We start from the raw sequence: 50,201 nt of genomic DNA on the forward strand, positions 1-50,201 counted from the left end.
TGCGCCAGAGATGTAAAAGATGTGTATAGGGTTTTATGCGCGCTGGCGCCCTCACCCACAGGGAGAGGGCGAAAAACGATTAGCGGCCGCCGCGGATCAGACCGCCCATACCGCGTCGTTCCATAAACGCCGCGACCTGGTGGCGGACTTCCGTTGCCAGCTGCGCCTCAAGGCTGCGTTCAGCCAGCTCGCGGGCATCATTGATGTCGATATGGCGCAGCAGGTATTTCACGCGGGCGACGGCGCGACCGTTCATCGACAGATGGCGGAATCCCAGACCAATCAGGATCGCAACACACATTGAATCCCCGGCCATTTCACCGCACAGGCGTAAATCAATACCGTACTGCTCCGCTTCACGGGCGATCATCGCTAACGCGCGAATAATCGCCGGATGCAGGCTGTCGTAGATACTGGCGACGCGAGTATTGTTACGGTCGACGGCCAGGATATATTGCGTCAGGTCGTTCGTGCCGACAGAGATAAAATCAACACGGTTTGCCAGCTGCGGCAGCATAAAGACCATAGACGGCACTTCAAGCATCACACCAATCCGCGGTTTCGGGATCGCATAGCCGATCATCTCTTCCACTTCGCGGCCAGCACGTTCGATCAGCCGCCGGGACTCGTCGATCTCATCGATGCTGGTGACCATCGGCAGCAGGATGCTGAGATTGCCCGTCGCCGCGTTGGCGCGCAGCATCGCACGTACCTGGATCAGGAAGATCTCCGGCTGATCGAGCGTAATGCGGATCCCACGCCAGCCCAGGCACGGGTTTTCTTCGCTGATCGGCATATAGGGCAGCTGTTTATCCGCCCCGACATCCAGGGTACGCAGGGTGACAGGTTTGTCGTTAAACATCTGCAGCATCCCCTGATACTGTGCCACCTGCTCCTCTTCGGAGGGGAAACCACTCTGCAGCATGAACGGGATTTCAGTACGGTATAGGCCAATACCGTCGATGCGGCTGCCAAGCTTTTCTTCATGTTCAGGGCTTAAACCGGCGTTGAGCATGACTTTGATCCGCTCACCGCTCTTCAGCTGTGCGGGCAGGTTAACGTCATCTTCAGCCAGCTTGCTTAATTCATTCTCTTCGCTGATAAGACGCTGGTACTCCTGGAGCAGAACCGGCTCAGGATCGACCAGCAGCTCACCGCGATAGCCGTCGACCACCAGCGTACGTCGGTGCAGTACCGACGGCTGAATGTCCGCCCCCATAACGGTAGGGATACCCAGCGCGCGCACCATAATGGCGGCGTGTGAGTTGGCGGCACCATCACGCACCACCACACCGGCCAGCCTGTCCTGGGGCAGTTCAGCCAGCGTCGTTGCCGAAAGTTCGTCGGCAACCAGAACAAACCGTTTTGGCCAGGCATTTGGGCCCTGAATGGTGTCATCAAGATGGAAAAGCAGGCGCTGCCCCAGCGCGCGCAGATCGCCTGCCCGCTCTTTCAGGTAACCGTCGGTCAGTGCCGCAAACTGGTCGGCAAATTTTTCGATAACCTTCTTAACCGCCCACTCCGCGACCGAGCCTTTATCCACTTCCGCAAAAAGCTCACGACGCAGACGCGCATCGGAGAGCAGGTGCGAATAGAGGTCAAAGATCGCCGCCGTCTCTTTTTGCGCGCCTGCGGCGAAGCGCTTGCTGTAACGACGAAACTCATTCGCCGCCTCTTCCAGCGCAGCGGTGAGACGCTCGCGCTCAAGGGCTTCATCAAGCGTTGAGGCTTCGTAAACCTGCTCCATCAGCGGCAGCGTAGCGTCCATCCAGCCTTCCGCTATCGCCACGCCTGGCGATGCCGGAAGGGCACGAATGCGCGTATGGCGATACTGACCAAAAAGCGCGGCAAGCTGGGACTGGGAGAGGATCGCAGCCATCTGCGTGGCCAGCGTGACGAGGAAAGACTCCTCGCTTTCGTCGTACTGACGTAGCTCACGCTGCTGGACGACCAGCACGCCGAGCAGCTGGCGACGCTGAATGATCGGCACGCCAAGGAAAGCGCGGAAGCGCTCTTCTTTTACGGAAGGGATGTACTTAAAGCTGGGGTGTTTTTGTGCGTCAGCAAGGTTGATGGGTTCAGCCAGCCGCCCGACCAGACCCACGATACCTTCATCAAATGCGAGCGTTACGGTGCGTCCACGTGGTTTTTTCAAACCACGGGTTGCCATCAGGTAATAGCAGCGCCGATCGTGGTCGGCCAGATACACCGAACAGACCTCGGTTTCCATCGCAAGACAGATGTCGGTGACCAGAATATTCAGCGCCTCGTTCAGACGCGGCGCGCTGGCCACCTTCTCGACTATTTCTCGCAAGCGGGTGAGCATGATTTGCGTAGCTTAACCTCTTTTACGTCGCCAGGCAGGTGCGCTCTGCGGCTTAGGCGGGATCTCCTGAAGCTGCATTACCACACTTGCAAACTCTTTCATCACCCTACGGTAAACATCGCGTTTAAATGACACGACCTGACGAACAGGATACCAATAGCTCACCCAGCGCCAGCCATCGAACTCCGGCGTACTGCTGGTTTGCATATTGATGTCTGAATCGTTGCCCACCAACTGCAACAGAAACCACTTTTGTTTCTGGCCGATACAAACCGGCTTTGTGTCCCAACGCACCAAACGTTTCGGTAACTTGTAACGCAACCAGTTGCGGGTCGAAGCCAGGATGCGAACATCTTTTCGGCTTAAACCGACCTCTTCAAAAAGCTCCCGGTACATCGCTTGTTCTGGGGACTCTCCCGGATTGATCCCGCCTTGCGGGAACTGCCAGGAGTGCTGACCATATCGCCGGGCCCACATCACCTGGCCCTGACGATTACAAATTACTATTCCTACGTTCGGGCGGTAGCCATCGTCATCAATCACCGGACTACCCCAAACTAAACCTTATATATGAATGATTGTTTCACACTACAGGGAGGCGGTAAACCACTCTCTTACAGGGCTGCAACCTAATAACATTTGAATAACTCACAAATAAGTGCTGAGTTATAAACAGATGAGTGGCAGTGAAGGGAATTTTATTCACCTTTTCTGTGGATATAGTTGTGAAGAAGTGTCTGATTACCGATGAACAACCTTAAACGCTGCCATATCCCCTCTTTCACCTGAATTCAATAATGCAATTATTTTCATATAGTTAAATGTATTTCCATGAACACAAAACAGAATAGCGTGACGATCGTCACATCAGGGATCGTCGTGCTGATGAAAGATCGAACAGCGTCGGTTTTATCCACAGATTGTGCCAATAAGTTAGTCACAATTTGTTTGAAAATTCGATTTTCATCGCACGTCAAGGCTGTAAATTGAAACAGTAGTCAGGGTTATGCCCAGTTATCCCATTTTTCTGTGGATAACATGGTGTAAGATCCTGTTCATTGTCAGTGACCAGATTTGAACAACCGGTTTTCTGACTCGGGTGAAACGATTTCAAACCCATAAAAAAACCTATAAATCATACACATGGAATATTGGTACAGAAATAGTTAAACTCTATCCACAGGGGACAATTTCTTCGTTTATTTTTTAATCAAAAGGTTACCGTCATGCATCCGCTTACACCCTTGCTCTCACCGCCGTCCAGCGAGGGCCAGTTGCTCCAGCAGGCACAGCGTCTTGCGGGCTTTTCGCTTGGCGAGCTGGCGGCAATGGCAGGGCTTCCGATCCCGAAGGATCTTAAGCGGGATAAAGGCTGGATCGGCATGCTGCTTGAGCTGTGGCTGGGTGCGAGCGCAGGGAGCAAACCCGAGCAGGATTTTGCAGCACTTGGCGTGGAGTTAAAAACCATCCCAATAGATAGCCAGGGCAAGCCGCTTGAAACCACCTTTGTCTGCGTTGCGCCATTAACCGGCAACACCGGCGTGACGTGGGAAACCAGCCACGTTCGCCACAAGCTGAAGCGCGTGTTGTGGGTACCGGTTGAAGGCGAGCGACAGATCCCCCTGGCCGACCGTCGCGTTGGCGCGCCGCTGCTTTGGAGCCCGAACGAGGATGAAGAGCATCAGCTTCGGCTGGACTGGGAGGAGCTGATGGACATGATCGTTCTTGGGCAGGTAGAGCGCATCACCGCCCGACACGGAGAAGTGTTACAGCTGCGTCCGAAAGCGGCCAACAGTAAAGCGCTTACCGAGGCCATCGGCGCACAGGGTGAGCCGATACTGACGTTGCCGCGCGGTTTTTATCTTAAAAAGAATTTCACCAGCGCGCTCCTGGCACGTCATTTCCTGTTAAAAACATAGTTTTTTACTTATTTTGCGAGCTCTCAAACATAATCGACTGCTTTTTAAGATTTTACTGCTTCCTCAAGTCGCCATATCGGGTTAATACTAGATTATGATTTGATACGCGCCAGATGAGGACGATAACGATGAAAAAATGGGCAGTGTTAGTTTCAGCAGTCGGTTTAGCGTTTGCCGTATCGGGCTGTAGCAGCGATTACGTCATGGCGACAAAAGACGGTCGAATGATCCTGACCGACGGCAAACCCGAAGTTGACGATGATACCGGTCTGGTCAGCTACCGCGACCATGAAGGCAATAAAATGCAGATCAATCGCGACGAAGTATCGCAAATTATCGAGCGATAAACAGAGAGAGGTCAGTCGCTTGCTGACCTTTTTGATTTTTTTCTTCCCCTTTTGCTTCCCCTCTGCCATGTTTATATTCCTTTGTCGGGCACGCCCTGACGCGGTCTATAAGTCTACTGAGGAAGCCGGCTATGCATTATCACCGTATCCCCCACAGCGCTCTGGAAATAAGCCAACTGGGGTTGGGCACGATGACATTTGGTGAACAAAACAGCGAAGCCGATGCCCATGCACAACTCGATTACGCCGTCAGCCAGGGGATTAACCTGATTGATGTCGCGGAGATGTACCCTGTTCCGCCACGTCCGGAAACGCAGGGACTTACCGAAACCTACGTCGGTAACTGGCTGGCAAAACACGGCAACCGTGAAAAGCTGGTGATTGCCTCAAAAGTCAGTGGCCCCGCACGCAACAACGATACCGGGATCCGCCCGAATCAGATCCTCGATCGCAAGAATATCCGCGCCGCACTGGACGCCAGCCTGAAGCGCCTGCAAACCGACTATCTCGATCTGTATCAGGTGCACTGGCCTCAGCGCCCAACCAACTGCTTTGGTAAGCTCGGCTACACCTGGAATGAGAGCGCCCCCGCCGTGACGCTGCTGGAAACGCTGGAAGCGCTGACCGAATGCCAGCGCGCGGGAAAAATCCGCTATATTGGCGTCTCTAACGAAACGGCCTTTGGGGTCATGCGCTATCTGCACCTGGCGGATAAACACGATCTGCCGCGTATCGTGACTATTCAGAACCCGTACAGCCTGCTTAACCGCAGCTATGAAGTGGGTCTGGCCGAAGTGACGCAGTATGAAGAAGTGGAACTGCTCGCCTACTCCTGTCTCGGCTTCGGCACGCTGACGGGGAAATACCTGAACGGTGCGAAACCGGCCGGGGCGCGTAACACCCTCTTTAGCCGCTTTACCCGTTACAGCGGCGAGCAGACGCAGAAAGCCGTTGCCGCCTATGTGGATATCGCGAAGCGTCACGGTCTTGACCCTGCGCAGATGGCGCTGGCCTTCGTGCGTCGTCAGCCGTTTGTTGCCAGCACCCTGCTGGGCGCGACCACGATGGAGCAGTTGAAAACCAATATTGCGAGTTTCAATCTGAACCTGAGTGAAGAGGTGTTAGCGGAGATTGAAGCGGTGCATCAGGTTTATACGTATCCCGCACCGTAATAAAAGCAAAACGGCAACGCACGTTGCCGTTTTTAGGGTTTGCTCCCTCTCCCTGTGGGAGAGGGCCGGGGTGAGGGCATCAGGCCGCACTTATCAGCGGCGACGTTGCCAGATCCACAAACCCGCAATCGCCAGCGCAAACAGCCCGCCAAACCCGACGCCAATCCCCACCACCGGCACACCCACTTTTACCGCCAGCGAGTAGAGCCCCAGCATTAGCAGCATCGCCAGGTTTTCCCCCAGGTTTTGTACCGCGATGGCATTGCCTGCCCCGACGGTCTGTTTGCCCCGCTCCTGCAGTAACGCGTTCAGTGGCACCACGAAGAAACCGCCCAGAATACCAATCAGGATGAGGAGGACATACGCGGGCAATAACGCATGCTGCAGCGAGAAGATCAGCACCACGACGCCAATCAGGATCCCTGCGGGCATGCAGCGTGCTACCGTCTCGAGCGTTACCAGCTTCGCCGCCGCGCCTGCCCCCACCACAATGCCGATGGCCACCATCGCATTCAGATAGGTCGGCGTCGCGTTGTCAGTAATCCCCAGCGCCACCGGCACCCACAGGACCAGCAGGAAGCGCAGCGTGACGCCCGCACCCCAGAACATACTGGTCCCCATCAGGGAAAAACGCGTTTCACCGTTACGCCACAGCACGCGGCAGGCGGTAAAGAAGCTGCCGGTCATCGGTTTAAAGCGCCAGGATTGTCCCGGGCGAGCCACCGGCAGCTTAGGAATAAACAGGTTCGCCACGACCGCCCCGCCATACACCGCCGCGCATACGCCCAGTGCCGCCAGGACATGCCAGTCGGCCAGCACACCGCCAGCGACGGATCCAAGCAGGATAGCGGCAATGGTTGACGACTCCATCAGACCGTTGGCTTTCACCAGCTTATCCCCGGTGGTCAGCTCGCCGAGAATGCCATACTTCGCCGGGGAGTAGGCGGCGGCGCCAATGCCCACCAGCGTATAGCCAATAAACGGATTGAAGCCAAAGCAAATGCTGGCCGCACCCAGCAGCTTGAGGCCATTGGCAAACATCATCACCCGACCTTTCGGGAAGCTGTCCGCCACCTGCCCGACGAACGGAGCAAAGATAATGTAAGCGCCCACAAACACCATCTGCAGGATCGGCTGACTCCAGTCGGGGTAAAACTCGGCTTTCAGCAGCGCCAGCGTGGCAAACAGCAGCGCGTTATCACCGAACGCAGAGAGAAACTGTGCGGCGATGACGGCCATCATGCCTTTCGATCTGAGCGATGTGTTAGTGTGTACTGACTCACGCATTTTGCTGTTCCGCCTCTTCAACCATGCCTTTCAGGGTCACGAAATCGGGCTTCCCGCTACCCAGCACAGGGAGCTGTTTCAGGTAGCGAATATCGCGCGGCACCGCCAGTTCAGGGATACCGTGTTCACGCGCATAGCTCAGTAACCTGTCGCGCTTAAGCTCACCGTCGGTCGTAAACAGTACCAGCGCCTCACCTTTGCTGGCATCGCTCTTCACCACCGTTGCATGCATCTTATCCGCGGACACGGCCGTCGCCAGCTGCTCAACCATTTCCAGAGAGACCATTTCACCGGCGATTTTGGCGAAGCGTTTCGCGCGTCCTTGAATCTGTACAAAGCCCTGTTCATCAAAACGGACAATATCGCCGGTGTCGTACCAGCCGGTTTCAATCTCGCCGTTGACGTTTTCCGCTGTGGGCACCTCCAGCACGCCCGGGTTTTCCACGCGCAGATACCCGTTCATCACGTTTGGCCCTTTCAGCTGCAAACGGCCACCGTCCTCAATGCCCGGCACGGCCAGCAGACGCGCATCCATTCCCGGCAGAATTCGGCCAACCGTACCCGGTTTCGCCGCCATCGGCACGTTAATCGAGACCACGGGCGCACACTCGGTCACGCCATAGCCTTCGAGAATGCGCAGGCCAAACTTGTCCTGCCAGATCTGACGCGTGCTCTCCTGCAGTTTTTCCGCACCGGCCACCACATACCGCACGCGATAGAAGTCATACGGATTGGCGAAACGCGCATAGTTGCCGAGGAACGTTGAGGTGCCGAACAGGACGGTGCAGTTACGGTCATACACCAGCTCCGGCACAATCCGGTAATGCAGCGGGCTTGGATAGAGGAACACTTCTGCGCCGGTCAGCAGCGGCGTAAACAGCCCCACCGTCAGGCCAAAGGAGTGGAACAGCGGCAGCGCCGACATAAAACGGTCATCCGCGGTAAAGTCAGCAATGCTTTTGATCTGCTCAACGTTCGCCAGAATGCTCTTGTGGCTGTGGACGACGCCTTTCGGGTTGCCCTCCGATCCCGACGTGAAGAGGATAATGGCGTCATCTTCCGGCTGCTGTTTGACCTGCGCCAGACGCGGCACCAGCAGGTGAGCAAAAATCCACAGCTTGTCGCCGGTGGTCACGTCGGCTTTCAGATCCTCCAGGAAAACCCAGCGTACCTGGGTGAGCTGCTCGGGAAGATGCCAGAGCTTGCCTTTGTCCAGGAACTGACGAGAGGTAAAGACGGTATTAATCTGGGCAGCGGTGATGGCGCTGGTCAACCCTTTCACCCCCGCCGTGTAGTTCATCATCGCCGGGATCCGGCCCCGGGAAACCGCGCCGAAAATCACCGCCGCGCTGATGCCCGCGTTAGGCAGCATCAGGCCAATCTTTTCGCCCTTTTTGCTGTACTTCTCCAGAATGCGGCCCACAAACAGGGTCTTGGTCAGCAGTTTGCGATAGGTATCCGGGGTAAAGTTGATGTCTTCGATGCAGTTTTTCTTCGCGCCATAGCGGTGCTGCGCGGAAAGCAGAGATTCGTACAGCGTTTCGCGCGGACGCACGGCCATGCGCGCTTCCATCATAATCTGGTGCAGCATTTCCCCGGCTATTTTTCGGCGATCGCGGGCACGCGGCGCGTCGGGCATCGGTAACGACGTTGGCGGCAGAATATGCAGCGTGATTTTGGGGAACAGACGCTGCTTCACCAGTCCCTTCAGACGGCTGAAATGGCTCAGCTCTGCGCCTTCAATTCGCAGCGGCACCACGGTCGCTTTTGACTTCGCCGCGACAAACCCCGCACCGTCGTAGATTTTCATCAGCGAACCGGTCACGGAGATACGCCCTTCCGGGAAAATGACCACCGGACGCCCCTGCTCGACCAGACGCACCAGATGCTTAATCATCATCGGCTTTGTCGGGTCAAGCGGCACAAAATCAATCAGCGGCGTGAGCCAGCGCATGTACCACTGCTGGCTGATGGAGGTATAGACCGCAAATACCGGGCGCACGGGCAGAAACAGCGCCAGCAGGATACCGTCTATAAAGGAAACATGATTTGGTGTGATAAGAACGCGTTCGCCACGAAGCGCCTGGGCATCACCAGTGACGCGGATGCGAAAGAGAATACGGAACAGTGTACGGAAGAACCCAAATAGCATCTCAACTCCCTTTGCCAGCCAGTGTGGAGGGTTGATAGTAAATGGTGGCAGATTACACGAGAAGTGATACGGGAGCGACAGCAAAAGTGGAGGCGAAAAAAAACCTGCGCATCCGCGCAGGTTGGTGCAAGAGATGAGTACGAAACCGTACTAAGAATTCTCACCAATCAATACCTCTGGGATCTCAACTGTATCAATCTCATTAACATCCTCGCCATCGGACAATCGCAACAGCCTGAGGCAAAGTGTAACCAAAGGTTCAGATTGACATTCTTCAGACATGACTGCGCGTGTAACGATTACACCGCCAGGGTTGTTCTGCGTCACGTTTGTGGAGAGCGGAAATCCGCTCCCCTTGAATGCGCGCCGCTTTTCCGCAACACTATTTGGTGTGTAAACGCTTACCCCCAATAAGAAGGTAATGAATGGCGACAATAAAGGATGTGGCCCGTCTGGCAGGTGTGTCGGTGGCAACCGTCTCCCGTGTGATTAACGACTCCCCAAAAGCCAGTGACGCATCACGCCAGGCGGTACAAAGCGCCATGGAATCCCTGAACTATCATCCCAATGCCAATGCCCGCGCGCTCGCCCAGCAGTCCACAGAAACCATTGGTCTGGTGGTAGGAGATGTCTCCGATCCCTTTTTCGGCGCGATGGTGAAAGCCGTTGAGCAGGTTTCTTATCAGACAGGCAATTTTTTGCTGATCGGCAATGGCTATCATAATGAACAAAAAGAACGCCAGGCCATCGAGCAGCTGATCCGCCACCGCTGCGCGGCGCTGGTAGTACACGCCAAAATGATCCCGGATGCCGAACTGATTCATCTGATGAAGCAGATCCCCGGGATGGTCATCATCAACCGCATTATTCCCGGCTTTGAGAAACGCTGCGTGGCGCTCGACGACCGCTACGGCGCGTGGCTTGCGACCCGTCATCTGATTCAGCAGGGCCACACCCGGATTGGCTATCTCTGTTCAAACCACCCGATTTCTGATGCAGAAGACCGTCTGCAGGGCTACTACGATGCCCTGCGCGAAAACGGACTGCCGTGCAATGACCGCCTGGTGGCCTATGGCGAACCGGATGAGAGCGGCGGTGAACAGGCCATGACCGAGCTGCTGGGTCGCGGACGGAATTTCACGGCGGTTGCCAGCTATAACGACTCGATGGCCGCAGGGGCAATGGGGGTGTTGAATGACAACGGGATTGAGGTACCGGCAGAAATTTCGCTGATAGGCTTCGATGACGTGCTGGTCTCTCGCTACGTGCGCCCGCGTCTGACCACCGTGCGCTACCCGATTATCACCATGGCAACGCAGGCCGCCGAGCTGGCGTTAGCGCTGGCTGAACAGCGCCAGCCGCCGGAAATTACGCATCTGTTTAGCCCGACGCTGGTTCGCCGTCACTCCGTTGCCTCTCTTGCGGAAGCGCAAAGCGAATAACGGTAGAGGTGAACCCGCGTGTTGGGGTATTCCAGCCCATCACCGATATACTGCCAGCCGTAACGTTCGTAAAAGTCGCGGCAGGCAGACCACAGATGCAGCTCGGTGTACCCGGCCTGCGCGGCATACGCAATAACATGCTCCTGAAGCTTCCCCGCGAGTCCTTTTCCTCGCGCCGCCTCATCCACGTACAACGCCGCCAGCCAGGGATAAAGATCCTGACGCGTGATGAGATCGCAGCGCCATAATCCGACGGTGCCCAGAAGACGTTCATCCTCAACGGCAATAAACGTCATCGGCAGCGCGTCAGGCGTCTGGCTGTGATCGATAACGCTCTGGAAAAATTCACGCGGCAGGCCGTCACCGAAGGCCTGCCAGATCCAGTCGATCACCTGCTCCGCAAACTGCGGCGCGGCGTACAGCGGGAGGATCTTCATATCAGTTTCCCCTGAAAAAGAGGAACTGACTCAAACAGATAACCGTCGAAATCCGGCGCATCTTCATCAGACAGCTCCAGCAAACTTTTTTTCACATTTTCCAGATGCTGGAACATGGCCTGCCAGGCCCCCATCACGTCGCGACGGCGCAGGGCAGCAAGAATGGTTTGCCGGTCGCCGAGCCACTTCAGGCGATACGCACGACTGGCAATATGGACGTTAAACTGCTGCCACAGCGGGCTGCTGTCCATGTGGTGCCAGATACTTTCCACTGTTGCCAGCAGCATCTGATTTTGCGTTGCGCCCGCCAGCACCAGGTGAAACATCTTGTTGTTGTCCTGGCTGTTGTCGTCCGCGGCGATGGCGCGCTGCTCCTGCTCGATGATGCGGCGCAGATTATCGATATCCGCCCGCGTCGCCATTTTGGCGGCAAAAGCTGCGATGTTGCTTTCGAGCAGCTGGCGAGCCTGCAAAATCTCAAACGGGCCCACGTCGCTGTTAAGGAAACGCTCTTCCTCATTTTCATGTTCGTCGGGGATGCGCATGACGTAAACACCCGAGCCCTGACGGATATCCACCGTGCCCTGTAGCTCCAGCATCAGCAGCGCCTCGCGCACGATAGTGCGGCTTACGCCATAGGTCTCGGCAATGTTGCGCTCCGGCGGCAGGCGCGACCCAACGGGATAATGCCCCTGGATAATTTGCGCCCGTAAATCCTCGCCAATTTCCTGGTACTGTTTTTTTTCCGGCAGGATGACAGCCTTATCCACGTTTTCACCTGTTTTTTCAGTTAATGCGCAGGCCGGGCGTCCTCCCGGCCAGTTTGTACGCTATTTTATCAGAACGCTTACTTCCATTCATCGTCAACGCTGAGCGTCAGGACGCGTTCATCCCGCAACTGCCTGAACCAGGATGCCGATTTTTTGGCGCGCCGGGCGCGGTTATCCTCCAGATCAATCTCAATCAGACCATAGCGATTTTTAAAGGCGTTCATCGGCGAGACGTTGTCGGTAAAGGCCCAGAGCATATAGCCGTGGCAGTTCGCCCCCTCCTCGCGCGCCAGCAGCGTGTAGTAGAGGTGCTCGCTGATAAAATCGATCCGGTACGTATCTTCGATAACGCCGTCACGGTTGCGGAACTGCGCTTCGTTTTCAACGCCCATTCCGCTTTCCGCCACGAACCAGTCGATATTGCGGTACTCCTTTTTAATCCGCATCGCCATGTCGTAGATAATGCGCGGATAAATCTCCCAGCCGCGGGATCTGTTCATCCGTCGCCCCGGGAGCTCAAACGGCTCGTAGTAGTATGCCGGGTGGAACGGGGTCTCCGGATGCCAGGCGCGGGAAGGCGCTTTTACCCGGTGCGGGTAGTAGAGGTTGATCCCTAATTCGTCGACGGTGTTGTCGGCAATCAGCGCCAGTTCGTCATCCGTATAGGCCCACGCCACCTGGTGCTGCTCCAGCAGGGTAAAGAGCGCCTGCGGATAGCGCCCGTGCACCAGCGGGTCGAGAAAGACACGGTTGTAGAAGAGATCGTACATCTCCGCCGCCCGCACGTCGTGCGGCGCACGCGAGCGCGGATAGGTCACTTCCGGGTTGAGAATACAGCCTACGGAGCCTTTATACCCTTTCTCCCGAAACAGCTTCACAACCTTCGCCGTCGCCAGCACCTTGTGGTGATTCCACTGCATCCAGGTGCCGGTGTTCTGCTCGTACGGCCAGCGCAGCGCATCCAGATAAACGCGGGTCTGCACCACAATCGGCTCATTGAAGGTAAACCAGCGGGTGACGCTGCCGTGAAAGCGTTCAAACACCTTTTCCGCGTAGCGGACAAACAGTTCAACCACATGCTTCGACGCCCAGCCGCCGTATTTTTCAAGCAGCACGCCTGGAAGCTCGTAATGCTCAAGGCAGATCATCGGTTCAATACCCTGGCGGTGCATTTCATCGAACAGGGCGGCGTAATACGCGGCGTACTCCTCATCTATCGTCACGTTTTCATAGTCGGTCAAAAACCGTGACCAGTTTATCGAGGTCCGGTAGTGCGTCAGCCCCGCCTGCTTCATCAGGGCTACATCTTCGCGGAAGCGGTTGATAAAATCGGTCGCCACCGCCGGCCCATAGCCGTTGTGCCAGACGTGACGATCGTTTTTGTACCAGAGATCGATCCACGAATCCTGGCCCGGTTTTTTGCCGCTCCAGCCTTCGGTTTGCCAGGCTGACGCCGCTGCGCCGAGAATAAAATCCTGCGGCAGGGTTATCTTTTTTATGCTCATCATCACCTCAGGCGTTATCGGTAGCTTGCTGCAGCGCGGCCTGATCCGCACGGCGTGAGGCAATCTTCACAAACGGCAGATAGATAATGACGGCAGTGACAATGCAAATAAGCTGAGTTATCACTGCCCCCATTGAGCCTGCGGTGGAAAGCCAGGCGTTAATCAGCGGCGGTGTGGTCCAAGGCACCATCACGACGGCTTTGCCGGCAAAACCGGTTACCGTCGCAAAGTAACCGATAGAGCCAGTAACCAGCGGCGTAATGATGAACGGAATGGCAAGGATCGGGTTGAGCATGATTGGCATACCGAAGATCACCGGCTCGTTAATGTTGAAAATGCCGGGGCCAATAGAGAGCTTGGCGATCTCCTTCATCTCTTTACGTTTGGTGGCGATCATCACCGCGATCAGCAGGCCGATGGTCAGCCCTGACCCCCCGATGCTCATATACACGTCCCAGAACGGCATAGTGATGATGTTCGGCACCTCTTTGCCCTGCTCAAAGGCGCTCATGTTAACGGTGATCGCCCCCAGCAGCAGCGGCTCGCGGATCGGCTTGATCATCTGGTTGCCATGAATTCCAATCACCCAGAATAGCTGGGCGACAAACATCAGCAGCAGAATGCCCGGCAGGCTTTGCACCACGCGCTCCAGCGGCTGCTGCACCACCTGGTAGACCGCGTCGTAGAGATACATGCCGGTAAGCTGGTGGAAAACGAAGCCAAACGTGGCAATCGCCGTGGTGGTGATAATCGCCGGGATCAGGGCCGAGAACGATGCCGCCACGTTAGGCGGTACGGTATCCGGCATCTTAATCTTCAGCCCCTTGCGGTTTTCCAGCCAGCAGTAGACCTCGACGGAGAGAATGGCGATAAACATGCCGAGGAACAGGCTGCGGGTGTCGGAGAACTGGCGCAGCAGCACGTCTTTCACCACGTGCATTTCGCCGTCCACCAGCATTTCCACGGTGGTCGGCGTCACGCAGATGAAGCAGATCACCGCCAGCAGGCCGGGGAACAAGGATTTGATCCCGTTAATCCGCCCCAGCTCCACGCCAATCAAAAACACCGCGCCGATGTTGAGGAAGTTGAGCGTGGCGTAGTTTAACGCACTGGTGATCGGCTTTAGCGCGGCGAGAAACGACAGCGACTGGAAACTCGCCAGGCCGTTTTTCGGATCCAGCACCATGTTGGAGATCAGCACGGAGAATGCCCCAACGATGATGACCGGCATTAAGGTAATAAAGGCAGACTTGATCGCCATGATGTAGCGATAGCTGTTGAATTTGGTGGCAAAACTGCCCAGAGCGTCGATCAGTTTTTCCTGTAATGCCATAGGGTAATACCTCAGTAAAAGGGCTTTTATTGAATAAGGTGTACAGCCGGATACTATTGGCATACCAAAAATAGCTTTATGGGGCTTTCCGTTCTGTGATTAAGCTCTCAACGGAGCAAGAGGTATTCCAGATGAGTATTTTTGACCATTTTGGCATGCCACTTAACGACGATAATTCCGTGCTGTCAGGTCGTTGCCAAAAAGCGTGATCGTGGCGGAGTTTTTGCGCTTCCCGCATCGCTTATACGGCGTAAGCTCTGTGTTAAACTGCAGATCATTACGTGAAAGCAGGAATGTAGAATGGTAACAATGCTGGATGTCTCACTGCGCGCGGGCGTGTCTAAGGCCACGGTATCGCGCGTGCTGAACGGCACGGGTCAGGTTAAAGAGAGTACGCGTCAGCAGGTGTTTGCGGCGATGGAAGAGCTGGGCTATCGGCCGAACTTTCTCGCGCGCTCGCTGGCTAACCAGACCAGCAACAGCATTGGTCTGGTCGTCTCGACCTTCGACGGCTTTTACTTTGGCCGCCTTCTCCAGCAGGCGTCGCGGCAGACCGAAACCCACGGGAAACAGCTTATCGTCACCGACGGTCACGACGCGCCGGAACAGGAAGAACAGGCGGTGCAGATGCTCGCCGATCGCCAGTGCGATGCCATCGTGCTTTATACGCGCTATATGAGCGAAAAAGCGATCATCAAACTGATGAACACCGTAAAAACACCGCTGGTGGTCATTAACCGTGAAGTGAGCCAGGCGCCGGATCGCTGTGTGTTCTTCGAACAGCAGGATGCCGCGTTTAAGGCCGTGGATTATCTGATCGAACAGGGCCATCGGGAGATCGCCTGTATCACCGTCCCGATCCATACCCCAACCGGAAAAGCGAGGCTGATGGGCTATCGCAAGGCGCTGGAAAAGCACGGCATCCGTCTGGACGAGCGTCGGATAAAGTACGGCGATGCGGGAATGACCGGGGGATATGAGCTGTGCAAGGAATTGATTGCCGACGGTGTATCGTTTAGCGCCCTGTTTGCCTGTAACGACGATATGGCGCTGGGCGCGTCCAAAGCGTTACACCAGGCGGGGCGTAAAATCCCGCAGGATATTTCACTGTTCGGCTTTGACGATGCCCCTAGCGCGAAATGGCTGGAACCTGCGCTCTCGTCGGTTTATCTGCCCATCGACAATATGATTGTCACGGCCATCGATCAGGCGATCCGGCTGGCAAAAAACCAGCCGGTCGATACCATCCCACCGTTTACCGGCACGCTGGTCTTACGCGATTCGGTCACGACGGGGCCGTACTTACATCAGATGAGCTCTAACGCCAGCAGTTCCTGAATGGTCTGGCGGCGGCGGATTAACCGCGCCTTGCCGTTATCAAACAACACTTCCGGCAGCAGCGGGCGGCTGTTGTAGTTAGATGACATAGACGCCCCGTAAGCACCGGTGTCGTGCAGCACAAGATAATCACCCGGTTTGACCTCTGGCAGCGCGCGGGTCTCCACTTTGCCGCCCTCCTGCTGGGTAAACACGTCACCCGATTCGCACAGCGGCCCCGCAACGACCGTCTCAACGAGTGGTGCCTGCGATAAATCGCGGCCGTCGGCAGCCAGGGCGGTAATGTGGTGATAGCTGCCGTACATGGACGGACGCATCAGATCGTTAAAGCCTGCGTCAATCAATACGAAGTGGCGAGACCCCATCTCTTTCACGCTGCGCACCTGCGAAACCAGCACGCCGGCTTCCGCCACCAGGAAACGACCCGGCTCAATTTCCAGTTTCACCGCGTGGCCCAAATGCGCGGCGATTTGATCGCGCGCTGCGCTCCACAGACCGTAATAGTGATCGGTATCGATCGCCTCTTCGCCCTCGCGATAAGGAATGGAGAGACCGCCACCGGCAGAGATCGCCTCCAGATCCTGACCGAAGTCGACAACCTGGCGCACCATCGCGCCGCACACCTGCTCCAGGTGGCCGTAATCGACGCCAGAGCCAATGTGCATATGAATCCCCACCAGCTTCAGGCCGTAGCGCTGTAATACCGCCAGCGCGGCAGGCATATCGGCATACCAGATCCCGTGCTTGCTGTTTTCGCCGCCGGTGTTAGTTTTTTGGCTGTGGCCATGACCAAAGCCCGGGTTCACGCGCAGCCAGACGCGATGGCCGGGTGAAACCTCGCCCAGTTGCTCCAGCATATCCACAGAGCCGGCATTCACCGGGATCTGCAGCTCGTGGACGCGCGCCAGCGTCGCATCGTCGATCACATCGGCGGTAAAGACGATCTCGTCACCGTCGGCTTTCGGATCGTATCCGGCCGCCAGCGCGCGCTCGATTTCGCCGAGTGAAACGGAGTCCACCTTCACGCCCTGCTCACGCATCAGGCGCAGAATGTGGATATTGGAGCAGGCCTTCTGGGCAAAACGCACCACGTCAAACTGATGCAGGGCGGCGATCTTCTCGCGAACGATCTGCGCGTCGTAGACCCACACCGGGCAGCCAAATTCGGCGGGCAGGCGCAGCAGGTTGTCGGCGTTCAAATCGGTATCAGTCTGGTTCAGCGGGCGTGGCATGGTCTTCTCCGGGTAAATGCGTTTTCATGATTACGCCACAGCACGAAGAGAATAAAAAATATCGTTTTATCGCGAGTCTATGCAAAAATGATATGGTCAGTTCTCTGCTTTCAGGTGCCCTATGCCCGCCGTCAATTTACGCCATATCGAGATTTTTCACGCCGTGATGACCACCGGTAATCTCACCGAAGCCGCACAGATGCTGCATACCTCGCAGCCGACGGTGAGCCGCGAGCTGGCGCGCTTCGAGAAAGTGCTGGGGTTGAAGCTGTTCGAACGTACCCGGGGCAGGCTTCACCCGACGGTACAAGGGTTACGCCTGTTCGAGGAAGTTCAGCGCTCCTGGTACGGGCTGGACAGAATAGTGAGTGCCGCGGAAAGCCTGCGCGAGTTTCGTCAGGGCGAGCTGTCGATCGTCTGCCTGCCCGTCTTTTCGCAATCCTTTTTGCCGATGCTGCTGCAACCCTTTCTGGCCCGATACCCGGAGGTCAGCCTCACCATCGTGCCTCAGGAATCACCTCTGCTTGAAGAGTGGCTTTCGGCTCAGCGCCATGATTTAGGCCTGACCGAAACCCTCTCCACGCCAGCGGGAACGGCGCGCACGGAGTTGCTCTCGTTAGATGAAGTGTGCGTTCTGCCCGCCGGGCATCGGCTTGCCGGTAAGGCGGTGCTTACACCGGAGGATTTCCGCGGGGAAAACTACATCAGCCTGTCGCAGACCGACAGTTATCGACAGCTGCTGGATACGCTGTTTGCCGAGCATCAGGTCAAACGCCGAATGGTGGTAGAAACGCACAGCGCGGCCTCGATTTGTGCGATGGTACGCGCAGGCGTCGGCGTCGCGGTGGTGAATCCGCTCACGGCGCTGGATTATGCGGAAAGTGGGATTGTTGTACGTCGGTTTAGTGTCTCAGTTCCTTTCACCGTTAGCCTAATCCGCCCACTGCATCGTCCGGCATCGGCGCTGGTGGAGGCGTTCAGTGAGCATCTGCAAGGAGGGTTAAGTCTATTGGCTGGCCAGCTAAATAGGATGTTGAATCAGACGCCCCACTGAACAGCGGGCGTCTGAAAACTCAGTTAAAACGTTTCGCGATGGCCGCAACACGCTCGCCGAATTTCACAGCGGTTTGCAGATCGCCACTGGCAATGGCGCCAGCATCAGCATCTGATGGAGACTGCACCAGCAAACCGACTGAACCGCCCAGATTATTAATATCCTGACGGGTTGCCGCGAGAGTATTTGACGGCGGCAGCCCCAGGCTCACCCAAATCCCACCGTGCTGAGAGGCCAGCGTTTGCAGGTATTGCAACGACACCTGCTTATCACCGTTCAGGCTGGCGCTGTTGCTGAAGCCCGCGAAAACTTTGTCCTGCCAGCTACGCACGAACCAGGCTTTTGAGGTCGCATCAGCGAATTTCTTAAACTGCCACGGTACGCTTCCCATGTAGGTTGGCGCGCCAAAAATAATCGCTCTGGCATCGTTAAGTTTTTGCCAGTCGCTTTCCTGAATATCGCCATTGCTGTCAATGGCGATCAGCTCAGCCTGCGCGCCCTCGGCGACTGTTTCAGCAACGCGTTTGGTGTGGCCGTAGCCAGAATAATAGATAACTACAACGCTCATGATAGATCTCCTGATGCAATATTGCCTTGTGAGTCAAACGATTAAGACGACTTTAAAATTGCTCTGCGAGCCCGTTGCCATTTTCGGTTCCCTGGTATCAAATAGAAACCTTACGTCGTTTTATACACGCAAACATTCACGGGCGTAAGAAGGCACCTTTATCTCACCTGGTTACCTCGAGGGAACCACCATGACCCAAACAGCAGTTCTGAAAAAGGAGATGCCTCCTTACAACGTGTTCGATGAACGCTGCCCGACCCGCGGCGTGCTGGCGCGTATCGCCGATAAGTGGGCACTGTTAATTCTTGCGCGCCTTGAGAATGGGCCGATGCGCTTTAGTCATCTTCAACGTGATATTCAGCGAATCACCAAAAAGGTGCTGACCCAGTCTTTACGCAAACTGGAACGTGATGGGCTGGTGTCGCGAAAGATATTCGCCACGGTACCTGTAACCGTCGAGTACAGCCTGACGCCGCTTGGCCAGACGTTAACCGAAACGGTGACTGTACTTGCGCACTGGGTGGAAAATAATATTGATGCCATTGTGGCGGCGCAATCCGCTTATGACGCCGCCAACACGTAAACCTAAACCGGGTGCTCAGGACAACATAAACGCCACGGCATCGGCGGCATGAATTGCAGTGGTATCAAATACCGGGAGAGGGCTTCGCTCGACGGGTACCAGCAAACCAATCTCAGTGCAGCCGAAGATCACCCCTTCGGCCCCCTGCTGCCTAAGTTTATCGATAACGCTGACGTAATACGCGCGGGAAGCTTCGCTGAAGGTACCGAGGCAGAGCTCGTCAAAGATAATCTGATTGATGCGCGCCCGATCTTCTTCATCCGGGATCAGGCTTTCTATCCCAAATTCACTGTGTAAACGTCCGCGATAAAAATCCTGTTCCATGGTGTAGCGTGTACCCAAAAGCGCTACGCGGCGCATTCCGGATGCCGCAATCGCACGCCCGGTCGCGTCCGCGATATGCAGAAACGGCAGCGAGCAGCGGTCTTCAATATGCGACGCCACTTTGTGCATGGTATTGGTACACAGCACTATCCCCCTGGCGCCGGCACGCTCCAGTCCCAGCGCCGCCTGGGCCAGGATCTCTCCGGCTTTATCCCACTCACCGCTCGACTGGCAGGCTTCGATTTCATGGAAATCAACGCTGTGCAGCAGCAGACTTGCGGAGTGCAGACCACCCAGACGCTGCTTTACCCCTTCATTAATCAGGCGGTAATAAGGGATTGTCGATTCCCAGCTCATACCACCTAACAGGCCGATCGTTTTCATCATCCCTCCTTATCTTTGGTCTCTTTTTTTAACACAACCGATGCACATAAAAAAAGGCGCTCTATTGAGCGCCTTTTTAAACTGCAGATTTTATTTCGCCACCGGCTCTGGCGGCGAAGTACGGGTGTGCATCGCCTCGCGCAGTAACACGCTACCGCAGGCAAACAGGCCCCCAAGAAGCGCCGCCAGAACGACAATCAGAGCCTTGCCCGGGCCATCCTTTTTCACCGGCATGGAAGGAGTGAGCTGGTACCTGAATGGCTCAAGTTTAACATCGGCAAAGGAGAGATTTTTCAGCTGTGCCAGGTAGTATTCCCGGTTCTGAAAGTCCGCATTCAGTTCAGTCACGTCCTTCAGATTTTTTTCAATCTTCAGTTTTTGCGCGATACCGTCAGCACCGAGCGCAACGGAATAATCCGGGTCATCCTTTACGGCCTGCCCGTTGCTGTAGACCGGCTTCTTGATACCGGCGGCATTCGCCACTTCCAGGGAATAATTCAGTCGCTGCAGGTTGGTATTGTGAACATTGGTCAGACGAACACGATCCAGTTCCAGCTGCTGCTCAACAACGTTCGTCTTCAGGGCGATCTGGTTGCGGATATTCTGTACCGTCTCTTTTTCGACGATAGCCACGATATAATTGATATACCCCTCCAAAACGGTTTGCGCATCGCCTGCTGTTGGCGCAGTGAAGCTCAATGTCCAGGAGACAAAAGGCACTTTATCCGCGCCTTTTCCCTGATCGTCATTCACCGCTTTCATTCTGTCTGAGATGTTGACTATCGCGCGATGCAGATCGAGCGGATCCACCTCAACACCTTTAAGCTGCGATATCACATAAGGAGAGGATTTCATGTACTCTTCGAGCAATGACTGCGACTGAAACTTTTTAATAAAGAGATCAAAAATTTCTGGACGGGTAATTTTCACGTCCACGTCAAGCACCTGCAGCGCAACCAGCATCTGGCGCAGCGGATTCCACTGCGACTGTTCTGCCGGGGTGATCACCGCTTTACTGGTCCATTTCTGCGGCAGTAAAAATGAAACGGCCAGCCCCACCAGCGCGAAAGCAAAGACGATGGCGACGATACGTTTTTTCGCCGCCAGAAGGACCTCAAAAAGTCCCAGAAGATCGATCTCTTTTGCGCTTACAGCCGGGCCGGCATAACGGGGAAAGTCGAGGTCCGTGCTTTTTTTGAAATCCATTTCTGACATAGTGATTCTTCTTTTTCCGGATGCAACGCATCTCTTAACATTGATGGCGGTGTTCCGATAATACATCAACATAAGAAAAATCCTAATGCCTGTTCCCTCTCTATGTCTACTCCCTACCAGAGTTAGTGGTGATCTTAGTCACATTTTTATTGTGATTAAGCCATCTTTCCCTTTCCAGTTGCGGCACGTATTAAAACCTTCGGACGGGCAAAAAATCACCCGCCGATGTTCCGCAGTTTCTCTCCAGCCATCAGCTTGCGCTCGATGTGTTCCAGCGTCACGCCTTTGGTTTCCGGGATCAGCCAGAACGTGACGCCAATAAATGCCACATTCAGTACCGTATAGAGCCAGAACGTTCCCGCTGCGCCAATCGCGTCCAGCAGCGTCAGGAACGTCGCACCGATGATCATGTTCGATACCCAGTTGGTTGTCGTGGAACAGGTGATGCCAAAGTCACGGCATTTGAGCGGCTGAATTTCGGAGCACAGGATCCACACCACGGGCGCGGCGCTCATCGCGTAGCCTGCGATGCACATCATGGTCATCCCGACAGAAAGCCAGGAAAGTCCGCTTGACGCCGTGCCGTTATCAAATTGCATCAGGCAGTAACCGAGGATCAGCGTGCCGAGCGCCATCACGCTAAAGCCAATCTTCAGCGCAGGTTTACGGCCGGCTTTGTCCACGGTGAATACGGCAATAAAGGTGGCGAACATGAAGGTCAGCCCGACCACCAGGGTGGCGATCATCTGCTGTTCCGTGGTGGTGAACCCGGCCATTTTAAAAATACGCGGCGCGTAGTACATGATGATGTTCATGCCGGTGAACTGCTGCATCGCCTGCAGCAACATGCCGAGGAAGACCGCCCGGCGCACGTTGCGGTTGATCTTAAATAGCGCCCAGCCACCCTGCTTCAGCTTCAGGCTTTCGCGGATCTCGTTCAGCTCTTCGCGCGCTTTCTCCGAGGTATCGCGCAGCATGCGCAGGACCTCTTCTGCCTCCACGTGGCGCCCTTTTTGCGCCAGCCAGCGCGGACTGTTTGGCAGGAAAATCACTAAGACAATCAGCACCACCGCTGGCAGCGCCAGCACGCCGAGCATTGCGCGCCAGTTGCCGCTGTAGCTGAAGTAGGTGTCAGACAGGAACGCCAGCACGATACCCAGCGTGACCATCAGTTGATACATGCTGATCATCTTGCCGCGCACGTTCTCACTCGCCATTTCGGAGAGATAAAGCGGCGCGGTGTAGGAGGCAATCCCCACCGCCACGCCCAGCAGCACGCGGGAAAGCAGCAGCACCTCTACGTTTGTCGCAAACGCGGAGCCGATCGAACCCGCGACGAACAGGATCGCCCCGACCATCAGGCTGTATTTGCGCCCCAGGCGGAACGACAGCCAGCCGTTAAACAGCGCCCCGATGGCCGCGCCGAGCATCATGCTGCTCACCACCCACTCCTGCAGACGGTTACTGAGGGTAAAGTGATCGGTAATAAAGGGCAGCGCTCCGGCAATGACGCCGATATCCAGTCCAAATAACAGGCCTGCCACGGCGGCGGCAATGGAGACAAACTGGTTCATGCGCCGGGTATCACGCAGCGCAGCGGGCATTAGGGTAGAGTCATTGATAGATGTCATATTTTTCCTGCCTCAACAGCAAAATTCGTTAACTGAAATTACGAGAAAGCGAGGAAAAGTGTCAGGCGGGAATTCGTGAAGATATGGATTATTTCGCTATGGCATCGCGATCTGTGATGGACATTACAATTTCAACTAATGCTGAAATTGCCACGTTTTTTATTAATTACCTAATATTTAAGCAATAAAAATGTGATACGCGTCATTCGTGAATTCTCAGTATGGATTTTTCATCTTATGTCATATGGATAATGGTAATTTTTAGCCAAAAAAAACCTCCACCTGAGGGCAGAGGTTCGTCATGCAGGTGGAATTAACGTGCCAGCCAGCCGCCATCGACCGCCACGGTGTAGCCGTTGATGTAATCCGATGCCGACGAGGCCAGAAAGACCACCGGCCCCATCAGATCGCGCGGAAGACCCCAGCGCCCCGCCGGAATACGATCGAGGATTTCCGCGCTACGCTGCTCGTCTGCACGCAGCTGCTGCGTATTGTTGGTCGCCATGTAGCCCGGCGCAATCGCATTCACATTGATGTTGTGCTTCGCCCACTCGTTTGCCAGAAGGCGGGTCACGCCCATCACGGCGCTTTTGGACGCGGTGTACGACGGCACGCGGATGCCGCCCTGGAACGAGAGCATGGAGGCAATATTCACGATCTTGCCGCCGTTCCCCTGCGCGATAAAGTGCTTTGCCGCCGCCTGGGACATGAAAAATACGCTCTTGATGTTCAAATCCATCACGTCATCCCAGTCGCGCTCGCTGAAGCTGATCGCATCTTCGCGGCGAATCAGCCCGGCGTTGTTGACCAGAATGTCGATATGACCGAATTCCGCCACCGCGCGATCCAGCAGTTCAGGAATGGCATCGATTTTACGCAGGTCGGCGGTCAGGCTCAGGAAACGGCGGCCCAGCGCCGTCACGCGTTCGAGGGTTTCAGTCGGTTCAACGATATTAATTCCGACGATATCGCAGCCCGCTTCCGCCAGGCCTAGCGCCATCCCCTGCCCCAGCCCGGTGTCACAGCCGGAAACCACAGCCACTTTCCCCTGCAGAGAGAATGCATCCAGAATCATGTTTATTCCTTACTCTTTCAGAGCCTGTCACTCACAGGCAGGTTTATGCTTCACTGCCCGCGACTAGCGCAAATCGCTGACCGCAACATGGTCCATATCATCGAAGACCTGATTTTCGCCCACCATTCCCCAGATAAAGGTGTAAGCTTTCGTCCCTACGCCGGAGTGAATAGACCAGCTCGGTGAAATCACCGCCTGCTCGTTGTGCATCACGATATGGCGCGTTTCCTGCGGCTGTCCCATCATGTGGAACACGCAGGCGTCTTCCTCCATGTTGAAGTAGAAGTAGACCTCCATTCGGCGCTCGTGGGTATGGCACGGCATGGTGTTCCACAGGTTGCCTGGCGCAAGCTCGGTCAATCCCATGCTGAGCTGGCAGGTCTCCAGCACGTCCGGCACGAAGTATTTATTGATGGTGCGGCGGTTGCTGGTGAGGTTGTCGCCCAGCGTCACGGGCGCGACGTCTGCCGGGGTCACTTTTTTGGTTGGACAGGTGGCGTGAGCCGGCGCGCAGTTATAGTAAAACTTCGCAGGCTTGCTGCCGTCGATGCTGGCAAAGACCACGTCTTTCGCCCCTTTACCCACGTACAGTGCCTCGCGATGGCCAATCTCATAGCAGTGTCCGTCTACGGTGATGGTGCCCGGCCCGCCGATGTTGATCACCCCCAGCTCGCGACGCTCGAGGAAATAATTTACGCCCAGCTGTTTACCGACCTCGCCGCCCACGGAGACGGTTTTCGTGACGGGCATAATGCCGCCCACAATAATACGGTCGATATGGCTGTAGACCATGGTGTACCTGTCGGCCTCGAATATCTGCTCGACTAAAAATGCCTTGCGCAGCCCCTGAGTATCCAGCGTTTTGGCGTGCGCGCTGTGGATGCTTTCTCTGACGTCCACGGTAACCTCCAGATGTGGTCATGCCCGAAGGCAGAAATAAACGAAACAGCGTTCCGTTTTTCATATTGAACACATACTATCGGCATAAAGCGGGCTTTTCAATTATATTTAAAACAACGTTTCATTTTTATTTTTGTTTATGACGAAAATGATGTTCGGATCACAATTAAACCGTCGGGAGAAAAAGGGCGCGAAAAAAAACCTCCCGGAGGAGGTCATTTTCAATAAGGAGAAGTTAGCGTTCGATGGCCAGCGCCACCCCTTGCCCGCCGCCTATACAGAGCGTGGCAATCCCTTTGCGGGCATTGCGCTTTTTCATTTCGTGGACCAGCGAAACCAGGATCCGGCAGCCGGACGCCCCGATCGGATGGCCCAGCGCGATCGCGCCGCCGTTAACGTTGACCCGAAGGGGATCCCACTCCAGCATTTTTCCGACGGAGATCGCCTGCGCGGCATAGGCTTCGTTCACTTCGATCAGATCCACATCCGAAAGCTGCCACCCGGCACGCTCCAGACAGCGGCGAGTCGCGTAGACCGGTGCGATCCCCATTAACGCAGGATCAACCCCCACGCTGGCGAACGCCTTAATCCGGGCCAGCACGGGGAGATCGAGTTCAAGGGCTTTGCTTTCGCTCATCATCATCACGGCGGCAGCGCCGTCGTTAATGGAAGAGGCATTTCCCGCCGTCACCGAGCCCTGCATTTCAAACGCAGGATTCAGCCTCGCCAGCCCTTCAGCACTGGCGTCGGTGCGCGGCTGTTCATCGGTATCCACGACAATAAACTCACCGCTCTGACGCTGCGTGCTGACAGGGACAATTTCGTCGCGAAAACGACCGGAATCAATCGCCGCACGCGCTTTTTGCTGCGAGCTCAGCGCGTAGGCATCCTGCACTTCACGGCTGATGCCGTACTCGCGCGCCAGGTTTTCCGCCGTCACGCCCATATGATAGTCATTGAACGCATCCCACAGCCCGTCATGCACCAGGCTGTCGAGCAGCTGACTGTTGCCCAGCTGTGCGCCGGTACGGCTGTCGGTCAACACGTGCGGCGCGCGGCTCATATTCTCCTGCCCGCCCGCAATGATCACGTCCGCTTCACCACACTGAATGGCCTGCGTCGCGAGATGCAGCGCTTTTAATCCTGAGCCACAGACGTCGTTAATGGTGATGGCGGAGACGGTATTGGGCAGCCCGCCCTTCAGCGCCGCCTGACGCGCAGGGTTTTGCCCGGCACCGGCCGTGAGAACCTGTCCCAGGATCACCTCATCAACTTCATGTGCTGCGATCCCGCTACGTTCCACCAGCGCTTTCACCACCACGCTCCCCAGGTCAACCGCCGAGTGACGCGCAAGCGCTCCCTGAAAACAGCCGATAGCTGTACGCAACGCACCCACTATTACGACATCTTTCATCACGACCTCTGTGTTAAATGACATGACGATAGTAGAGGATTGTTACTGGCAATTATCTTAATTGTTTAAAAATAGTGAGTTTAATCACAAGGATCAGCGCGCATCCTGCAGATACTGCCGCAGCCAGCTTCCGGCAACGCCGGGAGGGGATCGCTTATTCCACAGCAGATCGATGCCGATCGCCCGCGGCCAGCCGGGAACATTGAGCTGTACCAGGGATTTCGCGGCGGCAAACTCATCCACCAGCGCGCACGGCAAGACACACCAGCCAAATCCCTGAACCGCCATACTCAAGAGTAACAGGTAATTCGGTGCTGACCAGACGGGCCCGCGCGCGATCTCAGCCTCGCGCTCAAGATAGGTGCTCAGCCGCAGCTCTCGCCAGCCGTGGAGTTCGTCACGCTGAACGTCATGTTGTCCGGCCAGCGGATGCGTGGTCGCGACATAGATCGCCATGCGGGTCTGCATCGGCAGCCGGATAGCGCCGATATCCGTAGGATAACCGTCTCGCGCTTCGGTGAGGCCAACCTGCGCTCGCTCCTTTTGCAGCAGATCGATCACGTCCTCCTCCTCGCCAATCAGACATTCGAATTCCGTATGGGGAAAGCGCGCGTCAAACTGTTTCATCATCTCTTCCAGCACGTCCGGGTTAAGGGTATCGGAAAGGACAAACGTCAGACGCGCCTCCGTTTGCGCCGTTAACGACACCGCCAGCTCGTCCAGCCGCGTGCTGGCGGCCAGGATGGCCTGCACGTAGCCCAGCACCTGTTCCCCCTGGGCCGTTAACACCGGCTGGCGCGCCGAGCGGTCAAACAGCTCGAAACCGAGATCGGCTTCAAGATTGGCAATGGACGTGCTGATCGTCGACTGGCTTTTACGCAGCCGGCGGGCGGCCGCAGAAAAAGAGCCCGCCGCAACGGTCTCGACAAATGCATTAAGGGCTTCGGGTGAATAGCGCATAACCTATCTGTTTTAGCGATGGATACTATCTTTAATATATCAGCTTTAGCGATGAAAATAGGCTGCATCAACGCCCATACCGGCGAATTAATGAGGTCTGTGATTATGCAACATCAGGATGCACTCCAACGTAAACTGCCGGAGCGGATCTTTCATGCTGTCTGTTTTGAAGGGATTGCGACGGCGATCCTCGCCCCTACGGCGGCGTGGCTCATGCAGCGTTCCGTGGTGGAGATGGGTGGGTTGACCATTATTCTGGCCACCACCGCCATGCTGTGGAACATTATTTATAACTTCGGCTTCGACCGTTTCTGGCCGGTTCAGCGCGTCAAACGTACGGCAAAAGTGCGTGCGCTGCATGCGCTGGGGTTTGAATGCGGGTTTATTGTGATTGGCGTGTCGATTGTCGCCGCCGTGCTGGGCGTCACCCTGCTTCAGGCATTCACGCTGGAAATAGGTTTCTTCCTGTTCTTCCTGCCGTACACCATGTTCTACAACTGGGCATACGATTGCCTTCGCGATAAATTTCTTAAGCGTCGCCAGCAACGGCGCGCCCTGGCAGGCTAAACCGCCTCTGGCCGGACGCCCGTTCCGGCCAAACTCCTTCGAAGCAACTGCGCTCTCCGTGCATAACTATGGTAAATTGCACTCCATTCCGATGGTTTGATAGTTGATACGTTGCTCTAATGTCGAAAATTTGGTCAAAAGATGAGACTCTCTGGAGTTTCGCTCTCTACGGCACGGCCGTGGGCGCAGGAACGCTGTTTTTGCCCATTCAACTGGGCTCAGCAGGCGCTATCGTCCTGTTTATTACTGCCCTCGTGGCCTACCCCTTAACCTACTGGCCGCACCGGGCGCTGGCGCAATTTATCCTGTCGTCCAAAACAAAAGGCAACGAAGGGATCACCGGCGCCGTGTCGCACTACTACGGCAGGAAGATTGGCAATCTGATCACCACGCTCTATTTCATCGCCTTCTTTGTGGTGGTGCAGATTTATGCGGTGGCCATCACCAACTCACTCACGGAACAGCTGGCAAAACACCTGACGGTGGATATCGCCGTTCGCGTGCTGGTCAGCCTGGGGGTAGTGCTGGTCCTGAATCTGATCTTCCTGATGGGACGGCATATCACGATAAAAGTGATGGGCTTCCTGGTGTTTCCGCTGATTGCCTACTTCCTGTTTGTCTCGCTCTATCTGATCGGCAGCTGGCAACCTTCGCTGCTGACCAGCCAGATGGCCGTCGATCGCCATACGCTGCACCAGGTCTGGATTTCGATTCCGGTGATGGTGTTTGCGTTCAGCCATACCCCGATTATCTCCACATTTGCCGTTGATCGTCGCGAGAAATTTGCCGACGGCGCAATGGATAAATGCAAGAAAATCATGAAGGTGGCGTATCTGATTATCTGCCTGAGCGTGCTGTTCTTTGTCTTCAGCTGCCTGCTCTCTATTCCGCCGTCGTACATTGTGACCGCCAAAGAGCAAGGGGTGACGATCCTGTCCGCGCTGTCGATGATGCCTTCTTCACCGGCGTGGCTGGGAATTTCCGGGATTATCGTGGCGATTATTGCGATGTCGAAATCGTTCCTCGGCACCTATTTTGGGGTGATTGAAGGGGCGACGGAGATCGTGAAGTCGTCGCTCAATCAGGTGGGCGTGAAAAAGAGCCGCGCCTTTAACCGCGCGATATCCATTATGGGGGTGTCGTTAATCACCTTTGCCGTCTGCTGCATTAACCCGAACGCCATTTCGATGATTTACGCCATCAGCGGCCCGCTTATCGCCATGATCCTGTTTATCATGCCGACGCTGTCGACGTATCTGATCCCCTCCCTGAAACAGTACCGTTCCATTGGCAACCTGCTGACGCTGATCGTCGGGGTGCTGTGCGTGTCGGTGATGTTTGTCGGCTAATCTCCTTTGATGCCCGGCGCTCTGCCGGGCATGTCATTTAGTCTCGTCCCGTGACGTCCAGCGGAAAAGGTCTGTCCTGCACCACCGTTTTCATCACCAGCGTAGAGCGAAGATGCTGCACGCCAGGCATGGCGGAAAGCTTCTCGTCATAGAGCTTCTGGAAAGCGGAGAGGTCGCGGGTCACGACGTGCATCAGATAATCGGGATCGCCAAACAGACGCTGCGCCAGCACGATCTGCGGAATTTCCTCCACCGCCGCTTCAAACGCGCTAACCGCCTTTCGGTCCCCCTCTTTCAGCGTCGCAAAGACGATCGCCAGGAAGTTAAACCCCATTTTAGCCGGATCCAGGCTGGCACGGTATCCCGTTATGGCCCCGCTTTGCTCCAGCGCCCGCACGCGACGATGGCACGGCGAGAGGCTCAGATTCACTCTTTCAGCCAGCTCGGTAAGCGACAGGCGGCCATCTGACTGTAGCTCAGCAAGAATTTTTCGATCGATGCTATCCATGTGGAAGATTTTCTCAATTTCACCGTGTTATGAGCATAACATTGAAAGCCTATTTCGCAGGGTTAACGATATTCTTTTTCGCAACGTTTTACGCACTGCGGGAGTTTTCAGGACGATGGAAATGAGTATTGTGGCCGGCTTTTGGGTGGTTTCTTTTCTGCTTATCATGACCCCGGGGGCCGACTGGGCCTACGCCATTAGCGCCGGGATCAACGGCCGCCGCGTGGTACCGGCGGTTATGGGGCTGATGTCCGGGCATCTGCTGGCCACGTTGATTGTGGTGGCAGGCGTGGGGGTACTGATTGCTCAACATCCGCTGGCGTTAGCCGGGCTGACCGTGGCGGGAGCGCTGTATCTCCTGTGGCTTGGCATAACGTTGCTGCGTCATCCGGCCGCACCGGAAAAGACCACCCAACACGCGGGAAACTGGACGCAGTGGGCGGTGAAAGGGCTCTGCATTAGCGGCCTAAACCCGAAGGTTTTTTTGCTGTTCCTGGCCCTGCTTCCGCAGTTTACAGACCCGACCGGAAGCTGGTCGATAGCGATGCAGATGTCTGCGCTTGGGATGATGCACCTTATCACCTGTACGCTGGTCTATCTGCTGGTGGGGTATGGTTCGAAAGCGGTGCTGGCTACCCGGCCACAGGCGGCACGTCTGGTAAGCAGGGCATCGGGAGGGTTGATGGTGCTAATAGCGCTGGTATTGCTGTATGAGCAGGTGAGATAAAAAAACACCGGCCATCGCCGGTGTTATTTACGCGCGAATATCGTCATATTCCCGCGTTTTATCAAACTCATGCTTCGCGAACGGGCACAGCGGAATTATTTTGCGGTTCTCACCGCGCATCTTCTCCACCACTTTCGCCACCAGCTGTTTACCGACCCCTTGCCCTTTCAGGCTCTCATCCACATCGGTATGCTCAATGATGCTCAGGTGCTCGCCGGTCGGCACGAAGACAATCTCCGCGACCTGATTACCGTTCGCATCATTCACGTAAAACTTGTTATGGCCTTCCAGAATATCCATGGTTCCTCGCTTATTTTTGGCGATACTTCAGCGCACCGCTCGGGCAGGTATCAATTACGCGGACAACCGTTTCAACGTCCACTTCATCGGGAATAATCCACGGTTTACGTTTCAGATTAAACAGCTTTGCGCTGCCGCGCACGCAGTTACCGGAGTGTTTGCAGATCCCGGTGTTGAAGTAAACGTCAATTTTCTCGCCGGTATAGGCCCGGTAACCCGCATCCAGTAGTTCTTTATCCATGACATTGCCTCTGTAATTATTATCGTGCTGAATGAAGCATAGCCTTACGGGATCCTGATGGCTATATACCCGTCATACTTCAAGCTGCAGGTGCGTTGGCTGCACTCACTCACCCCAGCCACGTACTTATGTACGCTCCCGGGGATTCGTTCCCTTGCCGCGTTACTCGGCCTGTGGCCTCGCCCCTTCGGGGCCAGCGCAAGCGCTGTTCAAAACGGCAAGCCGTTTTGTCCCGCAACTCGAATTATTTAGGCTATGACGCCGAAAACGAAAAGCCAGGTCACAACTCTTTTCTCGCCAGATTGCGTCCACTACTGGCGCATGTCAGGCTCGGCAAATGTCACTTTTACATAACTTCCGCAGGTTGAATGAAACGCAGACTCTCTTTTCAGGTAAAGCTGTTTTTAGCGCTGGTGTGCTTCTCCTGCCTGCTGTTAGTTCTGCTGGGAACAATCCTGTTTCATTTTATTGACCGACAGCTCCATCACGATCTCGGCCAGCGCGCCCGGGTTCAGGCCAGCCAGATCGCGCTGATGCCGGGTCTGGCGGCAATGGTTGCGGCCAGAGATATCCCCGGCATCGCCCGGTTAATTCAGCCGCTGCGCGCCGAAAGCGATGCCAGCTACATTGTGATTGGCGATACCGAGGAACAGCACCTCTATCATTCGGAATCCCCGGAGCGTATTAATTTACCGATGATCGGCGGGGATAATGCGGAGGTGTTAAAGGGTAAAACCATTATTTCCGTGCGTCAGGGTGGGATTGGCGTGTCGCTACGCAGCAAAGCCCCCATCTTCAATGCGCAGCATCAGGTGATCGGTATTGTCTCGGTCGGCTATCTGACCTCCTATATAGCCAATATTAATGCCCGCATTCTCTGGCAGTCCGGGCTGTACGGCGCGGGTCTTCTTCTGCTGCTGTTTATGTTCTCCTGGCTGTTTACCCGCAATCTCAAAAAACAGATGTTCCGACTGGAGCCGAAAGATATCGCTCAGCTGGTTTTACAGCAGCGCGCGCTATTAGAAGCCATGTATGAGGGAGTATTTGCCGTCAATGAAGAGAAGCAGCTGATTTTAATTAACCGCGCCGCACGAGAAATGCTGGATATTCGGCAAAGTGAGAAAGAACTTATCGGCAAACCGCTGGAAGACGTTCTGCAGACGTCACCGGGCTTTTTATCCCAGCGCTACGCCTCGGTGAGCAGTGGTAGCCACGACCAGATTGCCGTGCTGAACCAGCGGGAGGTGATCGTCAACCGCGTCGCGATTGAGGTCGAACCGGGCGTTGAAAGCGGCTGGGTGTACAGCTTTCGCGACAAAAATGACATTAACACGCTCAGCAGCCAGCTCAGTCAGATCAAGCGCTATGCGGATAACCTGCGCATTATGCGCCACGAGCAGCTGAACTGGACCGCCACACTGGTGGGATTACTGCAGATGAAACACTATGACGAGGCGATCCGTTACATCCAGGTACAGTCCGAAGGCGCGCAGCGCGTGCTGGATTTTGTCTCCGCCCGCTTTTCCTCTCCCGCGCTGTGTGGTCTGCTGTTAGGAAAATACGTCAGCGCGCGCGAGAAAGGGATCGAGCTGCTGTTTGACCCCGCCTGCCAGCTCACCCGTATGCCCGCCACGCTCAACGAAACGGAGCTGATGTCGGTTATTGGTAATCTGCTGGATAACGCGGTGGACGCAACCCTTAAGGCACCGGTCCCCGCGCCGGTAGAACTCTATATTTCTGACCGTAACCAGGAGCTGCTGATCGAGGTGGCCGACCGGGGTTGCGGGGTGGAGGATGCGATGAAGCCGCATATTTTCCGCCAGGGATTCAGCAGCAAACCGGAACGTGAAAACGACATTGTGGGCACCGAGCACGGTATTGGCCTGTTCCTGGTGGCAGGATATATCGACAAGGCCGGCGGCAGTATTGAGATTGCCGACAACACGCCACAAGGGACTATTTTTTCTGTGTTTATTCCGAATGGGCCAAAAGCATGACCCGAGCACTTGATGTTGTGATCGTTGAAGATGAGCCGCACCTGGCGGAGCTGCATCGCGAGTATATCGAGCAGAATTTTCATTTGCGCGTGGTGGGCATCGCCGCGTCGATTGAGCAGGCATGCAGCCTGATTCGTCAGCATCAGCCGCGGCTTATCCTGCTGGACAACTATCTTCCGGACGGTAAAGGCGTGGAGCTCATCGATAACCCGCTGCTGAAAAGCTACGAATGCTCGGTGATCTTCATCACCGCCGCCAGCGATATGCAAACCTGCAGCCACGCCATGCGCAGCGGCGCGTTTGACTACCTCATCAAGCCCGTCTTTTTCCAGCGCCTGCACGCCTCGCTGGAGCGGTTTATGCGCTTCATCCACACCGTGCAGCAGGTGAAGGTGGTCGACCAGCATGCGCTGGATCGCCTGTTTAATCTGCCTGCCGCGGAATCCTCAGCTACGCCGTCCACGAAGGGTATTGAGCCCCAGACGCTGGAACGCATTAAACGCCTGTTCGCCGAACATCCCGACAATGCGATGTCGGTTGAGGAGGTGGTGGAAAACGTGGGGATCAGCAAAACCACGGGGCGCCGCTATCTTGAATACTGCGTGGAGAGCGGGTTAATCAGCGTCGAAATGCTGTATGGCAATATTGGTCATCCACGCCGGTTATACCGCAAAGCCCCCGATAAGCCGTAATCCAGAACCGTTCGTAAGCTAACGTTCGCGGATTTTATGGTGTTAATTGCTGAAACGACGGCGACAATCACACTTCGGTATCATTATCCGCTCCCCCCTATTGTGGGTGGAGCCCGATACGCTATGTTGACAATTAGTTCCTCAAATGTAACTAAAAGGTTAACTATAATGTCGAACACGTTCCGAATTTCTCTGCTTACCGCTACTGTACTGTTCTCTGCTTCTGCACTCTCTGCCCTGCCGCAGGGCTATCCTGCTGAGTATCAAAAAGTTGTTGATGCCGCCACGAAAGAGGGCAAGGTTGTCATCTATTCCACCACCGACATCAAAGCTGCCGGACCGCTGATCCAGGGCTTCGAAAAAACCTACCCGGGCATTAAAGTCGAATACAACGACATGAACAGCACCGAGCTGTACAACCGTTTCATCAGCGAACAGGCTTCCGGCGGCGTGAGCGGTGACGTGGTCTGGAGCTCCTCGATGGACACCGGCCTGAAGCTCGCCACCGACTACGCCATGGAGTATAAATCACCGGAGCAAAGCCAGCTGCCGAAATGGGCGGTCTGGAAAGATAAGGCCTACGGCACCACCTATGAGCCGGTGGTCTTTATCTACAACAAGCGTCTGATCCCGGCCGGTGACGTGCCGGATTCTCACGCAGCGCTGGCGAAGCTGATTGCCAGCCAGACGGACAAATTCAAGAACAAAGTCACCACCTATGACATCGAAAAATCGGGTCTGGGCTTTATGCTCTCAGTGCAGGATCACAACGCCGATCCAAACTACTTTAAGACCCTGGCCGACGTCGCCAAAGGGGGCCTGTCGGTGCAGTCGTCTACCGGCACCATGATGGAGCGCGTCTCCTCCGGTGAAAACCTGATTGGCTTCAATATCCTCGGTTCCTATGCGGAAGCACGTGCGAAGAACGATCCGTCGCTCGGCATCTCCTATCCAAAAGATTACACCCTGGTGCTGTCGCGCGTGTCGTTCATCAGCCAGCAGGCGCAAAACGGCAATGCCGCGAAGCTGTGGCTGGACTACGTGCTGTCTGAACAAGGGCAAAACATTCTGGCCAATCAGGCGGACATTCCCTCCATTCGTAACGATATCGAAGGCAAGAATGATATCGACGGCCTGACAAAAATCCTCGGCAACGCGCTGAAGCCGATCCCGGTTGATGAAACGCTGCTGGAATACCTGCAGCCGAAAAAACGCCTCGAGTACATCAAAGAGTGGCGTACCGCCGCCGGTAAATAAGCATCTGGGCGCGGTGCTGGTCGCCGCGCTTCCTTATCGACTGAGTTCGTTTTTCTGGGCTGCAATACCAGGGATACTCCATGAATACATTACGCAGAAAGTGGCAAAGCCTGCCGCGAGGCATCGTCGTGCTGATAACCGCCCTGGTTATCTACACGCCGCTGTCATTTATCGTGATACAGAGCTTCCTGTCCGCGCCGTTCTTTTCGCCGTCAAAAGAGTGGAGCTTTGAATCATTTGATTTTATTTTCACCGACCCTGATTTTTATAAGGCCCTGAAAAGCGGCTTTATTCTGGCTTTCGGGCTGGTCTTTATCTCTATTCCGCTGGGCGGCGTGCTGGCGTTTCTGATGGTGCGTACCGACCTGCCCGGCCGCCGGTTGATTGAGCCGCTGATCCTGGTGCCGATTTTCGTTTCACCGATGGTGCTGGGCTTCGGCTACGTGGTGGCCGCCGGTCCGGTGGGCTTTCTCTCCCAGTGGGCAGAGGCGCTGATTGGCTTTGTGCCGTGGAACATCTACGACATGTCGAGCATTGTGGTCATCGCTGGCCTGACGCACGTCCCGCACGCCTATCTGTATATCTCGTCAGCGCTGCGCAGCGTGGGCTCCGACGTGGAAGAAGCCGCGCGCACCGCGGGCGCGTCGCCCTGGCAGGTGATGACCTCCGTCAGCCTGCCGATGGTGCGCCCGTCCATTCTGTACGCCACCGTGCTGCTGTTCTTCCTCGGGCTGGAAGTGTTCGGCCTGATGCTGGTCCTCGGCGACCCTGAAGGCAACATGGTGCTGGCGACCTATCTCTATAAGCTGACGAACAAGATGGGCACCCCATCTTATAACCTGATGGCGGCGGTTGCCGTGGTGCTGATCTGCATCACCATCCCGCTGGTGATGCTCCAGCGTCGACTGATGCGTACCGCCAACCGCTTCGTCACCATGAAGGGCAAGGCCTCGCAGGCCCGCGCGCTACCGCTGGGTAAATGGCGCTGGGTGGCTGGCGGAGTGATTGCCTTCTGGCTCACCGTCACCATCGGTGTTCCGCTGCTCGGCGTGGTATTGCGCGCGTTTATCTCCAACTGGGGCGTGGGCGTTTCGCTGTGGGACGAGCTTTCTCTGAACACCTTCCGCACCATCTGGGCGCAGCCCAACCTGCTGCGCGCCATCGTCAACTCCATGGCGATTGGCGTCATTGGCGGCGCGCTGGCCGTGGTGTGCTACCTGTTTGTCGGCATTGCCATGCACCGCAAGCCTGATAACACCACGCGTTTCCTGGACTACAGCGTGCTGGTGCCGCGCGCCGTGCCTGGCCTGCTGGCGGGTCTGGCCTTCCTGTGGGTGTTCCTGTTCCTGCCGATGTGGCTGGATAACTCGCTGAAATCCGGCTGGCTTTCCGGGTTCGCCTGGACCGACTGGATGCGTGAAAACGTCATCGTCTGGCTGCGTTCGCTGCGCAGCACCATTTTCAGCGTCTGGCTGGCCTATACCGTGGTGTGGATGGCTTACGGGCTGAGGCTCATCTCTTCCACGCTGCTGCAGGTAGGGCCGGAGCTTGAAGAGGCGGCGCGCAGCACCGGAGCGACGCGCGGGCAGATCACCCGCCACGTCACCATCCCGCTCTCCCGCTACGGTCTTATCGGTTCGTGGCTGCTGATGTTCCTGATCTTTGAGCGCGAATACTCAACGGGTGTGTACCTGCTTTCACCCGGCACGGAAACCATCGGCTCGATGCTGGTTTCCCTCTGGGCCGCGGGTGCCATCGATATCGTGGCGGCGCTCTCTTTCATTAACATCCTGCTGGTCGTGGTAGGTCTGGGCATTGCCCTTCGTTTCGGAGTGAAAATACATGATTGAATTAGCGGTTGACGATCTGCACTTAACCTACGGCGACAATCCTGTTTTAAAAGGTGTCTCCATGAACCTGAAGCGCGGCGAAGTGGTCTCCCTGTTAGGCCCCTCCGGCAGCGGTAAAACCACCCTGCTCCGCGCCGTCGCGGGTCTGGAAAAACCGACCCAGGGGTCGATTGTGATTGGCAACAATAAAGTTTACGACGGCACGCCGCGCAGCGAGGTCCCGGCGGAAGAGCGTAACCTGGGGCTGGTGTTCCAGTCCTATGCCCTGTGGCCACACAAAACCGTGTTTGAGAACGTGGCCTATCCGCTCAAGCTGCGCAAAGTGCCGGCCAAAGAGATCCAGCAGCGCGTGCAGGACGTGCTGGACCAGCTGGGCCTGGGCCATCTTGGCAAACGTCACCCGCACCAGCTCTCCGGTGGACAGCAGCAGCGCGTGGCGATTGGCCGCGCGCTGGTGTACAACCCGCCGGTGATTTTGCTGGACGAGCCGCTTTCCAACCTCGATGCCAAGCTGCGCGAAGAGGCCCGCGTGTTCCTGCGCGAGCTGATTATCAAGCTCGGGCTGTCCGCGTTGATGGTGACGCACGACCAGAACGAAGCGATGTCCATTTCCGACCGTATCCTGCTGCTCAATAACGGCAAAATTGAGCAACAGGGCACGCCGCAGGAGATGTACGGCTCGCCGAAAACGCTGTTTACCGCCGAGTTTATGGGCAGCAACAACCGCCTGCACGGCAAGGTCACCGAAGTGCGCGACGGCAGAGCGCGTATCGAAGGCAAAGGCTGGGTGCTGTGGGGCCAGGCCGGTGAAGGCGTACAGAGCGGTAATGACGCCACGGCGGTGATCCGCGTCGAGCGCGTGGCGGTGGTCGAGGGGCCAGGGGAAAATCAGCTTGAGCTACCGCTGCTCACCAGCATGTACCTTGGCGACCGCTGGGAGTACCTGTTCCGCACGGTGGGGGATGATTTTGTGATCCGCGCGTATGGGCATGAGGTTCGGGATCCGCAGCACTGCCATCTTTCGCTGCCGGAGAAGCATGTTTGGGTGTTCCCGAAAGGATGATGAGTCAATAATTAATCTGCCATGGCCCGGTAGCGATTCGCTTACCGGGTCTACAAAACAAAGAAATGCGCAGATGCCAGGATAGATGGCGCTAGCCATTATTGTTAAGGCATTCTGACTAAAATAGCCAACTGACACTTCTTTCCGTCCGTACGTATAACGGGTTAAGACTCCATATCAAAATGTTATTACAGAGCATATAAAGAAAATTTATGCGCCATATCCAGCATTTTTGAAAACTAATTGAACATGCTCCGTCAGACCAACAAGATCTTCATAGGCGATTGGGCCAAAATCAGGATAATGGTTTTCAATATACTCGTTAACATCTTCCATACCTTCACTGACTCTGAGATTCTTAACAAATGTAGGCAAAATACGATGATTAACACCAGTACCATACTCTTTCGGATGATGGGTCATACACCACTCAACTTTACCTTTATATGATTGAATCGCATCTTCCAGTAAGGCGATAACTTCTGGAATCTCTTTTTCAAAACGAAAACTGGTATAAGGAGGATACTTAGAGCGATCAATTTTTTCAAAATGGTCATTTATCCATTCATCTTCAATACGGCTCTGATAATGTAACCACTCCAGTTTTCCAAGAGAACCAATGAAGTCCAACAAGATTGTTTCTTTCTTACCTATCGGAAACATTATTTTACCCCTGTAATTTATCAGAGATCGTAACACTTCCCTGATTTATAGATTTGATATGTTTTTCCCAATCTCCTTTAGGAATTGGTTTTAAGGACACTCTTGGATCGTAAACATACTGACCATCGGTATAAACCTGATGGAATGCTTGTTCATGTACAATTTTTCCATTTTCATACACATTTAAGTTGTACTGAGTCGTCGGCCTTGCTTCAATAATTTTCCCGTGCCCGCCAGCTGCATTGAGAAGTTTAGGTGCGATATCTGAGCAATCCGTACAATCTGTATTGCCTATCCAGGCAATAAACTTAGGTTCGTTCATTTTTTCAATAACACTCTGATTGGCTGGATAACCGGGATTTTCAGGGCGAACATTTTCAAGACCGGGGATCTTCTCGTTCTGATAGAAAAGATCATCCAGTGAAGGAGAATCCGGAACCGGCGTAGTTGTCGTCCAGCCATTATTGTTTGACGCTCCATCACCGTTGGTGTTACCAGTATGATTTATCCCTCCGGTTGCTACGCTATTATTCCCTGTGTTGGAGGGCACGTTTCCAGTTACAGTCTGGTCGCCACCAGTGTTTGATGGTCCCGGTTTGATGACCTGCGTACCACCAGTACTGGTGATCGTCTTACCTGTCAGGGACTCATAGGCCGCTTTCTGAGCATTATTTAACTGACTGAGCTGGGAAGGATCATTGAGCGAGGCCACATAGATCAGATGCAACTGCTCATCTTATGACAATGTATCCATTGCTGATGTGGATGCACCAATGCCCAGTAAAGCACCCAGACCACTAGCAACCAGGCGATCACGGCAAGCAGAAATTTTCAGACATCCCTGTGCAGCCAGTTTACCGCCCTGTATAACGACACCCAGCGAGTTATTCTCAACCTCCACCTTCGCCGTTTCCGACGCCATTGCCGCCATGGAGACACTGCCATCCGTCACCGCAGCGCCCGCCAGACCACCCGCGATACTCACCAGGCTACTGACCAGCCGTTTCTCCTCTGCTGTCAGGTCACTGGATTTTTCATCTCCATACAGCGCACTCACCAGATGGTCGGTCATCGCCGAGGCCGTGATGGCACCCATGGCACCGGCCTTCAGGCCATCCGCAGTACTCCCGCCACTCAGCTGCGTCAGCGCTGCAGCCACAATACCGTGCAGCGCGGCACGGGCTGTCGGGTCTTTCTGCTCCTTGACCAGGGTCGCCAGAAGAGGGGCCGCTGCCGCGCCTGCCTTCAGGTTACCGCCAAGCGCACCTGCCAGTAATCCCGCCGCTGCGCTGCCCTTCGTCCAGAAATCACTTCCCGGACCGTACTCTGTATTCTGATATCCGGGCTGCGTCTTCAGGAATGCTTCCTGCTCCTGCAGGGTATCGCCCTGCAGTTTTCCTTCTGACGCCAGCTTCGCGCCCAGCGCCGCATTGGATTCCCGCGCTTTCTGCTCCGCATACTTGCCGTAAGCATCCAGCGCAGAGGTGGCCAGCGCCGCGCCTTCGCTCTGTCCCGACTTCCCTAAAGATAGTCAAAGTACGGTGGTTCACATCCAGTTAGATGTACCTTAAAGCTTGTCATCTCATTGCATCGCATATACTTTAGCCTTAGCCATAGTTCTTCCATCAGCCCTTGGTTATTCAATGTTTTTCGGAAAGAATTGCGGCGCAAAAAATCCCGCCAAAGATGGGCGGGACAAAATATAATCATTTGCCGGTCTACTCTGCTGAGTGTTGGATTTTAATTCTAGATATCACTCACTTATAACGGCTCTTTTCCAATCATCATCTTTTGAGTTCCGCCACGCACACCACCCTAAAGGGAGGTCTGCTAATATGGTAATAGAATGGTCAATGTTAACTATCTCTTGCAGACTAACTAAAACAGCATCATTTTCATTGACTGAATCAGAACTAATCACATGGAATTGCCAAGCCCCATCGTCACTGTCATGGGAAACATAAGCTATCCACTCTCCTGAGCTAATAATTTTTCTATTTGCAATAACAGCCATGTTTGGTGGCTCCGCAAACTTCCATACTGTATTATCCATTATTGACTACCTCACTTATTCGATTTTTGTCTGTTTTGTTCTCGAGACAAAATCTGAGCGTTTCCATAACTATTTGTACCTTGTCCAAGAGCTGAGTCAGCAGGATTTCCAGGCACAATATGATCGATTTGAGCTTCATTCAACGGAGGGGTTACTCCTGACTGGCTTTTTTTCGGCATGACTAATTCTTGACCATCAAGGTCTGAACGTAAAACCCCGCCATTACTATTCATATTTTGTTGATAAATATTAGTTTTTTGAGCGCGTGTAAAATTCTTACCAGGTCCAACTGTCGGTGAATCCTTTAAATTTGAATAAGGGCCACGAATCGGAACTGCCCCAATGCCAAGACCAGCAGTTCCAGGAAGCGGCTTGCCATCTTCGTCAAACAACACTCCAGACCTAGCAATATTATAGGCTTTTGGGAGGCGGTCTACATGCTCTTTCTCCAGCTCCTCCTCATCATGTCCAGGGCCCAGCGAGTTATTCTCCACAACAACTCGATCCGACACGATTATTAAGAACGAACAGGCATTTTCCCTGTACAGTCAGCAGGTTAAAACCTACTCTCGCAGGCGCGCTTTAGTGCTGTCAATATTTTGCCCCGACGCACCTTTTTTTCCTCACACCATTACCTTGCGAGAGCAAGCTACTTTTTCTCACGTACCTATTTTATTGATTTTCAATATATCTTTTCTTAATTCATTATCAATATCTGAAGTGTTTATTTTATTTATAATCATCTTAGCCTGTTCAAAACAATCCATATGACCTTTTAGATCCTCTACTTTTACTGTTGCCAGAGCTGCAATGAGTTCACCATCGTAATATTCTCCCGCCAATGGGTCTTCCTCCAATACTTGTAATACTCTTGGCATTAGCTGGTCGATAAAGAGATTCTGACGAATAGCACGACAAAGATCTTCTACGGACAGCTCTTCTATTGGTATATCAATGACACGTTCAAACCATTGTTCAAGCGATGATTTCTGAACAGAATCAGGTTTTAAATTTATTTTTCCTATCAACTTACGGAAAGTAATCATATCCCATGTCCTTTCAAGGCTGATTCAATTTTATTGATAGCATCTGTTGCGCGACCATATGCTGCTTGAGCTTCAGGATTATTAACATTTTTCAATGTGTCTGCATGATTCCTTAAGCCCCTGAGGGTATTTTGCATTTCCTGCATGTGATCCCAATATCCACCGCTTTCCTTAGGTACAGGGTTACCATCCATATCCTTAAGAGTTCCTGTGATATCATGATCTTTTAAAGCATTTTTTATAGTGTTATCGATCTTCTTGATAGCACTTTCTTGCTTTTGATTGAGTTTATCAACAGGCTTACTTTCTTGTTTTTCATGATCATCTTCTGGTGGAGTCGGAGAGCCTGACCCAGCTCCACCATATTCAGCCTTCTCGTTATCCGTCATGTTGCCGGCAACGTTGGGTTTCGATTCCTGATTTGAATCATCCGAAGAACATGCACGCCCAAAGCTACACTGAGTGGCTTTATCAACTGCATCAAACAGATCATCCACAGCTGACGCTATTTTGTCATTGGCGTTTTTGGTGACCTGATCTCCCGGGCTTACCGGAACCCCGGGAACAGGCACCGGAACCGGAGGTGCTACACCCAGCGAGTTATTCTCAACCTCCACCTTCGCCGTTTCCGACGCCATCGCCGCCATGGAGACGCTGCCATCCGTCACCGCAGCGCCTGCCAGCCCACCCGCGATACTCACCAGGCTACTGACCAGCCGTTTTTCCTCTGGCGTCAGGTCACTGGATTTTTTATCTCCATACAGCGCACTCACCAGATGGTCGGTCATCGCCGAGGCCGTAATGGCTCCTATGGCACCAGCCTTCAGGCCATCCGCACTGCTACCGCCACTCAGCTGCGTCAGCGCCGCAGCCACAATACCGTGCAGCGCGGCACGGGCTGTCGGGTCTTTCTGCTCCTTGACCAGGGTCGCCAGCAGAGGGGCCGCCCCCACTGCCGCGCCTGCCTTCAGGTTACCGCCAAGCGCACCTGCCAGTAATCCCGCAGCTGCGCTACCCTTCGTCCAGAAGGCACTACCCGGACCGTACTCGGTATTCTGATATCCGGGCTGCGTCTTCAGGTACGCTTCCTGCTCCTGAGGCGTATCGCCCTGCAGTTTTCCTTCTGACGCCAGCTTCGCGCCCAGCGCCGCATTGGATTCCCGCGCTTTCTGCTCTGCATACTTGCCGTAAGCATCCAGCGCAGAGGTGGCCAGCGCCGCGCCTTCGCTCTGGACCGCCAGGTTATCCCTGACCTTCTGCACATCACCGCTCACGTCCACGCCGTGGTGGGCATCAGCCGTATCACGGCTCAGGTCAGCAATATCCTGTTTCTGTCCCGCCGGGTTGCGAATGACAATGCTACCGCCACTCACCGCTGATGAGGTCGTGCCGGTGTGGCTATCTTCTGCCTGGCCCGTACCGATGGCCGGTGCCAGGTTGCGGTTTTCACCGTTTCCGCTGCCACCCGCGCTGCCGGAAAGCGCCACCGTGTAGCCGTTGCCGCTGGTCTGGCTCTCGTTGTGGAGATTACTGAAACCCAGCGTACCGGTGTCGAGACTATTTTTATCTGCAGACGCCGTGGATGCAATCACCGCGCCGTCGAGCTGGGTATGATGTGCCGTGGTGACGGCAATATCGCCCCACGCGTTCAGCAGCATATCGCCGCCGGAGGCCAGGTTCGCCCCGGTAACGGTGATGTTTTTCCCCGCCTCAAGGGACAGACCATCCTGCGCGGTAATCGACGCCGTATTGCCCAGAAGAGTCTCTTTAAGGCCGATGTTGAGGTTGCTGATGCTGTTCTGGCTGTCGAGCGTCAGGCTGTTTTTCGCCAGCAGCGAGCTGCCGCTGTTGGTGATGTCGCCGCCCGCCTGGATGACGGCGCGGTAGATTGCACCTGCCTGCGATTCAGTATTATGGCCCGTCAACGTAAGGGTAAGTTTCTTACTGCCAGGGCTCGTTGTTCTAATTTCAAAATCGGAACTCATTACAGATGCAGTTTTAATGCACTGCTGCGCATGGCTGACGCTCCTGTATGCTTTTCCCACGCATCACCATGCATCACCATGCATCACTCACGCTCTGTTCCGCATTATCATGCATGCCCGTACACAGGGGCGCATGAATACGCATCGATAAATAAAACGATACCAGAGGAAATATATATATTGCGATATAACCGTGACAGTAAGATTATTTCTGCCGACCTATGAAAGGGATTCAAAGGGCAGCCCTTTGGCACGCGAATGTGCATACAGTCGGTAACGTGCCTTCCTATTTTTTTGCTGACAGCAGAGATGGCACATTAAGTTGCACTAAATTGCATTAAGTTTCATTAAATTGAATTACAGGTCAGTTTAATTGCATTAAAATTATTTAAATTACCCTAATTTTCTTTAAGTTGCATTGCCCCGACTGAAGTACTGGACCATGAACAACGCGAGGGGTCATTGATAGTATTTTTCCGGTCTATCAAACTCGCTGAATATTCAGTTTCGGGGAGTAGTCCGGCGACTCCTTCGCGAGTCATGCGGGAGTCACCACCTTAAAATACACGACTCTCCTGACGACTCACCACCATATAACATCATGATTTAATAGCAGATAGTTGTGAGTGGCTCTACAGCGAGTCACTGGCGAGTCGTCACAGAGTCGCAGACGACTCTGATTAACACATTAAAAATTTTCATTTTGCAATTTAAAAAACTAACGTACTGTTTTTAAATACTAATCAGCAAAAAGTTCGTTTTGCGTGGGGTGTGGGGATTTTGAGGTAAGAAGCAGGCTATCGTTAAATAGCCTGCCGGGAAGGGTTAACGTATTTATGTCAGAGTTGCGGAGCAAAAAACCACCAACTATGGGCGGAATTCTTGTTAATCATCTTATTAATGTACTCCATTGAACTGATACATAAGGCTTTAACCTAATCTCCATTCGCGTTACGGTTTCTCCTAAATTGATATCAGATGACAGATATTCACCTTTTGTTTCGTTCTTGATTTCAAAATAGTTAACACCTTCGCTAAGATGTTGAGATATTTTCTCACCATTAACTTCAATTATGGTTTGGATCCACCCTTCTAAAGCTGCATATGAGAAAATTAATTTCACACCATTACTATCTGTATATTCATATCCATAGTGATGATCTATTTCATTAGAAAAAAAAGGTTCACTTTCAAAAAACGAAAGGAGATCTATAGGATCTGGAAGATTTTCGATAAAAATCATTTTTTGCCATCCTTCGGTATTGTTGTTATGAATCGACGAGAACCATCATCCATTATTTGGAATGATGTTTCTAACTTGGCAGCCTTACCTGATGGCCCCATTAGCAATGACTCTCTAATTTCAAACCTACCGAATTTATTAGTATAAACATTTATAATATTGCCTGGTGTTTTAGGAACCTGAGAAATATGTTCCATTATCAACTTGGCCCCTACATCATCTAAAGGAATACCAAGACGATACATTGATTGAGCCAATTGAGTCGAACGGGGGGTGTTATGAGCACTACTATTGACCTCTCCAAATAGAAATTTAAGCTTGTCTTGTTCTATGATGACATTGCTTTTTGAAGCCTGTTGATCAAGCACCGAATAATTTTGTTTTGAATTAAGGTTAGCTGTACTTTTCGAGTTCTGAGCAATTTTTTCTAATGCTTCTTTTTCAGCCGAAATTTTCCCAGCATTAACAGTACCTTCAGGAACTTTTTTGCCAGGCAATATAATACTAGCCAGTATTCCCCCAGTTGCTTCCAAGGAAGCCTGGTTTCCGCCCCATGCTCCAGTCAGCGTATTAGCAACAGCGTACCAGGTATCACTTTTCATCAGCGCCTTAACGCTGTCTGCTACCGCCTGATTTTTCCCGGCCAGGTCGCTCATCGCCTTGCTGCAGTAGCTGTCGCCCGCAGCACAGGAAGCCAGTGCCATTGCCGCATCAGCGGCGTAGTCCGCCGAGCCTAGTGCTGCATCACCGGTATCAGCGAGAGCATTGATAATACCATTCGCGATGGCAGAGGTTGCACCTTCGCCCAGCTTGTCTCTTACCTGATTTTTCAGGGATTCAGCAGTCTGTTTTGCCGCTTCGCGAGCCCGGTCACCACTCAGCGAGTTATTCTCAACCTCCACCTTCGCCGTTTCCGACGCCGTCGCCGCCATGGAGACACTACCATCCGTCACTGCAGCGCCCGCCAGACCACCCGCGATACTCACGAGGCTACTGACCAGCCGTTTCTCCTCTGGCGTCAGGTCACTGGATTTTTTATCTCCATACAGCGCACTGACCAGATGGTCGGTCATCGCCGAGGCCGTAATGGCTCCTATGGCACCAGCCTTCAGGCCATCAGCACTGCTCCCGCCACTCAGCTGCGTCAGCGCCGCCGCCACAATACCGTGCAGCGCGGCACGGGCTGTCGGGTCTTTCTGCTCCTTGACCAGGGTCGCCAGCAGAGGGGCCGCCCCTGCTGCCGCCCCTGCCTTCAGGTTACCGCCAAACGCACCTGCCAGTAATCCCGCCGCTGCGCTTCCCTTAGTCCAGAAGGCACTCCCCGGACCGTACTCGGTATTCTGATATCCGGGCTGCGTCTTCAGGTACGCTTCCTGCTCCTGCGGGGTATCGCCCTGCAGTTTTCCTTCTGACGCCAGCTTCGCGCCCAGCGCCGCATTGGATTCCCGCGCTTTCTGCTCCGCATACTTGCCGTAAGCATCCAGCGCAGAGGTAGCCAGGGCCGCGCCTTCGCTCTGGACCGCCAGGTTATCCCTGACCTTCTGCACATCGCCGCTCACGTCCACGCCGTGGTGGGCGTCAGCCGTATCACGGCTCAGGTCAGCAATATCCTGTTTCTGTCCCGCCGGGTTACGAATGACAATGCTACCGCCACTCACCGCTGATGAGGTCGTCCCTGTGTGGCTCTCTTCTGCCTGGCCCGTACCGATGGCCGGTGCCAGGTTGCGGTTTTCACCGTTTCCGCTGCCGCCCGCGCTGCCGGAAAGCGCCACCGTGTAGCCGTTGCCGCTGGTCTGGCTCTCGTTGTGGAGATTACTGAAACCCAGCGTACCGGTGTCGAGACTATTTTTATCTGCAGACGCCGTGGATGCAATCACCGCGCCGTCAAGCTGGGTATGATTTCCGGTGGTGACAGCAAAACCGCCCTGGCCTGCGAATATCCCGCTCTGTTCAACAACGCTCTTACCATTCTGGGTGATATTCTCACCCGATGCACTGACGCTACCGGAAGAGGCACCATAACACAGTGGCGGTATGCACAGACTGAGGGACGCGCCTGACGAAGACTGCTTGCTGTCATAACTGGCTGTATCCTGCACGCTGCTGATGGTGAGATCGCGTCCGGTATTCACCACCACACGGTTACCTTCCAGCTCCGCACCTTTCAGGATGGTGTCGCGTCCGCTGTTCACCGTAAGCTGTTCATCAGCATGGACAACGCTGTTCGTATTGCGCTGTGACTGGCTGTTTTCCTTACCCTTATGCTGTGACGCTCCCAGCTCCACCGAGATGCCGTTTTGCGCACCAATCAGGCTCACACCGACACCGACGCTGAACTGGCTGCCGCTGTTTTTACTCTCAGAGCGGGTTGTGTTCTGGGAGGCAGACAGCAGAATATCCCGTCCCGCATCCAGCGCCACGTGTTTACCCGCGATCTGTACCCCCGTGCCGGCAATGTCATTTCCGGCATGGACAGAGACATTCTCACCGGCAGTAATGGTGGTGCCCTGCGTGTCCGTACTGTTGTAACGACTGTCCTGAGAGGACGTCCCCGCCGTTAAAGACACTTTAGCCTTGATGAGCGACGAGTCCGACATAGCGCCCTGCGCCGCGGTTGCCGCCGACTGACCTGTTCTGATGGCGGTCAGCCTCGGGTCATCGCCGTTTTCTGCGCTGCGGGCAGCCGTCTCAGCGGCTTTTGCAGCCTCAACAGCCCAGCCGCCAGCAGATGCAGTCACACCATACTGGGCGCTGCTGCTGTGGTTTTCACCGTCACGGGTATCCCGGCTCACCCCCATGAGGACATTTTCGCCACTGAGTGACACCGATTTACCGGCACGGATATCCGTACCTGACAGGGAGAGATCGTTACCGGCCTGCGCGACAAGGTTACCGTTTTTACTGCTTAGCTGGCTGCGCAATCCGTTTTCGAGGCTGCTATCTTCCCGACTGCTGTTTTTTTCATGACGGTAGCCTGCCGTGGCGCTGTAACCATCGCCGCCCAGCGTTCCCAGCAATTTGCTGCTGCCGCTGCTCTCACTGAGTGATGTGTCGCGTCCGGCAGAAACGGAGATATCCCCATTTGTGGCTGACAGCAGAAGATCGTCCGTGGCGGTCATCCGGCTGCCGCTGATATTCACGCTGCCGTCACGACTGTTAACGTAAATATCTGAGCCCTGAATGACCGACGCGTTTTGTGTAGTCCGGTTGCCACTACTGTTGCTCTCTGCCTTGCTCATCCCGCCCGGCAGGAGCTGATTGCCGTGGGAACCCCCACCCGCGATGGCGCGAACAGCACTTCCGGCGCTCAGGGCGCTCGAAAGATTCCAGCCGCTATTTTTCGTGCTGCTGCCGTATTTCTCGCTGTCTGTGGACGTAGTGATATCAACGTCGCGTTTCGCATCGAGGATCACCGTTTCACCGGCCTTAGCCTGGCTCCCGGCAATCAGGATATTGCCGCTGTTGCTGCCTCCCTGTTTACCGGTGGCAGTCATCTGGATATTGCCTGCGGCGGCAAGATGGCTGCCGCTGTTAAACTCGCCCTCGTAGTGCGACTCAGAGGAAGCCCGGGTGCGTCCTGCGGCAATGGCCATCATCTGCCCTGGTCCGTCAAGCGCGAGCGCACCGCCTTCCGCCCCCAGCCCCTTCACTTTATCGACGGTGCTGTTGCCACTGTTGCCCTTACCACGAACGATATCGCGCACGTTACGCACAGTGTCTTCAAATGGCGCTTTCACACTGACGGTGACGCCAGACGATTTGGACTCCTGCTTCATGGACTCAGTGGTCGTATCCCGTCCAGGAAGGATGGCGATGCTGTCGCCAGTGATATCGATATGGCCGGTTTTACGGGAGGAATCATCCTTCGCTCTTCCGGCAACCACGTCTGCCGCGCTCAACTGGACGTCATTTCCGGCGCTGATAATGACATTACCACCAGTAGTGCCCACCGTGCTGCGGGCATCGCTCTGCGTCGTGTTTGCCCCCTGTCGTGTGGTTTTTGAAGACTGCGACCCGATGGTGATACCCAATCCCGACCCGCTGGAGAAAACGCCAGATTTCTTCGTTTTCTTCATGTCGTAGAACGTGTCGGTGTTGGTTGCTGCCTCCACGATCAGATCATTTCCAGCCTTCAGTGCCACATCGCGCTCAGCGGCAACCGATGAGCCCTGCACCGTCAGGTTGTTACCAGCCCGGAGAGCAACGTTGTCGCCGGAAAGCTGCGTACCTTTCTCACGCGTATGCGTTTCTTCGTGGATGGTGTGAGTGGTTTTCTTGCTGAGGAATCCACCGGATGTCTTTTTCTCCTCCCGGTATGCATAGTCACTTTCCGTCGCAGTGGAAAGGGTGATATCCCGCCCGGCGGCCACGGCTGTATCGCCTGCGGCATAGACATCTGCTGCCTGCGCCGTTACATCACGTCCGGCGACAACAGTCACATTCCCACCCGCAGTGATGTCGGTTCCCGACTGGCGCACCGATTCGTTAATAACGGTTTTCTTGCCTGACCTATAGCTGTCGCCCTGCGTGGTCTCTTCCGCAGCCAGATTCACGTCGCGCCCCGCCTGCAGCCCGACGCTTTTCTCCGCCGCCAGCGCGGCGGCCTGAGCGTTGATATCCTGCCCGGCCTTCAGGACCAGGTTATCGCCTGCGGAAATCGTGGTGCGGTCGAGCCCGGTGCTGTGGGATTCGCTTTTCCCTTTCCGGCGGCTTTCGCTGGTCTGTGCCGCGTTCAGATTGAGATCGTTGCCCGCGCTCAGCCCCGCGCTGCCGCCCGCCTTCAGGTCGCTGGCGGTCACGTCAAGGTTGTGCCCGGTATTCACCAGCAGGTTGCCGCCCGCGGTGACGTTACTGCCCTGATACGTGACGGACGAACGGCTGGTTTTCGCCCGGCTGGAGCTGAATGCGTCGTTGATCTGATTCGCGTTGACGGCAATATCGCCCCACGCGTTCAGCAGCATATCGCCGCCGGAGGCCAGGTTCGCCCCGGTGACGGTAATGTTTTTCCCCGCCTCAAGCGACAGGCCATCCTGCGCGGTAATAGACGCCGTGTTGCCCAGCAGGGTGTCTTTCAGGCCGATCTTGCCGTACTTCCCTCCGGCGTTGATATCAATCTGCTCAACCTGGGTCAGGTTGTTGATGCTGCCGTCCAGGCTCTCCAGCGCGACCGTTTTGCCGCTGATGGTGGAGCTGATGTTATTGATATCGCCGATGGCGCTCAGGTTCAGGTCGCCGCCCGCTTTCATCAGGCCGTTGTTGAGGTTGCTGATGCTGTTCTGGCTGTCGAGCGTC

At 54.9% G+C, this 50,201-nt stretch carries 43 protein-coding genes and 2 pseudogenes; 15 read left to right on the top strand and 30 right to left on the bottom strand.

From position 1 onward, the window contains the following. Positions 1–79: 79 nt before the first annotated feature. Together ptsP and rppH are read right to left on the bottom strand one after the other, a co-directional pair. The gene (ptsP, locus tag AC0TNG_RS03850; RefSeq protein ID WP_024909296.1) at positions 80–2,326 is read right to left on the bottom strand and encodes a phosphoenolpyruvate--protein phosphotransferase; all 2,247 of its coding nucleotides are present in this window, start codon (positions 2,324–2,326) and stop codon (positions 80–82) included. A 12-nt stretch (positions 2,327–2,338) separates the two neighbouring features. Continuing rightward, positions 2,339–2,869, bottom strand: coding sequence for an RNA pyrophosphohydrolase (gene rppH / locus AC0TNG_RS03855; RefSeq protein WP_013098553.1), 531 nt, complete (start codon positions 2,867–2,869; stop codon positions 2,339–2,341). Positions 2,870–3,552: 683 nt separating this feature from the next. Here rppH and mutH point away from each other — a divergent pair. From mutH to AC0TNG_RS03870, 3 genes are all read left to right on the top strand, one after another. Next, a complete protein-coding gene (mutH, locus tag AC0TNG_RS03860; RefSeq protein ID WP_473713305.1) occupies positions 3,553–4,245 on the top strand; it encodes a DNA mismatch repair endonuclease MutH in 693 nt (230 codons plus the stop codon). A gap of 128 nt (positions 4,246–4,373) precedes the next feature. After that, positions 4,374–4,592: a YgdI/YgdR family lipoprotein gene (locus AC0TNG_RS03865; protein WP_473713306.1), complete on the top strand. Its 219-nt coding sequence runs from the start codon at positions 4,374–4,376 to the stop codon at positions 4,590–4,592. 131 nt (positions 4,593–4,723) lie between these two features. Then, positions 4,724–5,764 carry an NADP(H)-dependent aldo-keto reductase gene (locus tag AC0TNG_RS03870; protein WP_248272365.1) on the top strand — a complete coding sequence of 347 codons (1,041 nt, stop codon included), beginning with the start codon at positions 4,724–4,726 and terminating at the stop codon, positions 5,762–5,764. A 93-nt stretch (positions 5,765–5,857) separates the two neighbouring features. On the opposite strand, the gene lplT is transcribed toward AC0TNG_RS03870, so the two are convergent. Both lplT and aas read right to left on the bottom strand, forming a co-directional pair. Further along, positions 5,858–7,051 carry a lysophospholipid transporter LplT gene (lplT, locus tag AC0TNG_RS03875; protein WP_024909299.1) on the bottom strand — a complete coding sequence of 398 codons (1,194 nt, stop codon included), beginning with the start codon at positions 7,049–7,051 and terminating at the stop codon, positions 5,858–5,860. Next, positions 7,044–9,203 (bottom strand): bifunctional acyl-ACP--phospholipid O-acyltransferase/long-chain-fatty-acid--ACP ligase, encoded by a 2,160-nt coding sequence (gene aas / locus AC0TNG_RS03880; protein ID WP_473713307.1) that lies wholly within the window; start codon positions 9,201–9,203, stop codon positions 7,044–7,046. Before aas ends, lplT begins: the two co-directional genes overlap by 8 nt. A gap of 425 nt (positions 9,204–9,628) precedes the next feature. Here aas and galR point away from each other — a divergent pair, with 425 nt between their 5' ends. Beyond that, complete coding sequence (galR, locus tag AC0TNG_RS03885; RefSeq protein WP_248165674.1) at positions 9,629–10,645, top strand: HTH-type transcriptional regulator GalR; 1,017 nt, start codon at positions 9,629–9,631, stop codon at positions 10,643–10,645. Here the strand turns inward: galR and AC0TNG_RS03890 are convergent. The 4 genes from AC0TNG_RS03890 to AC0TNG_RS03905 all read right to left on the bottom strand — a co-directional run bounded on the left by AC0TNG_RS03890 (position 10,606) and on the right by AC0TNG_RS03905 (position 14,690). Beyond that, on the bottom strand, positions 10,606–11,082 hold the full coding sequence (locus AC0TNG_RS03890; protein ID WP_024909302.1) for a GNAT family N-acetyltransferase: 477 nt from the start codon (positions 11,080–11,082) through the stop codon (positions 10,606–10,608). The genes galR and AC0TNG_RS03890 overlap by 40 nt on opposite strands. Further along, entirely contained in the window at positions 11,079–11,852 is a 774-nt protein-coding gene (locus AC0TNG_RS03895; RefSeq protein WP_024909303.1) for a GntR family transcriptional regulator, read from the bottom strand. Before AC0TNG_RS03895 ends, AC0TNG_RS03890 begins: the two co-directional genes overlap by 4 nt. A 77-nt stretch (positions 11,853–11,929) precedes the next feature. After that, on the bottom strand, positions 11,930–13,357 hold the full coding sequence (locus AC0TNG_RS03900) for a glycoside hydrolase family 1 protein (RefSeq protein WP_024909304.1): 1,428 nt from the start codon (positions 13,355–13,357) through the stop codon (positions 11,930–11,932). A gap of 7 nt (positions 13,358–13,364) precedes the next feature. After that, positions 13,365–14,690, bottom strand: a complete 1,326-nt coding sequence (locus AC0TNG_RS03905; RefSeq protein ID WP_024909305.1) for a PTS sugar transporter subunit IIC — start codon at positions 14,688–14,690, stop codon at positions 13,365–13,367. Between the two features lie 300 nt (positions 14,691–14,990). Here AC0TNG_RS03905 and AC0TNG_RS03910 point away from each other — a divergent pair, with 300 nt between their 5' ends. Beyond that, positions 14,991–16,028, top strand: coding sequence for a LacI family DNA-binding transcriptional regulator (locus AC0TNG_RS03910; protein WP_473713308.1), 1,038 nt, complete (start codon positions 14,991–14,993; stop codon positions 16,026–16,028). On the opposite strand, the gene lysA is transcribed toward AC0TNG_RS03910, so the two are convergent. Next, positions 15,998–17,260 (bottom strand): diaminopimelate decarboxylase, encoded by a 1,263-nt coding sequence (lysA, locus tag AC0TNG_RS03915; RefSeq protein WP_473713309.1) that lies wholly within the window; start codon positions 17,258–17,260, stop codon positions 15,998–16,000. The two genes, AC0TNG_RS03910 and lysA, sit on opposite strands and share 31 nt — an antisense overlap. A 121-nt stretch (positions 17,261–17,381) precedes the next feature. Here lysA and AC0TNG_RS03920 point away from each other — a divergent pair, with 121 nt between their 5' ends. After that, on the top strand, positions 17,382–18,314 hold the full coding sequence (locus tag AC0TNG_RS03920) for a LysR family transcriptional regulator (protein ID WP_024909308.1): 933 nt from the start codon (positions 17,382–17,384) through the stop codon (positions 18,312–18,314). A gap of 19 nt (positions 18,315–18,333) precedes the next feature. Here AC0TNG_RS03920 and AC0TNG_RS03925 read toward each other — a convergent pair whose 3' ends face one another. Beyond that, the gene (locus AC0TNG_RS03925) at positions 18,334–18,882 is read right to left on the bottom strand and encodes a flavodoxin family protein (protein WP_032645441.1); all 549 of its coding nucleotides are present in this window, start codon (positions 18,880–18,882) and stop codon (positions 18,334–18,336) included. Between the two features lie 190 nt (positions 18,883–19,072). Here AC0TNG_RS03925 and AC0TNG_RS03930 point away from each other — a divergent pair, with 190 nt between their 5' ends. Then, positions 19,073–19,465, top strand: coding sequence for a winged helix-turn-helix transcriptional regulator (locus tag AC0TNG_RS03930; protein ID WP_073961475.1), 393 nt, complete (start codon positions 19,073–19,075; stop codon positions 19,463–19,465). A gap of 15 nt (positions 19,466–19,480) precedes the next feature. On the opposite strand, the gene AC0TNG_RS03935 is transcribed toward AC0TNG_RS03930, so the two are convergent. The 7 genes from AC0TNG_RS03935 to AC0TNG_RS03965 form a co-directional block, all read right to left on the bottom strand. After that, on the bottom strand, positions 19,481–20,173 hold the full coding sequence (locus AC0TNG_RS03935) for an aspartate/glutamate racemase (RefSeq protein WP_024909311.1): 693 nt from the start codon (positions 20,171–20,173) through the stop codon (positions 19,481–19,483). 90 nt (positions 20,174–20,263) lie between these two features. Continuing rightward, entirely contained in the window at positions 20,264–21,388 is a 1,125-nt protein-coding gene (gene wzz(fepE) / locus AC0TNG_RS03940; RefSeq protein ID WP_024909312.1) for an LPS O-antigen length regulator Wzz(fepE), read from the bottom strand. A gap of 215 nt (positions 21,389–21,603) precedes the next feature. Further along, positions 21,604–23,019 carry an arabinose-proton symporter AraE gene (gene araE / locus AC0TNG_RS03945; protein ID WP_024909313.1) on the bottom strand — a complete coding sequence of 472 codons (1,416 nt, stop codon included), beginning with the start codon at positions 23,017–23,019 and terminating at the stop codon, positions 21,604–21,606. Positions 23,020–23,332: 313 nt separating this feature from the next. Next, positions 23,333–24,094: a 2-dehydro-3-deoxy-D-gluconate 5-dehydrogenase KduD gene (gene kduD / locus AC0TNG_RS03950; protein WP_024909314.1), complete on the bottom strand. Its 762-nt coding sequence runs from the start codon at positions 24,092–24,094 to the stop codon at positions 23,333–23,335. A 63-nt stretch (positions 24,095–24,157) separates the two neighbouring features. Next, entirely contained in the window at positions 24,158–24,994 is an 837-nt protein-coding gene (kduI, locus tag AC0TNG_RS03955; protein WP_061714518.1) for a 5-dehydro-4-deoxy-D-glucuronate isomerase, read from the bottom strand. A 235-nt stretch (positions 24,995–25,229) separates the two neighbouring features. Beyond that, positions 25,230–26,408: an acetyl-CoA C-acetyltransferase gene (locus AC0TNG_RS03960; RefSeq protein ID WP_024909316.1), complete on the bottom strand. Its 1,179-nt coding sequence runs from the start codon at positions 26,406–26,408 to the stop codon at positions 25,230–25,232. A 93-nt stretch (positions 26,409–26,501) separates the two neighbouring features. Beyond that, positions 26,502–27,368 (bottom strand): LysR family transcriptional regulator, encoded by an 867-nt coding sequence (locus AC0TNG_RS03965; protein ID WP_032648159.1) that lies wholly within the window; start codon positions 27,366–27,368, stop codon positions 26,502–26,504. 105 nt (positions 27,369–27,473) lie between these two features. Between AC0TNG_RS03965 and AC0TNG_RS03970 the strand changes: the two genes are divergently transcribed. Beyond that, the gene (locus AC0TNG_RS03970) at positions 27,474–27,935 is read left to right on the top strand and encodes a multidrug/biocide efflux PACE transporter (RefSeq protein ID WP_024909318.1); all 462 of its coding nucleotides are present in this window, start codon (positions 27,474–27,476) and stop codon (positions 27,933–27,935) included. 119 nt (positions 27,936–28,054) lie between these two features. Continuing rightward, positions 28,055–29,284: an amino acid permease gene (locus AC0TNG_RS03975; protein WP_473713310.1), complete on the top strand. Its 1,230-nt coding sequence runs from the start codon at positions 28,055–28,057 to the stop codon at positions 29,282–29,284. A gap of 37 nt (positions 29,285–29,321) precedes the next feature. Here the strand turns inward: AC0TNG_RS03975 and AC0TNG_RS03980 are convergent, their stop codons facing one another. Further along, positions 29,322–29,792 carry an Lrp/AsnC family transcriptional regulator gene (locus AC0TNG_RS03980; protein WP_024909320.1) on the bottom strand — a complete coding sequence of 157 codons (471 nt, stop codon included), beginning with the start codon at positions 29,790–29,792 and terminating at the stop codon, positions 29,322–29,324. A 115-nt stretch (positions 29,793–29,907) separates the two neighbouring features. Here AC0TNG_RS03980 and AC0TNG_RS03985 point away from each other — a divergent pair, with 115 nt between their 5' ends. Beyond that, complete coding sequence (locus tag AC0TNG_RS03985; protein WP_048990718.1) at positions 29,908–30,519, top strand: LysE family translocator; 612 nt, start codon at positions 29,908–29,910, stop codon at positions 30,517–30,519. Between the two features lie 27 nt (positions 30,520–30,546). On the opposite strand, the gene AC0TNG_RS03990 is transcribed toward AC0TNG_RS03985, so the two are convergent. Then, positions 30,547–30,819, bottom strand: a complete 273-nt coding sequence (locus AC0TNG_RS03990) for a GNAT family N-acetyltransferase (RefSeq protein WP_008499687.1) — start codon at positions 30,817–30,819, stop codon at positions 30,547–30,549. A gap of 10 nt (positions 30,820–30,829) precedes the next feature. Next, positions 30,830–31,060 carry a 4Fe-4S mono-cluster protein YjdI gene (yjdI, locus tag AC0TNG_RS03995; protein WP_008499689.1) on the bottom strand — a complete coding sequence of 77 codons (231 nt, stop codon included), beginning with the start codon at positions 31,058–31,060 and terminating at the stop codon, positions 30,830–30,832. A 368-nt stretch (positions 31,061–31,428) separates the two neighbouring features. On the opposite strand from yjdI, the gene AC0TNG_RS04000 reads away from it, so the two are divergent. From AC0TNG_RS04000 to AC0TNG_RS04020, 5 genes are all read left to right on the top strand, one after another. Continuing rightward, the gene (locus AC0TNG_RS04000; protein WP_473713311.1) at positions 31,429–33,057 is read left to right on the top strand and encodes an ATP-binding protein; all 1,629 of its coding nucleotides are present in this window, start codon (positions 31,429–31,431) and stop codon (positions 33,055–33,057) included. Further along, positions 33,054–33,749, top strand: a complete 696-nt coding sequence (locus tag AC0TNG_RS04005; protein WP_024909323.1) for a response regulator — start codon at positions 33,054–33,056, stop codon at positions 33,747–33,749. The genes AC0TNG_RS04000 and AC0TNG_RS04005 overlap by 4 nt, the downstream gene beginning before the upstream one ends. 168 nt (positions 33,750–33,917) lie before the next feature. Beyond that, on the top strand, positions 33,918–35,006 hold the full coding sequence (locus AC0TNG_RS04010) for an ABC transporter substrate-binding protein (protein WP_090418548.1): 1,089 nt from the start codon (positions 33,918–33,920) through the stop codon (positions 35,004–35,006). A gap of 80 nt (positions 35,007–35,086) precedes the next feature. After that, positions 35,087–36,856, top strand: a complete 1,770-nt coding sequence (locus AC0TNG_RS04015; RefSeq protein ID WP_008499693.1) for an ABC transporter permease — start codon at positions 35,087–35,089, stop codon at positions 36,854–36,856. Further along, a complete protein-coding gene (locus AC0TNG_RS04020) occupies positions 36,849–37,919 on the top strand; it encodes an ABC transporter ATP-binding protein (RefSeq protein ID WP_039265500.1) in 1,071 nt (356 codons plus the stop codon). Before AC0TNG_RS04015 ends, AC0TNG_RS04020 begins: the two co-directional genes overlap by 8 nt. Positions 37,920–38,129: 210 nt before the next feature. Here AC0TNG_RS04020 and AC0TNG_RS04025 read toward each other — a convergent pair whose 3' ends face one another. The 10 genes and pseudogenes from AC0TNG_RS04025 to AC0TNG_RS04070 all read right to left on the bottom strand — a co-directional run. Further along, positions 38,130–38,582: a hypothetical protein gene (locus tag AC0TNG_RS04025; RefSeq protein ID WP_473713312.1), complete on the bottom strand. Its 453-nt coding sequence runs from the start codon at positions 38,580–38,582 to the stop codon at positions 38,130–38,132. Between the two features lie 4 nt (positions 38,583–38,586). Next, positions 38,587–39,309, bottom strand: coding sequence for an adhesin (locus AC0TNG_RS04030; protein WP_254783046.1), 723 nt, complete (start codon positions 39,307–39,309; stop codon positions 38,587–38,589). Positions 39,310–39,318: 9 nt separating this feature from the next. After that, positions 39,319–39,741, bottom strand: a complete 423-nt coding sequence (locus tag AC0TNG_RS04035) for a VENN motif pre-toxin domain-containing protein (protein ID WP_061714514.1) — start codon at positions 39,739–39,741, stop codon at positions 39,319–39,321. 594 nt (positions 39,742–40,335) lie between these two features. After that, on the bottom strand, positions 40,336–40,635 hold the full coding sequence (locus AC0TNG_RS04040; protein ID WP_024909326.1) for a hypothetical protein: 300 nt from the start codon (positions 40,633–40,635) through the stop codon (positions 40,336–40,338). A gap of 11 nt (positions 40,636–40,646) precedes the next feature. Then, positions 40,647–41,129 carry an HNH endonuclease family protein gene (locus tag AC0TNG_RS04045; RefSeq protein WP_155267947.1) on the bottom strand — a complete coding sequence of 161 codons (483 nt, stop codon included), beginning with the start codon at positions 41,127–41,129 and terminating at the stop codon, positions 40,647–40,649. Between the two features lie 165 nt (positions 41,130–41,294). Beyond that, a complete protein-coding gene (locus AC0TNG_RS04050) occupies positions 41,295–41,681 on the bottom strand; it encodes a contact-dependent growth inhibition system immunity protein (protein ID WP_024909327.1) in 387 nt (128 codons plus the stop codon). Beyond that, positions 41,678–42,106: pseudogene (locus AC0TNG_RS04055) on the bottom strand (ShlA/HecA/FhaA protein); the annotation flags it as partial. The pseudogene AC0TNG_RS04055 and the gene AC0TNG_RS04050, both read right to left, overlap by 4 nt. Before the next feature lie 177 nt (positions 42,107–42,283). Beyond that, positions 42,284–43,666 (bottom strand): annotated as a pseudogene (locus AC0TNG_RS04060) (VENN motif pre-toxin domain-containing protein); the annotation flags it as partial. 889 nt (positions 43,667–44,555) lie between these two features. Beyond that, the gene (locus tag AC0TNG_RS04065; protein WP_050597753.1) at positions 44,556–44,909 is read right to left on the bottom strand and encodes a hypothetical protein; all 354 of its coding nucleotides are present in this window, start codon (positions 44,907–44,909) and stop codon (positions 44,556–44,558) included. After that, the coding region (locus AC0TNG_RS04070; RefSeq protein ID WP_473713313.1) for a hemagglutinin repeat-containing protein at positions 44,906–50,201 on the bottom strand (5,296 nt) is incomplete at its 5' end. The genes AC0TNG_RS04070 and AC0TNG_RS04065, both read right to left, overlap by 4 nt.

The organism is Enterobacter sp. PL_is514, from assembly GCF_055816715.1.

Excerpts from the sequence above, each read along its gene's own strand:
- ptsP (WP_024909296.1), bottom strand. The coding sequence starts at position 2,326 with ATGCTCACCCGCTTGCGAGAAATAGTCGAGAAGGTGGCCAGCGCGCCG.
- mutH (WP_473713305.1), top strand. The coding sequence starts at position 3,553 with ATGCATCCGCTTACACCCTTGCTCTCACCGCCGTCCAGCGAGGGCCAG.
- AC0TNG_RS03865 (WP_473713306.1), top strand. The coding sequence starts at position 4,374 with ATGAAAAAATGGGCAGTGTTAGTTTCAGCAGTCGGTTTAGCGTTTGCC.
- AC0TNG_RS03870 (WP_248272365.1), top strand. The coding sequence starts at position 4,724 with ATGCATTATCACCGTATCCCCCACAGCGCTCTGGAAATAAGCCAACTG.
- lplT (WP_024909299.1), bottom strand. The coding sequence starts at position 7,051 with ATGCGTGAGTCAGTACACACTAACACATCGCTCAGATCGAAAGGCATG.
- aas (WP_473713307.1), bottom strand. The coding sequence starts at position 9,203 with ATGCTATTTGGGTTCTTCCGTACACTGTTCCGTATTCTCTTTCGCATC.
- galR (WP_248165674.1), top strand. The coding sequence starts at position 9,629 with ATGGCGACAATAAAGGATGTGGCCCGTCTGGCAGGTGTGTCGGTGGCA.
- AC0TNG_RS03890 (WP_024909302.1), bottom strand. The coding sequence starts at position 11,082 with ATGAAGATCCTCCCGCTGTACGCCGCGCCGCAGTTTGCGGAGCAGGTG.
- AC0TNG_RS03900 (WP_024909304.1), bottom strand. The coding sequence starts at position 13,357 with ATGAGCATAAAAAAGATAACCCTGCCGCAGGATTTTATTCTCGGCGCA.
- AC0TNG_RS03905 (WP_024909305.1), bottom strand. The coding sequence starts at position 14,690 with ATGGCATTACAGGAAAAACTGATCGACGCTCTGGGCAGTTTTGCCACC.
- AC0TNG_RS03910 (WP_473713308.1), top strand. The coding sequence starts at position 14,991 with ATGGTAACAATGCTGGATGTCTCACTGCGCGCGGGCGTGTCTAAGGCC.
- lysA (WP_473713309.1), bottom strand. The coding sequence starts at position 17,260 with ATGCCACGCCCGCTGAACCAGACTGATACCGATTTGAACGCCGACAAC.
- AC0TNG_RS03920 (WP_024909308.1), top strand. The coding sequence starts at position 17,382 with ATGCCCGCCGTCAATTTACGCCATATCGAGATTTTTCACGCCGTGATG.
- AC0TNG_RS03925 (WP_032645441.1), bottom strand. The coding sequence starts at position 18,882 with ATGAGCGTTGTAGTTATCTATTATTCTGGCTACGGCCACACCAAACGC.
- AC0TNG_RS03930 (WP_073961475.1), top strand. The coding sequence starts at position 19,073 with ATGACCCAAACAGCAGTTCTGAAAAAGGAGATGCCTCCTTACAACGTG.
- AC0TNG_RS03935 (WP_024909311.1), bottom strand. The coding sequence starts at position 20,173 with ATGAAAACGATCGGCCTGTTAGGTGGTATGAGCTGGGAATCGACAATC.
- araE (WP_024909313.1), bottom strand. The coding sequence starts at position 23,019 with ATGACATCTATCAATGACTCTACCCTAATGCCCGCTGCGCTGCGTGAT.
- kduD (WP_024909314.1), bottom strand. The coding sequence starts at position 24,094 with ATGATTCTGGATGCATTCTCTCTGCAGGGGAAAGTGGCTGTGGTTTCC.
- AC0TNG_RS03960 (WP_024909316.1), bottom strand. The coding sequence starts at position 26,408 with ATGAAAGATGTCGTAATAGTGGGTGCGTTGCGTACAGCTATCGGCTGT.
- AC0TNG_RS03965 (WP_032648159.1), bottom strand. The coding sequence starts at position 27,368 with ATGCGCTATTCACCCGAAGCCCTTAATGCATTTGTCGAGACCGTTGCG.
- AC0TNG_RS03970 (WP_024909318.1), top strand. The coding sequence starts at position 27,474 with ATGCAACATCAGGATGCACTCCAACGTAAACTGCCGGAGCGGATCTTT.
- AC0TNG_RS03975 (WP_473713310.1), top strand. The coding sequence starts at position 28,055 with ATGTCGAAAATTTGGTCAAAAGATGAGACTCTCTGGAGTTTCGCTCTC.
- AC0TNG_RS03980 (WP_024909320.1), bottom strand. The coding sequence starts at position 29,792 with ATGGATAGCATCGATCGAAAAATTCTTGCTGAGCTACAGTCAGATGGC.
- AC0TNG_RS03985 (WP_048990718.1), top strand. The coding sequence starts at position 29,908 with ATGGAAATGAGTATTGTGGCCGGCTTTTGGGTGGTTTCTTTTCTGCTT.
- AC0TNG_RS03990 (WP_008499687.1), bottom strand. The coding sequence starts at position 30,819 with ATGGATATTCTGGAAGGCCATAACAAGTTTTACGTGAATGATGCGAAC.
- yjdI (WP_008499689.1), bottom strand. The coding sequence starts at position 31,060 with ATGGATAAAGAACTACTGGATGCGGGTTACCGGGCCTATACCGGCGAG.
- AC0TNG_RS04000 (WP_473713311.1), top strand. The coding sequence starts at position 31,429 with ATGAAACGCAGACTCTCTTTTCAGGTAAAGCTGTTTTTAGCGCTGGTG.
- AC0TNG_RS04005 (WP_024909323.1), top strand. The coding sequence starts at position 33,054 with ATGACCCGAGCACTTGATGTTGTGATCGTTGAAGATGAGCCGCACCTG.
- AC0TNG_RS04010 (WP_090418548.1), top strand. The coding sequence starts at position 33,918 with ATGTCGAACACGTTCCGAATTTCTCTGCTTACCGCTACTGTACTGTTC.
- AC0TNG_RS04015 (WP_008499693.1), top strand. The coding sequence starts at position 35,087 with ATGAATACATTACGCAGAAAGTGGCAAAGCCTGCCGCGAGGCATCGTC.
- AC0TNG_RS04020 (WP_039265500.1), top strand. The coding sequence starts at position 36,849 with ATGATTGAATTAGCGGTTGACGATCTGCACTTAACCTACGGCGACAAT.
- AC0TNG_RS04025 (WP_473713312.1), bottom strand. The coding sequence starts at position 38,582 with ATGTTTCCGATAGGTAAGAAAGAAACAATCTTGTTGGACTTCATTGGT.
- AC0TNG_RS04040 (WP_024909326.1), bottom strand. The coding sequence starts at position 40,635 with ATGGATAATACAGTATGGAAGTTTGCGGAGCCACCAAACATGGCTGTT.
- AC0TNG_RS04050 (WP_024909327.1), bottom strand. The coding sequence starts at position 41,681 with ATGATTACTTTCCGTAAGTTGATAGGAAAAATAAATTTAAAACCTGAT.
- AC0TNG_RS04065 (WP_050597753.1), bottom strand. The coding sequence starts at position 44,909 with ATGATTTTTATCGAAAATCTTCCAGATCCTATAGATCTCCTTTCGTTT.